37 protein-coding genes and 2 tRNA genes are annotated in these 43,350 nt (G+C 46.4%); 20 read left to right on the forward strand and 19 right to left on the reverse strand.

The window, feature by feature from the left end:
• Nucleotides 1–224 precede the first annotated feature (224 nt).
• From H8S52_RS14965 to H8S52_RS14980, 4 genes are all read right to left on the reverse strand, one after another.
• Entirely contained in the window at nucleotides 225–3,491 is a 3,267-nt protein-coding gene (locus H8S52_RS14965) for a S41 family peptidase (protein WP_186910129.1), read from the reverse strand.
• Between the two features lie 69 nt (nucleotides 3,492–3,560).
• Nucleotides 3,561–4,346: a TerB family tellurite resistance protein gene (locus tag H8S52_RS14970; RefSeq protein ID WP_186910130.1), complete on the reverse strand. Its 786-nt coding sequence runs from the start codon at nucleotides 4,344–4,346 to the stop codon at nucleotides 3,561–3,563.
• A 689-nt stretch (nucleotides 4,347–5,035) separates the two neighbouring features.
• On the reverse strand, nucleotides 5,036–5,665 hold the full coding sequence (locus H8S52_RS20015) for a hypothetical protein (protein WP_255470088.1): 630 nt from the start codon (nucleotides 5,663–5,665) through the stop codon (nucleotides 5,036–5,038).
• A 556-nt stretch (nucleotides 5,666–6,221) separates the two neighbouring features.
• Nucleotides 6,222–6,296 (reverse strand) — tRNA-Pro (locus H8S52_RS14980).
• Nucleotides 6,297–6,645: 349 nt separating this feature from the next.
• On the opposite strand from H8S52_RS14980, the gene H8S52_RS14985 reads away from it, so the two are divergent.
• The 9 genes from H8S52_RS14985 to H8S52_RS15025 all read left to right on the forward strand — a co-directional run bounded on the left by H8S52_RS14985 (nucleotide 6,646) and on the right by H8S52_RS15025 (nucleotide 14,930).
• A complete protein-coding gene (locus tag H8S52_RS14985) occupies nucleotides 6,646–7,914 on the forward strand; it encodes a site-specific integrase (RefSeq protein ID WP_186910131.1) in 1,269 nt (422 codons plus the stop codon).
• A gap of 19 nt (nucleotides 7,915–7,933) precedes the next feature.
• The gene (locus H8S52_RS14990; RefSeq protein ID WP_186910132.1) at nucleotides 7,934–8,743 is read left to right on the forward strand and encodes a hypothetical protein; all 810 of its coding nucleotides are present in this window, start codon (nucleotides 7,934–7,936) and stop codon (nucleotides 8,741–8,743) included.
• Between the two features lie 223 nt (nucleotides 8,744–8,966).
• A complete protein-coding gene (locus H8S52_RS14995; protein ID WP_255470092.1) occupies nucleotides 8,967–9,215 on the forward strand; it encodes an AlpA family transcriptional regulator in 249 nt (82 codons plus the stop codon).
• 31 nt (nucleotides 9,216–9,246) lie between these two features.
• Entirely contained in the window at nucleotides 9,247–10,200 is a 954-nt protein-coding gene (locus H8S52_RS15000) for a phage/plasmid replication protein (RefSeq protein WP_186910133.1), read from the forward strand.
• Nucleotides 10,201–10,478: 278 nt separating this feature from the next.
• A complete protein-coding gene (locus H8S52_RS15005) occupies nucleotides 10,479–11,555 on the forward strand; it encodes a hypothetical protein (protein WP_186910142.1) in 1,077 nt (358 codons plus the stop codon).
• A gap of 178 nt (nucleotides 11,556–11,733) precedes the next feature.
• The gene (locus tag H8S52_RS15010) at nucleotides 11,734–12,165 is read left to right on the forward strand and encodes a hypothetical protein (RefSeq protein WP_255470089.1); all 432 of its coding nucleotides are present in this window, start codon (nucleotides 11,734–11,736) and stop codon (nucleotides 12,163–12,165) included.
• Nucleotides 12,166–12,200: 35 nt separating this feature from the next.
• Nucleotides 12,201–12,545, forward strand: a complete 345-nt coding sequence (locus H8S52_RS15015) for a hypothetical protein (protein ID WP_186910134.1) — start codon at nucleotides 12,201–12,203, stop codon at nucleotides 12,543–12,545.
• Nucleotides 12,546–12,572: 27 nt separating this feature from the next.
• Nucleotides 12,573–13,196, forward strand: coding sequence for a hypothetical protein (locus H8S52_RS15020; protein ID WP_186910135.1), 624 nt, complete (start codon nucleotides 12,573–12,575; stop codon nucleotides 13,194–13,196).
• 681 nt (nucleotides 13,197–13,877) lie between these two features.
• The gene (locus tag H8S52_RS15025) at nucleotides 13,878–14,930 is read left to right on the forward strand and encodes a winged helix DNA-binding domain-containing protein (protein WP_186910144.1); all 1,053 of its coding nucleotides are present in this window, start codon (nucleotides 13,878–13,880) and stop codon (nucleotides 14,928–14,930) included.
• A 5-nt stretch (nucleotides 14,931–14,935) separates the two neighbouring features.
• On the opposite strand, the gene aroB is transcribed toward H8S52_RS15025, so the two are convergent.
• Complete coding sequence (gene aroB, locus H8S52_RS15030; RefSeq protein ID WP_117985723.1) at nucleotides 14,936–15,997, reverse strand: 3-dehydroquinate synthase; 1,062 nt, start codon at nucleotides 15,995–15,997, stop codon at nucleotides 14,936–14,938.
• A gap of 168 nt (nucleotides 15,998–16,165) precedes the next feature.
• On the opposite strand from aroB, the gene H8S52_RS15035 reads away from it, so the two are divergent.
• The 3 genes from H8S52_RS15035 (at nucleotide 16,166) to cls (ending at nucleotide 21,132) form a co-directional block, all read left to right on the forward strand.
• Nucleotides 16,166–16,579, forward strand: a complete 414-nt coding sequence (locus H8S52_RS15035) for a hypothetical protein (protein ID WP_022103883.1) — start codon at nucleotides 16,166–16,168, stop codon at nucleotides 16,577–16,579.
• Between the two features lie 100 nt (nucleotides 16,580–16,679).
• The gene (locus H8S52_RS15040; protein ID WP_186910136.1) at nucleotides 16,680–19,586 is read left to right on the forward strand and encodes a TonB-dependent receptor; all 2,907 of its coding nucleotides are present in this window, start codon (nucleotides 16,680–16,682) and stop codon (nucleotides 19,584–19,586) included.
• Between the two features lie 106 nt (nucleotides 19,587–19,692).
• A complete protein-coding gene (gene cls, locus H8S52_RS15045; RefSeq protein WP_117739958.1) occupies nucleotides 19,693–21,132 on the forward strand; it encodes a cardiolipin synthase in 1,440 nt (479 codons plus the stop codon).
• A 3-nt stretch (nucleotides 21,133–21,135) separates the two neighbouring features.
• Here the strand turns inward: cls and H8S52_RS15050 are convergent, their stop codons facing one another.
• Genes H8S52_RS15050 through H8S52_RS15060 form a run of 3 tightly spaced genes read right to left on the reverse strand, consistent with a single transcriptional unit; the run spans nucleotide 21,136 to nucleotide 23,153 of the window.
• Nucleotides 21,136–21,678 (reverse strand): RsmD family RNA methyltransferase, encoded by a 543-nt coding sequence (locus tag H8S52_RS15050; RefSeq protein ID WP_034535963.1) that lies wholly within the window; start codon nucleotides 21,676–21,678, stop codon nucleotides 21,136–21,138.
• Nucleotides 21,669–22,448: a DUF3822 family protein gene (locus H8S52_RS15055; protein WP_186910137.1), complete on the reverse strand. Its 780-nt coding sequence runs from the start codon at nucleotides 22,446–22,448 to the stop codon at nucleotides 21,669–21,671. The genes H8S52_RS15050 and H8S52_RS15055 overlap by 10 nt, the downstream gene beginning before the upstream one ends.
• A gap of 18 nt (nucleotides 22,449–22,466) precedes the next feature.
• Nucleotides 22,467–23,153 carry a hypothetical protein gene (locus H8S52_RS15060; RefSeq protein ID WP_005657575.1) on the reverse strand — a complete coding sequence of 229 codons (687 nt, stop codon included), beginning with the start codon at nucleotides 23,151–23,153 and terminating at the stop codon, nucleotides 22,467–22,469.
• 95 nt (nucleotides 23,154–23,248) lie between these two features.
• Between H8S52_RS15060 and H8S52_RS15065 the strand changes: the two genes are divergently transcribed.
• Together H8S52_RS15065 and H8S52_RS15070 are read left to right on the forward strand one after the other, a co-directional pair.
• Entirely contained in the window at nucleotides 23,249–24,667 is a 1,419-nt protein-coding gene (locus H8S52_RS15065) for an ATP-dependent RecD-like DNA helicase (protein ID WP_186910138.1), read from the forward strand.
• Nucleotides 24,668–24,686: 19 nt separating this feature from the next.
• Complete coding sequence (locus tag H8S52_RS15070; protein ID WP_255470090.1) at nucleotides 24,687–24,926, forward strand: hypothetical protein; 240 nt, start codon at nucleotides 24,687–24,689, stop codon at nucleotides 24,924–24,926.
• A gap of 238 nt (nucleotides 24,927–25,164) precedes the next feature.
• On the opposite strand, the gene alaS is transcribed toward H8S52_RS15070, so the two are convergent.
• Nucleotides 25,165–27,786, reverse strand: a complete 2,622-nt coding sequence (gene alaS, locus H8S52_RS15075) for an alanine--tRNA ligase (protein WP_186910139.1) — start codon at nucleotides 27,784–27,786, stop codon at nucleotides 25,165–25,167.
• Nucleotides 27,787–27,972: 186 nt separating this feature from the next.
• Between alaS and H8S52_RS15080 the strand changes: the two genes are divergently transcribed.
• Together H8S52_RS15080 and H8S52_RS15085 are read left to right on the forward strand one after the other, a co-directional pair.
• Complete coding sequence (locus tag H8S52_RS15080; protein ID WP_151878122.1) at nucleotides 27,973–28,941, forward strand: M23 family metallopeptidase; 969 nt, start codon at nucleotides 27,973–27,975, stop codon at nucleotides 28,939–28,941.
• Nucleotides 28,942–28,972: 31 nt separating this feature from the next.
• Complete coding sequence (locus H8S52_RS15085; RefSeq protein ID WP_151878103.1) at nucleotides 28,973–29,368, forward strand: MerR family transcriptional regulator; 396 nt, start codon at nucleotides 28,973–28,975, stop codon at nucleotides 29,366–29,368.
• Between the two features lie 3 nt (nucleotides 29,369–29,371).
• Here H8S52_RS15085 and H8S52_RS15090 read toward each other — a convergent pair whose 3' ends face one another.
• From H8S52_RS15090 to H8S52_RS15115, 6 genes are all read right to left on the reverse strand, one after another.
• Complete coding sequence (locus tag H8S52_RS15090; RefSeq protein ID WP_005657561.1) at nucleotides 29,372–31,630, reverse strand: bifunctional (p)ppGpp synthetase/guanosine-3',5'-bis(diphosphate) 3'-pyrophosphohydrolase; 2,259 nt, start codon at nucleotides 31,628–31,630, stop codon at nucleotides 29,372–29,374.
• A gap of 73 nt (nucleotides 31,631–31,703) precedes the next feature.
• The gene (locus H8S52_RS15095) at nucleotides 31,704–33,023 is read right to left on the reverse strand and encodes a transglycosylase SLT domain-containing protein (protein WP_370527586.1); all 1,320 of its coding nucleotides are present in this window, start codon (nucleotides 33,021–33,023) and stop codon (nucleotides 31,704–31,706) included.
• A 22-nt stretch (nucleotides 33,024–33,045) separates the two neighbouring features.
• Nucleotides 33,046–33,897, reverse strand: coding sequence for a DUF5683 domain-containing protein (locus H8S52_RS15100; protein WP_128129082.1), 852 nt, complete (start codon nucleotides 33,895–33,897; stop codon nucleotides 33,046–33,048).
• Nucleotides 33,898–34,785, reverse strand: coding sequence for a ParB/RepB/Spo0J family partition protein (locus H8S52_RS15105; RefSeq protein WP_016661928.1), 888 nt, complete (start codon nucleotides 34,783–34,785; stop codon nucleotides 33,898–33,900).
• A gap of 53 nt (nucleotides 34,786–34,838) precedes the next feature.
• On the reverse strand, nucleotides 34,839–35,606 hold the full coding sequence (locus H8S52_RS15110; RefSeq protein ID WP_005657554.1) for a ParA family protein: 768 nt from the start codon (nucleotides 35,604–35,606) through the stop codon (nucleotides 34,839–34,841).
• Between the two features lie 432 nt (nucleotides 35,607–36,038).
• A complete protein-coding gene (locus H8S52_RS15115) occupies nucleotides 36,039–36,515 on the reverse strand; it encodes a DUF456 domain-containing protein (protein WP_005657552.1) in 477 nt (158 codons plus the stop codon).
• Between the two features lie 70 nt (nucleotides 36,516–36,585).
• Here H8S52_RS15115 and surE point away from each other — a divergent pair, with 70 nt between their 5' ends.
• From surE to H8S52_RS15130, 3 genes are all read left to right on the forward strand, one after another.
• Nucleotides 36,586–37,350, forward strand: coding sequence for a 5'/3'-nucleotidase SurE (gene surE / locus H8S52_RS15120; protein WP_022103891.1), 765 nt, complete (start codon nucleotides 36,586–36,588; stop codon nucleotides 37,348–37,350).
• A gap of 33 nt (nucleotides 37,351–37,383) precedes the next feature.
• A complete protein-coding gene (lpxB, locus tag H8S52_RS15125) occupies nucleotides 37,384–38,532 on the forward strand; it encodes a lipid-A-disaccharide synthase (protein WP_060385343.1) in 1,149 nt (382 codons plus the stop codon).
• A gap of 101 nt (nucleotides 38,533–38,633) precedes the next feature.
• Complete coding sequence (locus H8S52_RS15130; RefSeq protein ID WP_151878100.1) at nucleotides 38,634–39,377, forward strand: NigD-like protein; 744 nt, start codon at nucleotides 38,634–38,636, stop codon at nucleotides 39,375–39,377.
• Nucleotides 39,378–39,471: 94 nt separating this feature from the next.
• Here H8S52_RS15130 and H8S52_RS15135 read toward each other — a convergent pair whose 3' ends face one another.
• From H8S52_RS15135 to rsfS, 3 genes are read right to left on the reverse strand one after another with little or no spacing between them, the layout of a single operon-like run.
• A complete protein-coding gene (locus tag H8S52_RS15135; protein ID WP_117902359.1) occupies nucleotides 39,472–40,311 on the reverse strand; it encodes a phosphatidate cytidylyltransferase in 840 nt (279 codons plus the stop codon).
• Between the two features lie 12 nt (nucleotides 40,312–40,323).
• Nucleotides 40,324–42,351 carry an ATP-dependent zinc metalloprotease FtsH gene (ftsH, locus tag H8S52_RS15140; protein ID WP_005657540.1) on the reverse strand — a complete coding sequence of 676 codons (2,028 nt, stop codon included), beginning with the start codon at nucleotides 42,349–42,351 and terminating at the stop codon, nucleotides 40,324–40,326.
• A 9-nt stretch (nucleotides 42,352–42,360) separates the two neighbouring features.
• Nucleotides 42,361–42,720: a ribosome silencing factor gene (gene rsfS, locus H8S52_RS15145; RefSeq protein ID WP_005657538.1), complete on the reverse strand. Its 360-nt coding sequence runs from the start codon at nucleotides 42,718–42,720 to the stop codon at nucleotides 42,361–42,363.
• Between the two features lie 219 nt (nucleotides 42,721–42,939).
• Between rsfS and H8S52_RS15150 the strand changes: the two genes are divergently transcribed.
• Nucleotides 42,940–43,010: transfer RNA gene (locus tag H8S52_RS15150), tRNA-Gln, on the forward strand.
• Between the two features lie 114 nt (nucleotides 43,011–43,124).
• On the opposite strand, the gene H8S52_RS15155 is transcribed toward H8S52_RS15150, so the two are convergent.
• Nucleotides 43,125–43,350 (reverse strand): transposase (locus H8S52_RS15155; protein ID WP_186910141.1); only part of this gene is annotated, 226 nt, incomplete at its 5' end.

Genomic DNA, 43,350 nt, shown 5'->3' on the forward strand with positions numbered 1-43,350 from the left:
TTGTGGAAAAAGAACGGTTTGGTTGGGAATGTAAGGACGAAAATGTAACTTTGCCATAACGAAAAACTTTATGCCTAAAGATACGAAAACTTTGGGTAATAACAAAGCCCGGGCTTGAGAAAGTCTGGGCTTTGCGCATAAAAAAAGGCTGTGTCAGCATTTTGACACAACCTCTTTTCGTATAATCCTTGTTATGCAGAGTCCGAAGCCTGCCGACCGGTATCTTATTTGTCCAGCTCCTTCAGCAGTTCTTCTACGGCAACTTTCAGTTGGGTATCTTCACCCTTTACGATGGTTTCGGGCGAGTTGGCCACTTTGATGTCCGGTTCCAGTTGGCTGTTCTCCAGGTAGCTGCCGTCGGGCAGGCGGTAACCCACAACGGGGATGCCGAATACGAGCGACGGGTCTTGCAGACGCTCCCAGGATACGCTTGTCATGGTTCCCGGAACGGGCATACCCGCCAGTTTGCCGATATTCCGGTGGCGGTACACCCACGGTGTGCCGTGTGCATTGGAATAGTTGGCTTCGCAGGTCACCATAATGGAAGGCTTGTTCCAGCGGCGGCTGGGCATGTCGCAGGCTTCGCGGCCGCGAACCACTTGCGTGAAGTACTTCTGGCCGCTGAACAGAATTTCGATGTCCTCGTGCAGGCGTCCGCCGCCATTGAAGCGGGTGTCGATGACAATGCCCTCGCGGTTGTTGTATTTGCCCAAAATGTCTGAGTAGACGGAGCGGAAACTGTCATCGCCCATTGATTCGATATGAACATATCCCAGCCGTCCGCCGGACCATCTGTCCACATCTGCTGCACGTTGTTTCACCCAGCGGGTATAGAGCAGGGTATTCAGTGCGCTGCCGCTTATCGGAATTACCACCTCTTCCCAGCGTTCTTTGGTTTGCGGGTTGTAGAGTGAGACGAGGGTTTTCTTTTTGGCTTTATCATTTAATAATGTGTAGTAATCCATTTCAGGGGTAATTTCTGTGCCGTCAATCTTTTCAATGATGATGCCTGCCTTTGCTTTAGTTGAGGCGTTATCGAACGGACCTTTCTCTATGACTTCGGCAATGCGCATCCCTTTGTCCCGGTAATTCCAGTCGAAAAGCAGTCCCAGACTGGCAGTCGGTTCGCTTTGTCCGGAAGCGTAGTAACGGCCGCCGGTGTGCGATACGTTCAGCTCGCCCAGCCATTCGCTCAACAGTTCGGCAAAGTCGTAGTTATTGTCTATGTGAGGCAGGAACTTGCGGTAGGCGGCGCTCATGGCATCCCAGTCTACACCGTGCATATCGGTGTTGTAGAAACGCTTCTTCTGCTGTTTGTACACGTGGTTGAACATATATTCGCGTTCCGCCGCCAAATCCATTTTGGCTTGTGCCCGGTAAGTGACAGGCTTCAGCTCATCGGATGCCATATTCATCTTCTGCATGGTTTTGCCGCCCAGCAGGAAAAGGTTCTTGCCGTCTTTGTCCATTTCCATGGAAGCCCAGCCGGCATCCATTTTGTGAAGCAGCCGGGTGTCTTTCTTGCGGAGATCCATTTTCCAAAGGTCGTAACCGCCTTCAAAGGCGGCAAAGTAATAAAGGGTCTCACCGTCTTTGGAGATGATGACGCTGCCCATGTCCGAGGAATTCGGGGTGAGGCGTACCATGCGGTCTTCCATGTTTTTCAGTTCTACGGTGATGTCCTTTACCTGAGCCTTGTCATCGTCCGCGGCTTTTTCTTGTCCTGCATCTTTCTTGCTGCCTTTCTTACCTTTGGCAGTGTCCTTGCTTTGCGCTTTTTTCTGTTCGGCTTCCAGTTCCTTGCGCAGTTCGTAGTCTTCCTTGCTCAGGCAGTATTTGTCGTAGGCGTCCTGATTGAGGAAAACGAGCATGGCATCGTCCTGCGAACCCCATGAGGCATGAGCGCGCATGCCGTAACGCTCCGTCTTGAAGAGAATGGCATTGCCGTCGAGGGCAAAACGGGGCGAACCGCTCATGTAGCCGCTGTTGGTCAGGTTGATGATGGGGCTGTTGCCCTGTGCGCTGACAAGACCTATATCGGAATACGGGTCGTGCCTGTTGCCGATGAATTCGAGGGTGAACCATTTTCCGTCCGGCGACCAGGCATAGTCGAACCCGCCGCTCGTGCTGTACCAGGTGGAGCCATCGGTAATCTGGCGCACTTTCTTCGTATCAAGGTTCACCACCATGAGGCGGGTACGGTCTTCTATGAATGCCAGCTCTTTACCGTCGGGCGAGAATTGCGGGAAAGCACGCTCAACGGTGGCTGACGGCAACAATGCCTCTTCTTCTACGATGGTGGCGTTCGGGAAGTTGGGGTCTTCCTTGCGGACTATTTTGGCAAGATACAACTGCCAGTTGCCGTTGCGCTCACTGGCATAAGCCAGCGTGCGGTTGTCGGGTGCGAAGGACAGGCCGCTTTCACCGGCAGGGGTGTGGGTTATCTGTTTGGTTGTGGCATAGTCTGCCGAAGTGACGAACACTTCGCCACGGGCGATGAATGCCACTTGCTTGCCGTCCGGCGAAACGGTTGCCGAGGTGGCTCCATTGGTAAAGGTCAGGCGGGCTGTATCGGGCCGGTCGTCGCGGATAATCTCTATTTGTACTTTTTGCGGGGCGGCGCCATCCTGCTGGGTATATATTTCACCGTCGTAACCATAGCACAATGTTCCGTTGCCGCTTATGGAGAGGAAGCGCACGGGATGGGTCTTGAAACTGCTTACCGCTTTTACCGCTTCGGGGTGTGCCGGCTGCAGGGAGTACACATTGAACGAACCGCCGTTGCGCTCGCTCAGGAAGTACAAGGTCTGTCCGTCCGGCGAGAGGACGGGGTTGCGGTCTTCGCCCGCGTGGCGGGTGAGGTTGGTATGCTTCTCTGTACGGCAGTCGTACATCCATATGTCGCGTGTAATGGAAGAGGTGTGGTGCTTCCGCCACTGGTCTTCAAATCCTTTTTGGTCTTGGTAGAAAAACATGTCGCCCGTTTTGTCGAAGCAGAGGGCTTCGGCGGGAGTACCCAATACCTGTTCGGTGCGTCCGCCGGTTGCGGGGACTTTATAAAGCTCGGTCATGGCAGGACTGGGGAAGAGCGCACTTCCGGCCGGGTCCTGTATGGCGGCGGAGAAAAGGATATACTTGCCGTCGGGCGTGAATGCGGAAGGGATTTCTCCTGCCGAGTTGGTGGTCAGGCGTTGTGCCGCACCGCCATTGGAAGGCATTACGAATACGTCGAAATTTCCTTGCCTGTCGCTGGCAAACGCTATCTGTTTGCCGTCCGGCGACCATACGGGAGACGATTCGTAAGACTCCTGCGTGGTGAGCTGCGTGGCCGTACCGCCTTTTGCGGAAACTTTGTAGATGTCTCCCTTGTAACAGAAAACGATTTCCGTACCGTCGGGTGAAATCTGTATGTCGCGCATCCAGAGAGGGGTTGCGGCATAGGTGGTGAGGGTAGTGAAACCCAGTGTGAGATAAGCAAAAATTTTCTTCATATCGGATAGGATTCTATTAATATTCTTGGGGGGATTGAAGCCTTTTTTCGGTGAGACAGTCTTTCGCAGCTATTTGATACCTCTTGCTTTGTAGATTATTTCTTTGGCATTGTTGATGTCCTGGAGTTTCTCTTCGGCGGCGCGTTTGATGTCTTCTCCCAGTGTGGCTACCCGGTCGGGGTGGTGCTTCAGTACCAGTTTGCGATAGGCGGCACGCACCTCCTCATCGGTGGCTGTAGGAAGAATTTCCAGAACTTTGTAGGCAGCTTCCAGGGAGTTTCCGCCCAGGTTGAGCATGGATTCCACTTCTTTCTCGGACAGTCCCATATAGGTTGCCACTTCTTTCAGCGCTTCTATCTCTTCGCGGCAGACGTTGTTGTCGCTCCGGGCTATGTTGGCAAGGAATCCCAGCAGTTGCAGGCGTTCCTCGTATGTGAGGTTGGCGGCTATCTGCCTGCCGCAATCACGGATGGTCTGTCTGAATGCGAGAGGATTCTGCATGTCCATTCGCTTGCGTTGCTCGAAGAGGTTGAGCAATATCCGTTCGCCTTCGCCTACTGCCGCAACGCCGAAGTTGGCCCGTAGGAAATTGCGGACGTATTCCATTTCACTGTGCATGATGCGTCCGTCTGCCCGTATGATGTACGAGGCCATTACCAGCATCGAAAAAAGAAAACTGTTCCGTTGCCCGGCAAAGACATCTTCCTCAGTCTGTCCGTTGCCATAGTCTGTCGTATAACTTGCAGTATTGCCACCGAGCTCTATCAGCGACCCGAGTGCATATCCTGCCAATGCGCCGAGCGGTCCGCCTGCCATGAAGCCGATGATACCGCCAATCCATTTTCCTGCTCCCATAATTTTGTTCTTTTATCTGCAAAAATAGCAATTCTTATCCGAATAAGAGAAAGGGGTTAAAAAGAAAAACGGTCGTCACTCGTCACTTTTAGTCTTTATCCCTTTGTGGGAGAGCGATACAGACGTGGTGACACGGACGACGACAGGTGACGACCAATTTCGGTCGTCACGGGAAAAGGCTCTTTTTATCCGTCTTTCAGTTGTTAATCATCCTATAATCAGCGTATTATTGTTTAAAACAAGATTTCCTGCATTTGGGGAGATTTTGTTCATATCAGGGTCTAAAAAAGGTTAAACCGTGACTTTTCATCCCGAATGCGTAAGATAAATGTGATGTTGCCTTGTTGTTTTTCCGCTATCGCACCTTGTATAATGTTGCAACAGCATGTAGTATTCCTCGTTTTCCAATTGCGGGCTGTAGAGCCCGCAGCTGCAAACCCTGCGGTTCGCAGTTGGCAACCGCAGGGCCCGCAACTGGAAAACGGGGTTTTTATTGTGGTACGGCTACATTTATCATGCTGCTTTTCAACAAAAAAGAATAAGGAAAGTGCTGTTTTTGTGTGGGAAAAACGGGTTAGGCTTAGGCAAAAGAGAATGGAAGAAGCGGGGATTTTTTACGTTGAGCTGTTGTTGTAGATTTATTTTATTAAACTTGTAGCAAAGCATTGATTTTTCAGAAACTACAGACATTACTGCATCAATCCACCTTCAACAAAGAAAACGACTTCATTCAGCCGTTGTTTATTTTTTTTCTCGTCTTTAAAAACAGCAGGAATATGTAACACATTATCTTGAATCAGATTATCCATTAAATACCACATAACCTCATGGTACAAAATTACCATTGCTGTTTTTTCATCACTTATATTATATTGGGTTGCTATATTGCTGCAATTACTTTTAAGTTCAGAAGAAATGGAGTCAACCAGCTTTTTGATAATGTGATGAAAACGGTCTTGCTGTTTTTTTATAATAGGAAATTGTATATCCCCGTTACTGTTTGTCAAGCCATAAGGTATGAGTTTAGAAATAAGTTGTGGATTGTTTATTTTCCCAAATTTGGATATTTCTTCAGCACTTTCATCCATCGTTTTACTGCTTGGTGAGACTTCGCTGTTGAGATAGGTTAGTATAAAATTCATATCACCAAAGCCATTTGTTCCGAATTTAAGGTCTTTGCGTGGCTCATATAAAACCCAGTAGCAACCACTCCAACCAGCATGGTTGTTTATCTCATCGAATAAGACCAGTTTAGTCCACATCCTACCATCCAAAAGATATGAAAACACCAATGAGAGTGCGTTATTTTCAAATCCCATCTCCTTGATTGTATGTACGAGAGAGAGACAAAATCACTTTTAGTGTTTGAATACATAGATTTCGCAATCTCCTTACTGATATTTCTTAAAGAGGTTGTCTGTTCTTCGTCAAGAATAGGAATTGTGCATTTCCATTTTCCTTTGGTTCTGTCAATTAGTCCTCCTACTTCCAATAATAATAATTGGCTGTCAGAACACTTAACTCCCATTTTAAGAAGTTCATTTAGGGTGTGAGGCGTTCGTAGATTATATATTATTTCCCAATTATTATCTGCAAGAACATAGTCTTCCGGTTGATGTCCACTTACAGCAACGAATTGCGTAGCTTCCCACTTCTCATAAGCTCGGACATTAGTCTGAGCTTGTATTCTTGGTAATGAGATTGATAGCAAAAAGATTGTTAAAACAGAAAGTTTGAATTTGTTCATCATAATAAATTTAATTTATAATTCAGTGTTTACGTGTATTTTTGCTCGTCACGATTTGTGTTATAAATGTGTCATATATAAAAGAAAAAGGAGCTAAGTTTATCACTTAACTCCTTCATTTTTACCAGTCGGGGTGACTGGATTCGAACCAGCGACCACACGCCCCCCAGACGCGTACTCTAACCGGGCTGAGCTACACCCCGAATCGTTGTTTTGCGTGTGCAAAGGTACGTATTTATGGGGATTGTGCAAATTTTCTGCCCTCTTTTTTTGTGTTAATCGTGATATTTCTTGTTTTAATTCTATTAATGCATTGTGTATCAGTATTTTATGTCGTGGGATGATGACGAAACTATTTGTATTTGTTAGTGTAGACCTATCTTGAATGTTTTAGGAAAGTTTTAGGGAAAAGACGTGCCGAAAAAGACTGATATATTTCTTCCTAACGAATGTTAAATTGTTGATTTTTTTATATATCACTCGTTCGTTGTTTGGAAAATAATCGTATATTTTTGCTGCACGATAAATGTTGAACTTAAAATAAATAATAATATGGCAACTTTTAAAGTGCTTCTTCATGCTTCTAATAAAAGAAAGAATGGGACTTATCCCGTATCTTTGAGAATAATAAAAAACCTGAAAGTAAAGTATATCTCACTTGGGCTTTATGCAAGAAGAGAGGAGTGGGATGATGATTGTGAACGTTTCAAATGTGACAAACGTGTCTGTCCTAATTATAAGGAATATAATGCGAGAATATTACAATTGTTGGCTCGTGCGCAAACTGTCGAACGTGATTTTGAGTATGACAAAATAGATTGGACTTTGAATCAGTTTGAAGATGCCTTTCTTTATAAAAGTAAACAAGGTAAATTTCTTGATTTTGTATATCTGCGTATTACTGAAATGAAAGATACTGGGCATATTGGAAATGCCAAGGTATGGGAACGTGTTGTTTATAATCTGCGCTTGTTTGATAAACGTCTGTCTGCACGTTATTTTCAAGAAATAGATTTGAAGTATGTAAACGGCTACAATCAGTTTATGGAAAAAAGAGGTTGGTGTGGTAATACTCGCAAGCATGAATTGAAGACGTTGCGTGCTATGTTGAACAAGGCTATCTCTTTAAAGGAATGTTCTCCTACTACTTATCCTTTTGGTAAGGGTGGCTTCTGTATTTCTGCCTTGGAAGAAGAAACCCGTAAAAGGTATTTGCCTCAGGAATATCTGTCAAGCCTGATGAACTGTAAGTTTGATAACAAGCCTCGTGAAGTGGCAAGACGTCTGTTCCTATTCTCTTATTTTTGTTATGGGATGAGCTTCATTGATATGGCAAACTTGAAAAAGGAAAATATCAAGATGGAGGGTGGAGTGGAACATATTGTGTATAAAAGACACAAGACGGAACACAGCAAGAATGCCAAATTTATTAGAATACCCGTAACTGATGAATTAAGAAATCTTCTATCATGGTTTAAAGAGAATACTGTCCTTATTGGCGACTGTCTTCTACCTTTGGTTTCGAAAGATTATAATGGTGAGCAACTGTATGATCACTTGCGTAGAAGATTGGCACGTTATAATGACCGTCTAAAAGAAATAGGCGAGGAGCTTGGCTTCACTGAAAAGCTGACGAGTTATGTAAGCAGGCATTCCATGGCTATGACTTTACAAGCTGACGGTGTTTCCCGTGAAATGATAAGTCAAGTGATGGGACATAAGGATTTGGAAACGACTAATACCTATTTGGACAGTTTTGGTGATGCTGAAATAGAGAGAGTTACGATTGGTGCTTTGTATAAAAATAGAGTGAGTTTATAAATAATAAAATATATAAAAAATGAAAAAAAAGGACTTTAAAAGGGAACTTATCAGCCCTAATTATAGAATTGATAATAATGTGATGCGCAGGTATATGCGTGAAGTTTTTGCTTCGAAAGAAATGATTGAGCAGGAAATTGCCGAAGTTGAATCGCTTATAAAATCCCGCTGTGAAAGGTATGGAATAATAACAATGGAAGATAATCTTCAATGTTTACGAACTGGTAATGGCTTTGAACTGATAGAAGGGGGTAAACAATCTCTTGCTTATATTCGTGAAGAACTGAATAAATATAGACAGAATTTTGCTGACGATTTGACCTTTTGGTCTGAGGTAGAGAAAGATTGGGATAATCTGCCTTATTTGTTGACGGATTTGAACGAAATTGAGAATTTTAACCTGAGTGTTTATCTCGTTGAATTAAGGTTGTGGCTGGAGAAATATTCTAATATTCCTAAAAAGAAAAAAATGTTGGTGACAATGAATAGTAGATATGATGAAGAAACTTTGAAAAATGTATATAATTTTTTAAAAACTACTGTTTATTGGGCTGGTGAAAATGTCAGTAGTCGCGATTTTTTGAGGATATTTAAAACCTCGTCAGTTGATGATATAAAAAAGATTCGTATTCGAAATCTGCGGGGGTGTAAGGCTTTTGTTAGACTCTTGGTTGATTCTTTGGTAGGAACTTTTGATGCTAAAATAGTTAATTTGTGCTTTTGTGATGAAGAGAATAAATCTTTGAATGTACAGATTCATAATACAGCATCTGGAAAATATGCAATAGAGTTGAAGAGATTACTTTCTAAGGATAACAAGGTTAAATAGTCTATATTTTGCGCATGCATTTTCTGTTTATAAGAGCCTGATACTTAATTGTATCAGGCTCTTTTTGTATGTGTATATAGTTGCGCAAATGTGATTTTTTTGTTTGAATACTACTGTATAATTTTGCTGTTGTTTAAAAAAAATATATATGAAAAAAATACAAATTACTGACCTCTCAATGGACGAGTTGAAGAAAATATTAAGTGAAGTAATGAACGAGTGTATGAATACAAATGGGTCATCAGATTCTGATATAATCGGGATAGATGAAGTCTGTAAAATGACAGGTATGTCGAAGTATACAGTTTATAAGAAGACCTCTAATAGAGAAATCCCTTTTTATAAATCGACTTTGGGCAGACGGAGTGTCTTGCGTTTTGTCCGTTCTGAGATTAGGACCTGGATGTTAAGACATCGGATAGGGACGGTCGATGAATTCTTGGAGGAACAAGATGGTGTATATAATAAGTAATATAATATTAGTAATTTAAGAATATATCATTATGTATGATACATTAAAATTTATATTAAAAGAGGAAGAACTAAATAATGAAATTAGTTTTATAGAGGAGGTTTCTTGTAGACTGACTGATGTGAAATACTATAATAATAGGGTGGTAGGTCGTATTAAAAATATGCAGGTAGATATAAGGGGCACTACTTTAATTGTGGAGGGTAGTCTAACAAAATGGTTTTTGGGTAATAATTATGAAAGGTTTTTATTATTGTGGGAAATTAGATCAGCGATAAGGTGTTTGGGTTCTGCTCTTGGAGTTCCGATAGAAAAGGCTAAAGTTAGTAGAATGGATATAGCTTTTAATTTTAGGGTAAGTTATGTGCCTTGGTTGTATTTGACTAAATTACTTTATTTTGATAGTTATCATCGTTCGAATATAGAAAAGGAGACTCTCTATTTTGACAGGTATGATTGTCAGCTTGTGTTTTATGACAAGATGAATGAATTAAAAAGTTGTGGTGTGGAAGAATTGGCACATTTGAATTTGTTAAGATATGAGTTCCGTTTTAAAAAGGTAACGAAATTGTTTGGTGAAGTAAGGGGCAGTTGTTTGTATGATTCTGATTTTTGTCTGTCGTTGTTGGAGAAATGGTATAGATGTTATATGGATATTGATAAGCAGGTAGAAGAGGCTGGTCTGAAATTTACTGGTGTAAAGGGTATGAAAGAGTCTTGTGTTGCCTTGTGTATGTCTGAAATAAATATGTTCGAGGCGGTTGAAGAAGCTTTTGTAAAGAAAGAGATAAACAGTGCTGTTAAGTTTGCTGTCCTACAAGAGTTAAGGAGAATAAGAAGTATTTATTTGGATAATGAAAAAGAGCCTTTAATAAATGAGTTGACGAGAAAGATAGATAATGCCTATGTAATGTTGAAAAGGCGATATAATGTTTCTCCTGCCCGTATGGAGCTTCTTAATGGGTCGTATAATAATGTATCGTGAAATAATCGTTTTTATTCGTTTTTTGATATGGTATTTATTAAAGGTGGATTGTAATCAGTAGTAAATCATAATTGTGCAAAAAAACGCTTATTTACAATCTTTCTGCTTATGTTGGTGAAATGTCATGGATAGAAGATTTTCTTGCAACATTGAAACAAACGAAATATCGTTTACAACTTCATTAAAATTTGTAAGATAGTCTTGAATATCATTGTACTGCGGGGTTGACTTTGCTGAGGACAATAATTCAAGACTATCATTTTAAATGATTTGAAAATATGTCAGTAGAATTTCAAAGTGGATTTGATGAACTGATGAAAGCTCGTAGAGCTTCTGTTGGTGAGATAAGACGTTACGGTAAGTTTGATTATCGTAAAACTCCTTACGGTTGGGTTTATGTAGGTGAGAATAAATTATATCAAATTAATGAACAATTTAATAAAATACTTGATAAACAAATTAAAGGTGAACTTCCTAAAGATTATAAGTATAAACTTGGAAAACCTGAGAATATATTATCAAGCGCTGGATTTCCTGATAGGGAAATTCGTTTAATGGCTTCTACTCTATCTTTAAAATCGAGTAAAAAATATAAAAACAATCATCCTTTTGATTTGAAGGATGTAAGGAATTTACCTTTTGCTTTAAATCATCCTATTTTTATATTTAATAGTAAAACCCAACCTACATCAAAGGTAGTTATAACTGATTTAAAAAGTAATAATGTAAATTTACTTATTGCTTTACAGATTGATTTTAAAGAAAAGGATGCTATTGTAATTTCTATAAGAAGTATTTATCCTAAAGAAAGTCAGCAGTCTATATTAAATTGGGTAAATGAAGGTTTGTTAGTTTGGAGAGATAAAAAGAAAGCGCTGAAATTTTCATCTAAACTGCAGTCCAATTCCGCAGAAGTTAGAGAAAATACCAGCGCTTTGTTTGATGCTGTAAATATCATAAGAAAATTTGAGAATGCCAACAAAAAGGATAACGAGTTAAATATAATTAAAGATAAATTAAGAAAAAGTAGTTCATCTAAACTGCAGTCTAATTCCGCAGACGTTAGAGGAACTACTTTAAAAAAGAGTCTCGATCATACGACTCCTGATGATTCCGTCCTTCAGTATGGCCTGGATCTGTTCCGGTATAAAACCTCTCCTGTTTCCATCGACTCTTTTTATAAAGAAGAGAGTGGGCGAAGCTGCTCTTCACTGCCTAAAGATACGACTAATACGAATGATATGCAACAATTTATGGACGAAATTATAGAAAAGAGTAAGAAAGGTGCACCTATTGGTACAGAGAGGACCTACAGTAATGGTAAGACTTATATTAGGGCTAATTTATTGGAATAACGATATTTATATTCTTGTTTTTTCTGTGTGGTAAACAGTTTTTCTTGTTTTATACAAAATTATGTAATAAATATTTGGACAGTCAAAAATAATTAAATATATTTGTTTTGTGGTTATGTAAATGACACTATAATAGATAGTTATATATAGTATATGATTATAGTAACAGACAAATATTATGATTATGGAGACTAAGAATAAGGGTTTTGATACTGGTATAGCAAGTGAGTATTTGGTACTGTCTATGTTGTACCGTCTTGGGATAGATGCTTATATGACATTGGGGAATAAGAAAAGTGTAGATATTTGGATAAAGAATGATGACGACTTTGCCATTGAAATAGATGTAAAGTCTGTTCGTGAATATGATTCTATTCCTGTCGGTAATGTGGAAGCTAAGGATAATCGTTATATTGTCTTTGTAATATATAATAAGAAGTTTGACTTTAAAGATGTTCCTACACTGCCTGAATTTTATATTGTTCCAAGTAAATATGTGGTAGAGAATAGAACAAAATATGACTTAAAAAGTGGTGGAGAACGTTTTAATATCTTTAAAAAGGATATAAAGGACTATATCAATCGTTGGGATTTATTGAAAAAAAGGTGATAGTTATCAATTATAAATAAGGGGATTATATAGTTATGTCAGCTTATGGAGTGACGCTTCTGCTAATTAAGAAAGAGGACGAAAAGGAGTTTGTTGTCTGTAGTACGGAAGATTTGAACATGGATTATCACGAACTTCGTAATTTATATTCGTTTAGGGAAGAACATAATGATGGTTATATGGACTATTACTTGGATATACCTAAGGAAGAATTGCCAACTATATATGATCAGACAAAACGAACTGTAGGTTATACGAAGAGGCAACTATTAAAATATCATGAGGAGCAGTTGAAAGTCTTGGACTCTATTATGTTGCGGACTGATTATGACTTTATTCGCATTCATATTTATGAATTTGATTGTTATGGTGTAGATTAATGTATAATTATTAACGATTAAAAGTGTATGAAAACTGTTAAGGGGAAAGAAAAACGTCCAGTTCACCCTCGTTGGAATGATACAAGTGGTATAAGTGTTATTTATAGAGCGACTGAAGAAGAGAGAAAAAAAGCAACTGAAAAGATGGTCGATACTGCTGTTAGGAATATTGAAAAATTTCATGCTGACAAGAATAAGCAAAATATAAAAGACTTGAAGAGTTGTCAGAAAGATTATTTGCAAGAAGAAAAGGAACTTCAACGGAAAATTTCTCTTGGGATGAAAAAGTACAGAGAGAAATTGTCAAAAGAATATATGGAAATTGGGCATGAAATAGAGTTGTCTTTGGCAGAGCAACATATAATTAGTGGCTTGGATAAATATATAGAAGAAGGTAATTTTGATATGGTAGAACAGTATATGTTCTATATGTTTAGAGATTACGGGATTGACTTGCTTGAAAATTATGAGGTGGCAGACAGAGTTGAATATATAAAGAGAATTCTGCCTACTTTGATAGATATAAAGATGAGAAAATCTATTTTAGAAGAAATCACAGAAATGATTACCAATGATATTGAAGATATTAAATCTCTAATTGAGACGAAGAGGGGGCTGTTTATATTGGAAAAGAAAATAGCTTCTCAATAGATATTGGATTTAATTACGAAAAATAGAATGCCGTTTGACTATTTTGTTGAATGGTATTCTTTTTATATATGGCTTGCCACTATAAGGAAGATAATATTGTGTGTTCTGAATGTATGGGGATTTACATTAAAGAACCGCGTTGTATATAATGGTCTGTTTTGTTGTCCACGGTTAAAGAATGTCCGACCTTTATAGTAAATAAAAAAGCTATAAAGTTATGAATGTTTTAGACGTTGATTTGTATCAATTTGAATTAGTTTATAGGATTTGTTTTAGGAAAGTTGTACAGAAAAAAGAAAAAGGAGTTGAACTGATTGCTCTAACTCCTTGTATATCTGTAAGTTATATTAAGTTCTTGAATATAAGCTCTTTGGTTCCCCCAGACGCGTACTCTAACCGGGCTGAGCTACACCCCGAATTGCGGATGCAAAAGTACGTCTTTATTTTGAAATAGCAAATACTTCTGTGATTTTTTATTGCCTTTATTTTACCTTTATTTTAAAATTCGCTGTTTATCAGTGTTTTCTTATTGTTAAATAAATCTGAAATAGTAGGTGATTGCAATATCCGGCCGGAAAAACGGATGATTCTTTGGGGCATATTACCTTTTTCTTGTTTATTTATATTAGCTTTGCCATCTCCCAAAAGCAGTTATAAACCGTATAAACAATATATTTGATGATGGATATACCTAAATTGCGCTTGTTGAACCAGCAGTTGGCGAATCCTTTGTTTCATTCTCCGAAAGAGTTGGTGTCCTGGATGGGAGCTGTCCAGGCACAGGATTATGCAATGGCTAAATGGGCGGTGGGTATGCGCCTGGCTTCGGCCACTGTCCGGACGGTGGAAGAAGCGTTGCAGAGAGGAGAGATTTTAAGAACGCATGTAATGCGCCCTACGTGGCATCTGGTGGCGGCAGAAGATATTCGTTGGATGCTGAAGCTCTCTGCCCGGCGTATAAAAGCTGCCAATGAGGCATACGCCAAAGGCAGGGAAGAGATATCCGAGGAACTTTACAGTAAAAGCAATCGTGCATTGGAAACGATTCTTGCCGGAAAGAAAAGGCTGACCAGGCTGGAAATAGCGGAACACTTCCGGCATTCGGGGCTGGCGGCGGACAACTATCATATGACCCGCTTTATGGTACGGGCGGAAGTGGAAGGCATCGTTTGCGGAGGAGAGTCTAAAGGCGGAAAGCATGCTTACATGCTTCTGGAAGAGTGCGTGCCACCTGTGCCGGACATAACGAAGGACGAGGCTCTGGCACGTTTGGCAAGGAACTATTTCCGTAGTCATACCCCTGCCACTTTACAGGATTTTGTGTGGTGGTCCGGACTATCCGTAACGGAAGCGAAACAAGGTATATACCTGATAGGCTGTGAACTGACGGAAGAGCAGTGGAAAGGGCAGACCTGGTATCTTCATGAGTCCGGCAGAACCCGCGGCAGCATAAAAGGGCATATACGGTTTCTGCCGCCGTACGATGAGCTGCTGCTGGGTTATAAAGACCGGACGGATGCGCTCCCTTCCGAACACTGTTCCAAAGCTTTTACAGGGAACGGATTGTTCTTCCCGGTAATACTTTACGAAGGGCAGATTGTAGGGAACTGGGACAGGAAGGTTAAAAGAAACGGATGCGACCCGGGGTATTCTCTCTTCCGGCAGGAAAGCCGTATAGATGAGGCTTTATTGGACAAAGCACAACAGCAGTATATGCAGTTCTTGGGAAAGTGAGGGATTTATACCCCCATACATTCCCGGTAAAAGTCGAACACCTCGAAAATCGTTTCTTTGTCCGCCGTCTGGTTCAGGCAGATATCGCCTACCTCTTTCAGCAGCGTGAAATTGATGATGCCGGCAGTGTTTTTCTTGTCATGCAACATCAGTTCGTAAAGGCTGTCGTATTGCTTGCAGCTAAAGGCGAAAGCGCCGTAATTCTCTTTGATAAATTGGATGGTCTGGCGCATTTTATCTTTAGGAAAGCCGGCTTTGAGGTAGGAGAGGTAAAGTTCGCACACAAGTCCCCACGCCACGGCATAACCATGCAGTACCGGACGGTTTTCGGCCAGGGCAAGACTCTCGAAAGCATGTCCTATGGTGTGTCCCAGATTGAGCGCCTTGCGTATGCCGTGCTCTTTGGGGTCTTGTTCCACAATATCTTCCTTTACCTGTACGGAGCGCCCTACCATTGTCCTGAGTGCGGAGTAATCTATGTTTTCTGTATCGAAAGACAGCAGCTCCGCCAGATGGTCGGAAGTGCTGATGAGTCCGTGCTTCAACATTTCGGCATAGCCGGAGAAAAAGTTGCGGGCATCGAGGCTGCGCAGGAACCCGGTTTCCAGCAAGACGGAGGAAGCAGGGGCGAAGACACCGATTTCATTCTTCAGTCCGTTGAAGTTGATGCCTGTTTTTCCGCCTACGGATGCGTCTACCATGGCAAGCAGGGTAGTAGGGATGTTGATGTATGCAATGCCGCGTTTGAAAGTGGCAGCCGCAAAGCCGCCGAGGTCGGTGGCCATTCCGCCGCCCAGGTTTATCAAGAGCGAATGGCGGGTGGCTCCCTGTTCGCTCAGAGCCTGCCACACGGAAGCCAGCGTCTCCAGGTTCTTGTGCACGTCTTCTGCTCCGATAATGATTTCGGCGGCATTTTCCAGTGCGGGGATGCTTTGCAGTTGCGGCAGGCAAAGGCGGTGCGTATGTTCGTCGGTAAGGATGAAAAGCTTGTCGTGAGGACATTTTCCGATGGCATGCGTCAGGTCGTTTTCCAACTCCTTGCAGAGGATTACTTCTTGTTTACTCATTTGACTTATTACGGATTAGAAGTTGTAAATTATGGAAGGGAGCATTGCTCTCTTTATTTATTATGCTACAAAGATAGTTCTTTCAACAATAAAACGTTATCTTTGTTTCCGAAAATCTATGTATTTGTAAGGTGTCCGCACCGTAACCTTTAATTTGTATGTAAGAAAATGAAAGCTTTACTTCCCGTATACTGCCGTCCGTTGGGCTATTTCGTAATTGCGCTGGCCTTGTTCCTTCCGTTCTTGATGATGCTTACGGGCAGGGTTACAGATGCCAATCTGCTGTTTTATAAAGAGTGCTCCAAACTCCTGATGATGCTGGGGGCATTGATGATACTCTTTGCGCTGACGAAAGGCGAATGCAAGGCGACAGAGGAGATACGCAACAAAGCCACGCGCAATGCGATGTTCCTTACCGTGCTCTTTATTTTCGGAGGCATGCTGTACAGGGTGGCGCAGGGCGATATTATGTCCGTCGATTCTTCTTCTTTCCTGATATTCCTGATTATGAACGTCCTCTGCCTTGAATTCGGCATAAAGAAAGCGACCGTGGACAACCTGTTCAAGCGGAATAACCGGTAATTAAACAAAATCATTCTGTAGCCCGTTAAACCTTTTGCCCGTACTTTTGTCAAAAGCATCAGTTACAAATAAACAGTGTTGATTATTTAGAAGACAGGGCATGAAAAAAATTATCACTGCGGCGGTGCTGTTGCTGGCAACGGCATTGTCTGCTTTTTCACAAACCAAAAACATCACCGTATCCGGCCGTGTGCTTGAAGACACGAACGAGCCTGCGGTGCAAGCTACCATTCAATTGCTATCGTTGCCGGACAGCGCTTATGCAGCCGGTGTTGCCACTACGGGAAACGGCTACTTTACCCTGCCGAAGGTGAATGCGGGGAAATATGTGCTGAAAGTTTCCTATATAGGTTTTAAGAATAAGTTTCTACCGCTGCATCTCTATGCCAACGTGCGCAATAAAAATGTGGGTACGATAACGCTCGAAACGGATGCCATTATGCTTGCCGAGGCTGTGGTAGTGGCGGAAGCGCCGCAAGTGCAGGTGGTGGAAGATACGCTGATGTACAGTTCCTCTGTCTATCGCACGCCGGAAGGGGCGATGCTGGAAGAACTGGTGAAGAAACTGCCCGGTGCGGAAATCGATGATGACGGCAATGTGACGATTAACGGCAAGGAGCTGAAGAAAATCATGGTGGACGGCAAAGAGTTCTTCGGGGGCGATATAAAGACGGGCTTGAAGAACTTGCCGGTGGATATAATTGATAAACTGAAAACCTACGATAAGAAGTCCGACCTGGCACGCATCACCGGTATAGATGACGGTGAAGAGGAGACGGTGCTCGACCTTACCATAAAGAAAGGTATGAATAAGGGGTGGTTCGGCAATGCGGATGTGGCTTATGGTACGGAAGACCGTTATATGGCACGCATGATGGTAAATTACATTGTCGATAAGACGCAATTCTCTTTGATTGGTTCTGCCAATAATGTCAACGACCAGGGATTCTCCGGTGGTGGCGGCGGTCCGCGCTGGCGCAGGAACAACGGTTTGGTAGCCACGAAAACACTGGGAGCGAACTTTGCGACGGAGACTTCGAAACTGGAGCTCGACGGTAGTGTCCGCTATGATTATAAAGGTGCGGACATTATCAGTACCAACTCTTCGGAACGTTTCCTGCAGAACGGAAGTTCATACTCCAATTCGAACGCTGTCAACAAGAACAAGAATTCGGATGTCTTTGCCAACTTCCGTCTGGAGTGGAAGCCGGATTCGATGACGAATATCATTTTCCGTCCTAACTTCTCTTACGGCAAGACAAACGGTACTTCCGGTTCGGAATCGGGAACATTCAACTCGGACCCGTATAGCCTGATTGCCAACCCGAACGATTTTCTCGACTTCGACAAGCTGGAAGACGACCCTTTGGAAAGTATCCGTGTCAATGCAACGAATGATGCTTCTCTGACCAAAAGCAAAAGCATTTCGACATCCGCCACGTTGCAACTCAACAGGAAGCTGAATAACCGCGGACGTAACATAACCTTCCGCGGACGCTTTAGCTACGGCGACAACGACAACGACCAGTACAGGCAGTCGGAAACCCGCTATTACCAGATATTGAACGCGTTGGGCGGAGACTCCGTTCTGTATCGCAACCAGTATATCACAACACCTACCAACAATTATAATTATAGCGCCCAGGTTACGTACAGCGAACCGATTGCACGCGCCACTTTCCTGCAGTTCAGCTATCAGTTCCAATACAAGTACAGCGAGAGCGACAAGACCACATTCGATATGCTGGACTATCCGGAGTGGGACATCAACGGGCCTTTGCCGTCCGGATACGAGTCGCATGCCGTGGATAGCCTGGGCAAATATGCGGAGTACAGATACTACAACCACGATGCGTCCGTGTCGTTGCGCTTCATCCGTGAGAAGTATCAGTTGAGTGCGGGGATGTCTTTCCAGCCGCAGCATTCGGTATTGTCCTATAAGCGCGGGGATTATATGATTGATACCGCCCGAAACGTATTCAACTTTGCCCCGAACATTGATTTCCGTTACCGTTTTTCTAAAGTGAGCCAGTTGCGTTTTATGTATCGTGGACGCAGCAGTCAGCCGAGCATGGAGAACCTGCTGCCTATTGCCGACAACTCGAATCCGCTGAACATCAGAGTCGGAAATCCGGGACTGAAGCCGGCATTTACGCACAATATGCGCCTCTTCTACAATACTTATAATGGGGAGTTGCAGCGCGGAATGATGACACATCTCAGCTTCTCGACCACGCAGAACAGCATCAGCAACAGTACGGTGTACAACGAGCAAACCGGCGGACGGACCACTACGCCCAAGAATATCAACGGCAACTGGAGCGCTTTCGGTATGTTCGGATTCAATACGGCGTTGAAGAACAAGAAGTTTACGGTAAACTCTTTTTCGCAACTCAGATACAATAACAACGTGGCTTTCCTATACGATCAGAATACGAAACAGGATAACAAGAATACCACTACCGAACTTATGCTGAGCGAGCGGGTGAACGGGGCCTACCGCAACGACTGGTTTGAATTCGGAGTGAACGGTTCGGTTTCCTATACGGCAGAGCGCAGCAAATTGCGCCCGGAGAATAACCAGAATCCCTATACCTTCTCTTACGGTGCGCTGACCAACATCACGATGCCCTGGAAGATGACGCTTTCCACCAATATCACCAATCAAAGCCGCCGCGGCTATACGGACAGCAGCATGAACCGCAACGAGTTGATCTGGAACGCGCAACTTTCGCAATCGTTCCTGAAAGGTGCGGCGACTGTGAGCTTCGAGATGTACGATATCCTGAAACAACAGAGCAACATCAGCCGCTCGTTGACGGCGGATGGCCGGTCGGTGTCGTCTTATAATGGTGTCAACAGCTACTGCATGCTGCATTTCATTTACCGTTTGAATATTTTTGGCGGTAAGGGTGCGCGCGAAAGCATGCGTGGCAGGCAAGGCTTCGGCGGTCCTGGTCCGGGCGGCCACCGGGGTGGCTTTGGCGGCGGGCGGCGTCCGTTCTAATGTTAATCAATGTAATAGGTCGTAAAACTTCCTTCCTTTTTCATATATTTGTTTTAAAATCTGTTTTGATTTTTATTCGGGACTTATTTCTTCTTGTGACAAATGTATGCTTGATTGGAACTTCATAGCCGGCCTGATTGCCACAGTAGCATTCGATATTATCTATTTTGGCGCAATTATCGGAACAATCACGGTTATCATTCTCGATAACCGGAATCCGGTAAAGACAATGGCGTGGATATTGGTGCTGATGTTCCTTCCGGTGGTGGGACTGGTGTTTTACTTCTTCTTCGGCCGCAGCCAAAGGCGGGTGCGTGTCATTGGCAAGAAGAGTTACAACCGTCTGTTGAAGAAGCCGATGGCCGAATATCTTGCCCAGGATTCCTGTGCGCTTCCGGCAAATTACGGACGCCTTATCTCTCTGTTTCGCAACACCAACCAGGCTTTTCCTTTCGATGGAAACCGTGTGGAAGTCTATACGCGGGGACTTTCCATGATTCAATCCTTGTTGCGCGAATTGCAAAAGGCGACCAGGCACATCCACATGGAGTTTTATATCTTCGAGGATGACGCCGTAGGCCGTATGGTGCGCGATGTGCTGATGGAGAAAGCGAAGCAGGGAGTGGAAGTGCGTGTGATTTATGATGATGTGGGATGCTGGCATGTTCCCAACCGCTTTTATGAACAGATGCGCGAGGCGGGAGTAGAAGTGCGCAGTTTCCTGAAAGTACGTTTTCCTTTGTTCACCAGCAAGGTGAATTACCGCAACCACCGCAAGATTGTAGTCATTGACGGGCGCGTGGGCTTTGTAGGCGGAATGAACCTGGCCGAACGTTATATGCGCGGCTTTTCATGGGGCATCTGGCGTGATACGCACCTGCTGCTGGAAGGTAAGGTTGTGCATGGTCTGCAAACGGCTTTTCTGCTCGACTGGTATTTTGTAGACCGTACCTTGATTACGTCTGCCCGCTACTTCCCGAAGGTGGATGTCTGCGGCACTTCACTGGCGCAGATTGTAACGGCCGAGCCGATAGGTCCCTGGAAAGAAATCATGCAGGGACTTGTCATGGCGATAACCGGCGCCCGGAAATACTTTTATATACAGACTCCTTATTTTCTCCCGACGGAAGCCGTGCTCGTAGCCATGCAGACGGCTGCACTGGCAGGGGTGGATGTGCGTCTTATGCTGCCTTATCGTGCGGATAACAGGCTGACGCATCTGGGCTCCTGCTCGTATCTGGCAGAGGCGTTGCGTGCAGGTGTCAAGGTGTACTTTTATAAAAAAGGTTTCCTGCACTCCAAACTCATGGTATCGGATGACGAATTGTCCACAGTAGGCTCTACGAACGTGGATTTCCGCAGTTTCGAGCATAATTTTGAGGTGAATGCCTTTATATACGACACCGAGACCGCATTGCAGATGCGTGAGATATTCTTGCAGGACCAGCGGGAATGTGTGCAGGTATTCTCCAAGAATTGGGAGAAACGTCCCTGGCACCGTAAGGCGGCAGAAAGCATAGTGCGGCTGCTGGCACCGTTACTGTAGCTTTCAGCCTTGAATGCCGAAGAAAGAGAAATTGACACTGCCGTAGATTCTTCTTTCCAAAAAGCAGGGATGTTCCTCGAAGTTATTGGTTTTTCCATGTTCCAGCACGAACAGGCCGTCTTCTTTCAGCAGGTTGTTGTCGAAAATAAGGTCGGGCAGGGTTTCAAGCTCTTTGAGTCCGTACGGCGGGTCGGCAAAGATAAAGTCGAACCGTTCGCGGCTGCCTTGTATGTATCTGAATACATCGCCGCGGACAGGCAGGCATTTATCGGTCTTGAGTTCTTTCATTACCTTGCAGATGAAAGCGTAATGGTCGCGGTCTTTCTCTACGCTGATTACCTGGTCGCAGCCTCTGGACACAAGCTCGATGCTGATGCTGCCTGTGCCGGCAAATAAATCGAGTGCGCGTACGCCTTCTTCAAAGTCCATGTAGTTGGACAGTACATTAAACAGATTCTCTTTGGCGAAATCGGTTGTGGGGCGTGCCTTGAAAGTATGGGGCACGTCGAAACGCCTTCTTTTGTATATTCCGCTTATTACTCGCATAGGTTGATGGCTTGTAGGTCGAGATTGGCGGCAGGGTTCATGATGAATGCTTGCCGGATAAATTTTTTCAGTTCGGGCAGCAGTTGCTCTTTGTCGTACAGTTCGCCGGTGAGGTGGAGCTCGTCGCGTTCCTGCGCCATGCCAAGCTGCTTCCATACACAGAGAATGTAATAGAGGCGGTCGTTTGTCTCCTTGCAGGCAAAGGTGTTGGCGAATGCCAGCCGGCCGCGTTCGTAGGCGTATATCTCTGCCGCTTCTTTGCGCAGGTGCACATACATTTTCCGGCAATTGCCCAGGCGGCTCTTTGCCGCAAAGTACTCTATGAGAGGGCTTGCCTGCGCATAGAAACGGACGTCGGGATACTGTTCGCGTAAAAGGGAGCAGGCGCTTTTGTCCATTCCAAACAGTACGACTATATTGTTCTTATGCAAGATGTTGTATTGCACCAGTTCGTTGTCTTGTCTGGAGTGATTATGATAGAATACGGTTTCCGCCTGTTCGTCCTCAAAGAATTCCAACGGAATGAATGTAAAGCGTTTGCCCGCCATAAGGACATTGATACGGCGGAAAGGATTCTTCAGCCAGTCCGTTTCGCGGAAAGCCTGTTTCAGGTTGGCAGTGAGGGACAGGGAATCGTCCACTCCGTGCTCATGGAAAGAAAACTTGCCTTCGCCGAGCGGATTGAATATAGAAAAAGAAAATCCATCCGTACTCAGACGGATGGATAAGGTATATTGTTCCGATTTACTAAAATCAGTCGTTTCTATCATACGTATTGTGTCGGTGGATTATTCCCAGTTACCGGCGTTGTTGTTGGCTGTTTCCAGGCTACCGATCATCAGACCTGAGTATTTGCCCAACTTGGTTTGAACATCTTTCAGGTTAGCGATTTCCTGTTTGTCGAGACCGTTCAGATATACTTCATACGGAGTCTTGACTTCGAGCAGACAGAAAGGAGCACCGGATTTGGCAGTATCGTTCTTGATAGCCATTTCAAACTGTGCACCGTTGCCGAAAGGAACATATCTCATAGAGTCGGCATTGAAGCCTTTCGGGAAGATAGTGTCCAGCACGGCTACCCACATGGTATCGCGTTTGAAGTTTTCCAATCCCCATTTCTTGACTTCTGCATAGTTGCCCGTCTTTTTGGCCTTATTGATGATGTTGATAGCCTTCTTTTCAGTCAAGCCGTCTTCCAACTGCTTGTCGTCCAATTCACCCTGCTTGAAGATAAACGGAAGTTTCTGATTCTTTACGAAGTCAATCAACGTATCGAAGCTGGCAGTATATTGCTGGTTGTGCAAACCACGGTATTCCAACTGCGCTTTACGAATGTCGATAAGGCGGGCAATTACTGCTGCGTCTCTTTGTTTCTTGGCTTTTTCAAAGTTTATAGGACCCATGATGCTGGCATAGCAGATGTAAACCAAAGCCAGGGCACACAAGCCTAAAACGATATTAAAAACTGTTTTCATGATAAATATGTTTTTTAGTTGTTATATTCGCACCGCAAAAATAAAAGAAATAAATTTAAAAACGACAGTTCCCGTTACTTTTTTCTCTTACAAAAATGATAAATAACTATTTAGAAAGGCAAATTAAGGAAAATTTTCCTTATCAACCAACTCCGGAGCAGGAAATTGCTATAAAATCTTTGTCGGACTTCCTTCTCGCGCCCCGTAGTGAGACGGTTTTTCTGCTCCGTGGCTATGCAGGTACGGGTAAGACCTCGCTGGTGGGCGCTCTGGTCAGGACTTTGGACAAGCTGCAACAGAAGTCGGTATTACTGGCTCCGACGGGGCGGGCGGCGAAGGTTTTCTCCGCTTATGCGGGACATCCGGCGTTTACAATTCATAAAAAAATTTATAGACAGCAATCTTTTTCCAATGAGACAAGCAACTTTTCGGTGAACGATAATTTGACAACTCATACATTATATATTGTCGACGAGTCGTCGATGATTGCCAATGACGGTCTGTCGGGTTCGGCATTCGGCACGGGGCGTTTGCTGGACGATCTGGTGCAGTTTGTCTATTCGGGTATGGGATGCCGCCTTTTGCTGATGGGAGATACGGCACAGCTTCCGCCGGTGGGCGAGGAGCAGAGTCCCGCTCTGTTTGCAGATGCCTTGAAAGGCTACGGACTGGAGGTGCAGGAAGTGGACTTGACCCAAGTGGTACGCCAGGAGCAGCAATCGGGTATTTTGTGGAACGCTACGCGCCTGCGGCAACTGATTGCCGAAGATGCCTGCGAGGCTCTGCCGAAGATAAAGGTTGCGGGGTTTGCCGACATCAAAGTCCTGCCGGGCGATGAACTGATAGATGCGCTCGAAACGTGTTACGACCGCGACGGGCTGGACGAGACGATTGTGATATGCCGCTCCAACAAGCGTGCCAATATCTACAATAACGGCATCCGCTCCCGGATACTCTGGCGGGAAGATGAACTGAATACGGGCGACTTGCTGATGGTGGCGAAAAATAATTATTATTGGACGGAAAAACAGAAGGAGATGGACTTTATAGCCAACGGCGAGACAGCGGTGGTGCGGCGCGTGCGCCGCACTCGCGAACTGTATGGTTTTCGTTTTGCGGATGTCACGCTGGAATTTCCCGATTACGACAACTTCGAACTGGAAGCAAATCTTCTGCTGGATACATTGCACAGTGATGCGCCTGCACTGCCCAAGGCGGATAACGACCGTCTTTTCTATACCGTTCTCGAAGATTATGCCGACATCACCGTGAAGCGGGAACGGATGAAGAAGATGAAGGCCGACCCTTATTACAATGCCTTGCAAGTGAAGTATGCCTATGCCGTGACGTGCCATAAGGCGCAGGGCGGGCAGTGGAAGAATGTTTTTCTGGACCAGGGGTATATGACGGACGAATATCTGACGCCCGATTATTTCCGTTGGCTTTATACGGCATTTACCCGGGCCACGGGCACTCTTTATCTGGTGAACTATCCGAAAGAGCAGATCTGTTGAAAAAGAGACGGGTAATGATGTGGCATTCCGCTATATTCTGTATTTTTTCAGATGGAACAATTGTTACCTGACGATTTTTCTTTCCGAAACCGAAGGGGAAGACGGGGACGTACATACGCTGTGGCAGTTTACTTATGACGGAGTGGCTACGATAAGGTGCGTGCTTGCTGAGAATGTAACTCCGTTCTGTTCGCCCGGATTACTGCCTGAGGGGGTGATGGCTATTTATCGCGAGCACTTCCTGTTGAAGTGGGAATAGAAGTCGGTTCCTTCCGAACAGAGGTTGTAAGTGGGGAAAAACAAAGAGGGTATGTCAAAACTAATATTCGCTTGCTATTTATTTCTTTTTAGGCACGGATTACACGGGAAACATAGATTTTCTTTGTTCTTTTTCCGTGAAATCTGCGAAATCCGTGCCTAAAAGAAATCATCAAGTGTATTTTGACACACCCTCTTTATTGTAAATTGAATATCTGCCTCTCCGGCAATCTTACGGATTATAATCCTGCCAGTTCCAAGACTTTGTCTACGGCTGCGCTCAAGCCGTCCGGGTTCTTTCCGCCGGCAGTTGCAAAGTGGGGCTGACCGCCGCCGCCGCCTTGTATCAGCTTGGCGGCTTCTTTTACAAGGTTACCGGCTTTCAGTCCGCCGGCTACGAGGTTGTCGCTCAGCATCACTGTCAGCATCGGTTTGCCTTCGAATACCGTTCCCGCAACAAAGAAAAGGTTTTCCGTAATCTCTCCGCGCAGTTGGAATGCGATGTTCTTAACCGTGTCGGCGGGTATCATGGCTGCACAGAACTTGATTACCTTCGTACCGTTCACCTCTTGGATATTCTGTAGAAGTTTCTCTTTCAGTTGTGCTTCTTTCTCTTTCATGAAATCTTCCACCTGTTTCTTCAGACCGGCGTTCTCTTCGATGTATTTGCGGATGGCGCCTGACAGGTCGGGGGCGTTGTTGAAGAGTGCTTTCAAATCGCGCATCGTATCCTGGAAGGCATCGAGCATCTCCTCTACGCGTGCTCCGGTATAGGCTTCGATACGGCGGACACCGGCGGCAACGGAACTTTCGGATACAATCTTCATCATTCCGATGTTTCCGGTAGCGGCTACGTGCGTACCACCGCAGAATTCAATGGAAGAACCGAACTGGATGACACGTACACGGTCACCATACTTTTCGCCGAAAAGAGCGATGGCGCCCAGTTCCTTGGCTTCTTCGATAGGTATGTTGCGGTACTCTTTCAGAGGGATGTTGGCACGTATCTTGGCATTCACGATGTGTTCCACCTGGCGGATTTCCTCGTCCGTCACTTTTTGGAAGTGCGAGAAGTCGAAACGCAATGAGTCCGGAGTCACCAAAGAACCCTTTTGCTCTACGTGGTCGCCCAATACCTCGCGCAATGCGGCATCCAGCAGGTGGGTAGCAGAGTGGTTGGCGGCGCAGGCGGCACGTTTGTCCGTATCTACACATGCCATGAACGGTGCTTCCAGGTGTTCGGGCAGCTTCTTGGTGATATGGATAGGAAGGTTGTTCTCCTTTTTGGTGTCGATGACTTCAATCGTTTCGAACTCATTGACCAGTACGCCGGTATCGCCTACCTGTCCGCCGCTTTCGGCATAGAACGGAGTCTTGTCCAGTACAATCTGGAACAGTGTCTGGTTCTTTTGCTTTATCTGGCGGTAGCGCAGAATGGATGTCTCATATTCCGTATAATCGTAGCCTACAAATTCGGTAGTGCCTTCCTGCAGTGCAATCCAGTCTCCGGTTTCAACGGCGGCGGCATTGCGTGCACGTTGCTTTTGCTGCTGCATTTCGGCATCGAACTCTTTGATGTCGGCGGTCATGCCGTTTTCGCGGAGGATGAGTTCGGTGAGGTCGAGCGGAAAGCCGAACGTATCATAGAGCGTAAAGGCGTCTTTACCGCTGATTTCGGTCTTGCCGGCTGCCTTGGCATCCGCCATGGTCTTATCCAGCAGACGGATACCGGTCTCCAAAGTACGGAGGAAAGAATCTTCTTCTTCTTTAATGACTTTGGCTATCAGTTCTTTCTGTGCATTCAACTCGGGGTATGCGCCGCCCATGTTCTCGATGAGTACGGGCAACAACTTGTACATGAAAGCCTGCTTCTGTCCGAGGAACGTGTAGCCGTAGCGCACTGCACGGCGGAGGATACGGCGGATTACGTAACCTGCCTTGGCATTGCTCGGAAGCTGGCCGTCGGTGATGGAGAAGGCGATTGTACGGATGTGGTCGGCAATTACGCGCATGGCGATGTCCTGCTGTTCGTTTTTGCCGTATGTGGCTCCCGTCATGTCACCGATGGCTTTCAGTATCGGTTGGAAAACATCGGTGTCGTAGTTGGAAGTCTTGCCTTGCAGTGTACGTACCAGGCGTTCAAAGCCCATACCGGTGTCGATTACTTTGGCGGGAAGTCCTTCGAGGCTGCCGTCTGCCTTGCGGTTGAACTGCATGAATACGAGGTTCCATATCTCGATAACCTGCGGATGGTCTTTGTTCACCAGTTGCGAACCGGGTACTTTGGCCTTTTCTTCTTCCGAACGCGAATCCACGTGAATTTCGGAGCACGGGCCACAAGGGCCGGTATCACCCATTTCCCAGAAGTTATCGTGTTTGTTTCCGTTAAGGATATGGTCTTTCGGCAGGAACTGTTCCCAATAGGAAGCGGCTTCGTTGTCGCGTTCCAGGCCTTCTTCGGGGCTGCCTTCGAATACGGTGGCGTAGAGGTCTTTCGGGTCGAGTTTCAGCACATCGACCAGATATTCCCATGCCCAGGAGATGGCTTCTTTCTTGAAGTAGTCGCCAAACGACCAGTTGCCCAGCATCTCGAACATGGTGTGGTGGTACGTATCGTGCCCCACTTCTTCCAGGTCATTGTGCTTTCCGCTGACGCGCAGGCACTTCTGTGAGTCTGCCACTCTTTTATATTTCGCCGGGTGATTTCCCAAAATAATATCTTTAAACTGGTTCATACCCGCGTTGGTAAACATCAACGTGGGGTCGTCCTTAATCACCATAGGAGCCGAAGGCACAATCTGGTGACCTTTACTTTCGAAGAAACTCTTGAACGAGTCTCTGATTTCATTTGCAGTCAACATACTTCTTATTTATGATTTATGATTTCCGATTTACAGCTTGCGATTTATGACTTACGCATTCTATGACCCATCTTTCTATGAAATCATAAATCATAAATCATAAATCTTATAATTCTTGAAAAAACTGTGCAAAGATAGCTTGTTTTTCGTATTTTTGCCGCATTGATAATGAAATATTTACTCTCGATGCGCAAAGTTTACTACATTTATAATCCGCGGACACAGACTTACGACCGAATTTATCCTACCGTCCGGCAACGGGCGTTGAGCATATTGCGCCGGTTGTTTTTCGGTATGGGGTTGGGAGCCGGCAGCTTTATCGTACTGTTGCTGATTTTCGGTTCGCCGTCCGAGAAGGAGCTGCGGAAAGAAAACAGCCGGCTTCAGGCGCAGTATAACGTCCTTTCGCGGAGAATGGACGAGGCTATGGGAGTATTGCAGGATGTGCAGCAACGCGACGATAACCTGTATCGCGTAATATTCCAGGCCGACCCTGTTCCCTCGGCTATCCGTAAGGCTGGATACGGCGGTACAAACCGTTACGAACATCTGATGGATATGGCCAATTCCGATTTGGTGGTGAATACTACGCAGAAAATGGATATGCTCACGAAGCAGCTTTATATCCAGTCCCGTTCGTTCGATGATGTGGTGGAGATGTGCAAGAACCATGATGAGATGCTGCGTTGCATCCCTGCCATTCAGCCCATTTCCAATAAGGATTTGCGCAAGACCGCTTCCGGTTATGGAACGCGCATCGACCCTATTTACGGAACTACCCGTTTTCATGCCGGCATGGACTTTTCGGCCCATCCGGGAACGGATGTATATGCAACCGGTGACGGCACTGTTGTTAAAATGGGATGGGAAACCGGTTATGGAAATCTTATCATCGTGGATCATGGCTTCGGTTACCAGACGTGGTATGCCCACTTGCAGGGATTCCGTACCAAACTCGGCAAACGGGTGGTGCGGGGCGAGGTTATCGGTGCGGTTGGAAGTACCGGCAAAAGTACAGGACCCCACCTGCACTACGAAGTGCATGTGAAAGGGCAGGTCGTAAATCCCGTGAATTATTACTTTATGGATTTAAGTGCCGAAGACTATGACCGTATGATACAGATTGCGGCAAATCATGGAAAAATGATGGATTAGCGGATTATGAATGTTTAACTGACAGGCTGTTATGCTGAATACCGATAAAGAACTGAAACTATATTACTCCATCAGCGAGGTTGCCAGAATGTTTGATGTCAACGAATCGCTGCTACGTTTCTGGGAGAAGGAGTTTCCGCAGCTCAGACCGAAGAAAGGCGGGCGGGGGATACGCCAATACCGTAAGGAAGATATTGAAACGGTGAAGTTGATTTATCACCTGGTTAAGGAGCGCGGCATGACGCTGCCCGGCGCACGCCAGCGCATGAAAGACAATAAGGAAGCCACTCTCCGGAATTTTGAAATCGTAGAGCGGCTGAAAAGTATCCGTGAAGAACTTATCGGTATGAAAGAATCCCTCGATGCCTTTACTTATGAGAATGTAGAGGCATTGAAAGAGAATCTTATGAAGGAACAGCCCGGATAGGGGTTATCCTTCTATTCTTGTCACCTGTTTGATGTTCTGTATCTGTTTCAGGTTGTCGCAGATGCTGCGTACGTCGTCCACATCGTGTACGTAAAGTTGTATCTTACCTTCAAAAATACCGTCGGTGGTTTCAATCGTCAGCTTGCGGATATTGACATTCAGCTGGCGGGAGATGACCTGCGTTACTTCGTTCAGCAATCCCATACTGTCGATACCTTTCAGATAAATCGTCACGAGGAATGACAACTCCTTGTGGGTGTCCCATTCGGTGGCGATGATACGGTTGCCATAGCTGCTCTTGAGGCGTGCGGCTACCGGACATTGGCGTTTGTGGATGATTATCCGGTTCTGCTCGTCTATATATCCCAATACATCGTCGCCGGGGATGGGGTGGCAGCAGTCGGCCATGATATAGTTCTTCTGGATGGTCTCTTCCGTCAGTTTCAATATCTGCTTGGTATTGATTTTTTCTTGCGGAACTTTCTCTTCGGACTGCTCCTTCGTGTCTTTGTTGTCTTTATTGCCGAACGAGAAAGTCAGGAACTTCTTCCAGTTGGTACTTTGTTTTTCCTTGAAGGCGTTCCGGTCCGCGTCGCCCAATACGAGTTTCTTGCTGCCCACGGCAACGAACAGCTCGTCGCGGGTATGGAAATTGTGCAGGCGGGTGAGCTTGTCTATTGCGGAGTCATCCATGCGTATATCCTCGTTCCTGAGAAAGTCTGCAAGGATTGCCTCGCCCTCTTTCTGATGCGCTTTCGCTTCTTTGCGCAGGATGGATGCGATTTTGGCACGGGCACGGGCGGTAGTGGCATAAGCTTCCCACTCCGGTTGCACGCGTTGCGATTTGGATGTAAGAACCTCTACCTGGTCGCCGCTCTGCAACTTATGGCTGAGGGGAACAAGCTTGTGGTTTACTTTGGCGCCGATGCAATGGCTGCCGATGTCGGTGTGCAGGGAGAAGGCAAAGTCCAGTGCTGTGGAGTTCTGCGGCATGGTCTTGATTTCGCCTTTCGGAGTAAACACAAAGATTTCCGAAGCAAACAGGTTCAGCTTGATTGTATCCAGAAAATCAATGGCGTCCGGTTGGGGGTCATCGAGTATCTCCTTGATGGTACGCAACCATTTGTCCAGCTCGCCTTCATCCTCGCTGCCGCCGCCTTCCTTATACTTCCAATGTGCGGCAAATCCCTGTTCGGCAACGTCGTTCATACGTTCACTGCGAATCTGGACTTCGATCCATTGCCCGTTATTGCCCATGAGGGTGACGTGCAAGGCCTGATAGCCGTTGGCTTTCGGATGGCTCACCCAGTCGCGCAGGCGGTCGGGATGCGGTTTGTATATTTTGGATATGGATACGTATATATTGAAGCAGTCATTCAGCTCTTCTTCCATGTTACGGGGCTCGAAGATGATACGTACGGCAAGCAGGTCGTAGATTTCCTCGAACGGCACATGCTTTGTCTGCATCTTGTTCCAAATGGAATAGATGGATTTGATGCGGGCAAGGATACGGTATTTCAGTCCCATTTTATCCAGTTGGGCACGTATCGGAGCGGTGAACTCTTTGAAAACCTTGTCGCGTTCTACGGCTGTCGCTTCAAGTTTCTTTTCTATCTCGCGGTATTCTTCCGGATGTTCGTAACGGAAGCTCAGGTTTTCCAGTTCCGTCTTTATCTTGTACAGGCCCAGCCGGTTGGCAAGCGGCGCATAGATATACAATGTTTCACCGGCTATCTTGAACTGCTTGTTGGGCAGCATGGAACCGAGTGTGCGCATATTGTGCAGCCGGTCGGCTATCTTTATGAGGATAACGCGGATGTCGTCGGACATGGTAAGCAGCAGTTTCTTGAAGTTCTCTGCCTGCGCCGAGGCGCGGTCGCCGAAGATGCCGCCTGAGATTTTGGTCAGTCCGTCAACGATTTGGGCGATTTTGGGGCCGAAGATGTTTTCGATATCCTCAACGGTGTAATCCGTGTCTTCCACCACATCGTGCAGCAGGGCGGCGCAGATGGACGTAGACCCCAGCCCTATCTCATTGCACACAATCTTCGCTACGGCGATGGGGTGCATGATATACGGTTCGCCCGAGCGGCGTTTGATTCCCTTATGTGCCTGGTTGGCAAAATTGAATGCCTTGGTTATTATTTCGACACGCTTGCGGTGTTTGGTTGCCAAGTAATCGTTCAACAGTTCCTGGAATGCCTGTTCAATCATTGCTTCTTCGGCTCTCTCTTTCTCCTTCTGGCTTACGCTCTCTTCCATATACTGTTTCTCCTTTCTTCTTCACTTTTTGCAAAAATAAGCAATTTTCAACACCGGACAAGCATTTATGTTTTTATTTGTAAATCTTCAGCCTCTTTCCCGCATTGATTCTGGTGCTTCTCAATCCGTTCCAGCTTTTTATCTGGCTGACGGTGACGCCGTATTTGCGGGCGATGGTCGACAGGGTTTCCCCATTGCGTATTCTGTGGTAGGTGACGTTGCCCTGTGAAGAACTTTTCCCTTTGCTGCTGCGTGCTGTGCTGCGGGTATTGGCCACGGAAACAGTTCTGCGGTTTTTAAACAGCTCCGCACTGCGGTGGGCGTAAATCGTGTCTTGGCTGTCGATGAAAGTGCTGATGTAGTTTATAGGCAGGCGGAGTGTCTGAGGCTTGCTGTCTCCCGGAATGATATTCTTCTTGTACTGGGGATTCAGGCTTTTGACCTCATCCATTCCGATGCCGCAGACATCCGTGATTTGTTCAAAATGCAGGTTGCGGTTCACTTGTATGGTATCCGTGGCGTCCGGAATATTGGTTTCCATCGGGCAGATATTGTGCTTGCAGTAGTACGTCATTACGTAGTTGGCGGCTATAAAAGCGGGTACGTATCCGCGTGTTTCTTTGGGCAGATAGTTGTATATTTCCCAATAATCCGTTTTGCCGCCTGCGCGCCGGATGGCTTTGTTGATGGTGCCGGGACCGCAGTTGTAGGCGGCGATTACCAGGTTCCAGTCCTGGTAGATGGCATACATATCTTTCAGGTAGCGTGCGGCGGCCCAGGTAGCCTTAATCGGGTCGCGGCGTTCGTCCACAAGGCTGTTGCTTTCCAGGCCGTATATCTTGCCGGTGTTCAGCATGAACTGCCACAGGCCGGAGGCTCCGGCACGGGATACGGCCGAGGGATTAAGCGCAGACTCGATAATCGGCAGATATTTCAGTTCCAGCGGCAGCCCGTAAGTGTCGAGCGCCTCTTCGAAAATGGGCATGTAGAAGTTGCAGGCACTCAGCATGAAAGCCACCTGGTTGCGGAGGCGTCTGGTATACATGTCGATGAATTTGCGTACAATCTCGTTATAGGGCATCTCCATAATGGTCGGCATGCGCGAGAGCCGGTCGATGTATACGGAATCGCTGAATTGGGGATTGACGGTAGAGGTGCTGCAATCCTTTCCTAAATCTATGTAGTTCTTGGCTTTCCAGTCGCTGAGCAGGCTGTCTACAGGGTAGGTCATGCTCTTGGGCAGGTCGATGACTTCCCGCCGTTCCGTTCCGTTTTCGCGGATAATGACATCTACGCTTTCTTGGGCGTATGCTTGCGGAGTTGCCAGCAGTATGCTGAACAGAAGTGAGGAACCCGCGATTATTCTTTTCATATATGTAGGTTTATTTGTCATGGATAAATCTGTTTATTTGTTTTTAAAATCGGAAACTGCACTGCAACCCTACGGAGCGGTTGGAGGAGTTGTTTATCCGGTTGTCGATGACAGCCGGTTCCACTTTCATGCTGAGGTCGGGGGTGATGTCGAAATTGGACAGTTCGGCATCCACATAGGCATCGATGACGGACAGCAGGTATACTCCGATGAAGGCGAAGATACTTAAATCGCGGTATCTGCGATAGGTATCCTTGCGCTTGCGCAACAGCTCTTTCAACTGGGTTTCGGAAATCTTGTATCCGGGCGGCAGCAGGTCGGTGATGCTGCTGGACTGCATATTGCCGTTCATCGCGTCTTTATATGCGGTGGAGTAGTCCTTGTACATTTTGCTGTTCCACGTCAAGGCATAGGCACATCCGGCAAAGCCGCCGTAGAATATGGGCAATTTCCAGTATTTCCGGTTGTAGATTTGTCCGCCGCCGGGAATTACGAGCGCCAGCCAGGTGGCTTTAGTAGGGTTGGGAACCCATATTTTCTGATCGATTTCTTTTTTGAGGCTGTCTGCCGGCACTTCCGATTCTTTCAGGACGGGAGCGGAAGTCATTTCCAGCAGCTTTTTCTTGTTCTCGGCGGCAATGCTGTCGGCAGTAGCAATGCTGTCTGCCGGGGCAACGGCCTGGAGAGGCGGCACTTCTTCCATAGTCCGGTTCAGGCTGTCGGCCTGTATCCGCGCTGCTTGCCGTACGGCGGCAAGAGAGTCTGCCTGCAGCCTGTGTATCCTCTTTGCGGCGGCACGCGGGCGGCTCTGACCATACATAGCAATCCCTGCCGTCTGCATCAGGCAAAGCAGCAGGGCGATACTGATTTGATATATTCTTCTCTTCTTTGTCATTTATTTTTTCAGCGTATCGAGAATACCGATGATACGTTCCAGTTCTTCTTCGTTACTGAACGGGATACTGATTTTTCCTTTGCCTTTTTCGGAGCAGGTCAACTGTACTTTGGTGCTGAAGAAACTGGAAAGCTGCTGCTTCAGCATATTGAACTCTTCGGGCAGTTTGGCGCGCTTGGGGGCTATCTTGCGGCCGCCGCTTTTCACGGCTTCTCCTTCGCTCAGGGATTTCACGATTTCCTCTACTTTGCGTACGGAATAACCTTGTTCGAGTATCTCTTCAAAAATCTTCACTTGCAGTTTGGGGTCTCCCAGCGTTACCAATGCACGGGCGTGCCCCATGTCTATCTGCTTGTTTTGCAATCCCATCTGGACGGGAGCCGGCAGTTTCAGCAGGCGCAGGTAGTTGGCAATGGTGGTACGCTTCTTGCCTATGCGTTCGCTGAGGCGTTCCTGTGTCAGTCCGTATTGTTCCAGCAGGTGCTGGTAGGCAAGCGCTATTTCCACGGAGTTCAGGTCCTCGCGCTGTATGTTTTCGATGAGCGCCATTTCCATGACATTCTCGTCGTCGGCCGTGCGGATATAGGCGGGAATGCTCGTCAGCCCTGCCATTTGCGAGGCGCGGAAGCGACGTTCGCCGGCAATAATCTGGTATTCATCATCGGACAGCTTACGCAGGGTGATAGGCTGGATGATACCAATCTCTGCAATAGAATCGGCAAGCTCCTGCAACGCTGTCTGGTCGAACTCGCGGCGGGGCTGATTGGGGTTGACGGCAATCTTCGACAATTCTATTTCATTGATAGAGGAAGAGCCTTCGGTCTGCACCTCATCCATGGAGAGCAGGGCGTCCAGCCCACGTCCTAATGCATTTCTTTTCTGTACCATCTATTCTTTTCTGTTTTACGATTTACTGTTTACTATGTTTGCCATGCGGGCGGTTAGTCCTCGTTGTGGCTGATTAACTCTTTTGCCAGTGCGATGTGGTTTTTGGCTCCGGTGGAGTCCGCATCGTACAGGATTGTGGGGAGTCCGTAGCTGGGGGCTTCGCTCAGTTTTACATTGCGCTGGATGACGGTGTTGAACACCAGTTCCTGGAAGTGGCGTTTCACCTCGTCGTATATCTGGTTGGCCTGGCGCAGCCGCGAGTCATACATGGTCAGCAGGAATCCCTCGATTTCGAGTGCGGGGTTCAGCTTGGACTTGATGATTTTGATGGTGTTCAGCAATTTGCTGATGCCTTCCAGTGCAAAGTATTCGGCCTGTACGGGAATGATAACCGAGTCGGCGGCCGTGAGCGCGTTGATTGTAATCAATCCTAACGACGGTGAGCAGTCTATCAGGATATAATCAAACTCTTCCCGTAGCGGGGCGAGTACCTCTTTCAGTATCTTTTCCCGGTTTTTAAGATTGAGCATTTCTATTTCGGCGCCTACCAGGTTGATGTGGGAGGAAATAACTTTCAATGTATCAATCTCCGTGTCGTGGATAGCGTCGCGCACATCGGCGCGGTCTATAATACATTCATAGATAGTACATTCTGCCTGCTTGATGTCTACGCCCAACCCTGACGAGGCGTTCGCCTGCGGGTCTGCGTCTACGACAAGCACTTTCTTTTCAAGTGTGGCGAGAGAAGCTGCGAGGTTTATGGTTGTTGTTGTTTTTCCTACACCACCTTTTTGATTTGCCAAAGCAATTATTTTTCCCATAATTTCAATGTTTATTGGCAGCGAAATAAGTGATAATTCCGTATAGCACCTACTAAAAAAGAGAAAGATTGCAAAAACGGTTGATAAGTCACCCTTTTTGTTAATAACTCCCGGATGCCTTTACCGTTCCGTTGCCTGAAGACGTGTGTCTCAGGCACTCTTTTTCCTGATTAGTGGGGCAAATATACGTATTTATCTTGAAAAGAAACAGCTTTTTTGTCTCACTTGCAGAAGATTAAGATTTCTAAAGCAATGAGATGGCGGGCGGCGGGATGTTCGGGTTATCAGCTGCCGCTGCTGCCGTATCCGGGGAAATGCGTGCCGTTTCTTTGGAGTTTACAATAGTTTGTCCGAATTAAACTTGGAGTTTATTCCTATTAAACTTCGGGTTCATTAGGATTAAACCTGAAGTTTAATGGGGATAAACTTATGTTAAAGCAGTGCCGATGCAAACTCCCATGCGAAGTATCCGCACAACACGCATTTCAGTACCGTGCCGAAGAGGAAGCCGAACAGGGAACCCAGTCCCGACTTCAAAGCCTGCCGGGTTTCCCTGCCGCCGAAAAGTTCGCCGATAAAAGCCCCTAAAAACGGGCCGAGTACAATGCCCCAGGGCATGAAGAACAACCCGATGAGGGTTCCGGCAAGGCATCCGCGTGTTCCCCAGCGCGTTCCGCCGCTGTATTTGCTGCCCAGCATGGGGACGAAATAGTCGAGCACCTGTACGATGACGACAATCAGCAGCCACAGCAACAGTTGGGTGGCAGAGTACTGCACCTTGTCGGTGAAGTGCAGCAGCAACAAACCGGCATAGGCCACGGGCGGACCGGGAATTACGGGCAGAAAGCAGCCTGCCAGTCCCGTTATCAGGCAGAGGATACCCATCAGAATGAGAAAGACGTCTAACATATCTTTTTGTGTATTGGTGGTTAATATGTGGTTCTCTTTTGCTAAATTTGTAGCAAAATTAAAAAGAAATATGGAAAATCAGAGACCTTTGATATTGATTTCCAATGACGACGGTATCATTGCGAAAGGAATCAGCGAGTTGATAAAGTTTCTCCGCCCGCTGGGGGAGATTGTGGTAATGGCGCCGGATGCGCCTCGTTCGGGTAATGCGTGCGCGCTTACCGTGACGGAACCGATTCATTATCAGTTGCTTCGCAAGGATGTAGGGCTGACGGTCTATAAGTGTTCCGGTACGCCCGCCGATTGCGTCAAGCTGGCATTCCATACGGTGCTCGACCGCAAACCCGACCTTGTGGTGGGCGGCATTAATCACGGCGATAACTCCTCGGTCAATGTGCATTATTCCGGAACAATGGGGGTGGTTATCGAAGGCTGCCTGAAAGGTGTTCCCTCTATCGGCTTTTCACTGTGCAACCACGCGCCGGACGCCGATTTTGAGCCGGCGGGAGAGTATATCCGCGAGATTGCCCGCAAGGTTCTGGAAAAAGGCTTGCCGCCGTTGACCTGCCTCAATGTCAACTTCCCCGATACCAAAGAGTTGAAAGGGGTGAAAATCTGCGAACAGGCAAAAGGACAGTGGACCAACGAGTGGGAGAACTTCGCCCACAGAGGTGATGCGCACTACTATTGGCTGACCGGAGAGTTTGAGGAGTCGGAAAAGGAGAATGAAAAGAGCGACCATTGGGCGCTTGCCAACGGTTATGTAGCGGTGACTCCGACCACGGTGGATGTAACCGCCTATGGTCTGATGGACGAATTGAAGACCTGGTTCTGACGGATTGCACAGGATATTGAAACATAGGCGCTTATGAAGTATTATCTGATTGTGGGCGAGGCCTCGGGCGACCTGCATGCATCGCACCTGATGACTGCCTTGAAGGCGGAAGACCCGCAGGCCGAGTTCCGCTTCTTCGGCGGTGACCTGATGGCGGCTGTGGGCGGAACGTTGGTGAAGCATTATAAGGAACTAGCGTATATGGGCTTCATTCCCGTCTTGTTGCACCTGCGTACCATCTTTGCCAATATGAAGCGTTGCAAGGAAGACATCGCAGCCTGGCAGCCGGATGTTCTTATTTTGGTGGATTATCCGGGGTTCAACCTGAATATCGCCAAGTTTGTCCATGCCCGTACGCAAATACCGGTGTTCTATTATATTTCTCCCAAGATATGGGCCTGGAAAGAGCACCGTATCAGGAATATCAAACGGGATGTGGACGAACTCTTCTCCATTCTTCCGTTCGAGGTGGAGTTCTTCGAGGGCAAGCACCATTATCCCATACATTATGTAGGCAATCCGACGGTGGATGAAGTCACTGCCTTCCAAGCCGCTTATTCGGAAACTGCGGATGAGTTCAAACGGGCCAACGGCCTTTCGCCGAAGCCTGTCATTGCCTTGCTGGCAGGCAGCCGCAAGCAGGAGATTAAGGATAATTTGCCGGATATGATTCGGGCGGCCGCTTCATTTCCGGAGTATCAGTTGGTGCTGGCGGGAGCGCCGGGCATCGCTCCGGAGTATTATAAGGAGTATGTCGGCAATGCAGACGTGAAGATAATCTTTAACCGTACTTATCCTTTGCTCCGGCATGCGGAAGCGGCATTGGTTACTTCGGGCACGGCAACGTTGGAAACGGCATTGTTCCGGGTTCCGCAGGCGGTGTGCTATCATACGCCGATAGGGAAGGTCATTGCTTTCCTGAAACGGCATGTCTTGAAAGTCAGGTACATTTCTCTGGTAAACCTGATTGCCGACCGTGAGGTGGTGAAGGAACTGGTGGCCGATACCATGACGGTGGAGCAGATACGTGCGGAGCTTCAACGTATCTTATGCGATGAGGCGTACCGCCGGCAGATGCTCGACGGTTACGAATATATGGCGTCCCGCCTGGGAGAGGCGGGAGCGCCTGTACATGCAGCCCGTGAAATGGTGGCTTTGCTTAAGAAACGTTTTAAAAAGTAGGACGATATTTAATTTCTTGTTAAAAGGAATAAAGCCGGTGCAGTAAATGTCCGGCTTTTGTATTTTCTATACAGAAAGAAATAAACAAAAGAACTTTGATTATGAGAAAGCTACATTGGTTATTTATGGCAGTTTGCCTGGCTGTGATGCCGGTACTGCAATCCTGTGATGACGATGAGGGGTATTCGATCGGTGATTTCACTCCGCCGCTGTGGGCTACGGTGCGTGTTACCGGCAATGCTTTTTATTTGGACTGTGATGTGTGGGGAACGCTTTGGCCTGTGAATACAGACTTGTGGTGGTACGAACCGGTTGACGGAAAGCGTGTGATTACCGTGTTCAATCCTTTGTCCGATGAGTTTGACGGTTACGACCATGCTGTGAAGATCCTGAGTTTGCAGGATGTGCTGACGAAAGAGGTCGAGACGCTGACTCCCGAGACCGAGGAAGAGTTCGGCAATGACCCTGTCCTGATATTTGAAGGCGATATAAGCATCAGCGGGGGATATATGAATATCATATTTATGCAGAATCTGCCTTCCGGCACAAAACATCGTATCAGTCTGGTACGTCCGCAAGATGATGCGGAGTTGTATGGAGAAGACGGTTATATACATTTGGCTCTCCGCTATAACGACTATGACGATTTGACGGGGTTGCGCAAGCCCGGTGCGGTGTCCTATAATCTGAACAGTCTCAACGTGACCTCTGAAACCAAAGGTATCAAGCTGAAAATTAATTCGGAAAAGAATGGTGAGGTGGAACTGACGTTCGACCTGGTGGTTACCGGTGATAATACGAAGAATATACGGGACCTTGATTTGTCGAAGATGCAATTGAAGTAAGCGTTTCCTTATACCGTATATATAGGCCAAAGGGCATAGAGGCTACAGTATCTTTCCTCTATGCCCTTTGGCTTATATTCGTTAAGATTTCCTGTCAAATCATTGTCATTACATACAGGTAGACTACCGCTGCGGGAATTGCCATGAGAGCGCTGTCGAACCGGTCGAGCATTCCGCCGTGTCCCGGAAGAATGTTGCCGGAATCCTTGATGCCCAGTTGACGCTTCATCAGCGATTCGGTGAGGTCGCCCCAAGTGCCGAAAATCACTACGGTGACTGCCAATCCTGCCCATTGCCATGTAGACATGAATGGGAAGAAATGGGCAAATACAAAGGATGAGGCGATGGAGAAAAACGCACCGCCTATGCTGCCTTCCCATGATTTCTTAGGCGAAATGCGCTCGAACAGGCGATGTTTTCCTATCAGAGAGCCCACGCAGTAAGCACCCGTATCGCTCAGCCAGATGAATACGAATATGGAAAGCGGTAGGATGGGGTTATAGGTTACGCTGCTTGTTTCAGGTGAATTCTGGAAAGCGAGTACATTCAGCAGTGCGAAAGGCAAGGCTACATATAGCTGGCTCAGCATTGCATACGCCCAGTTGCCGATGGGGTTCTCCTTTTTCAGGTATAACTCCGTAATCATCAAATAGAGCAATAAGCCCAGATAGGGAAGGAATACGCGCGCATCGATGGCGGATGTGCAGAATCCCATGAGTGCAAGGAACAGATAGGCTCCGCCTAAAGCGGTAATCGTCTTGTTGATGCTGACTCCGCCGTTCCTGTTTACCAGATGGGCAAACTCGTGTACGCTCAATGCGCCGATGATAGTGAATAGAATCCCGAATGAGAGGGGGCTGTAAAGGATACAGCCCACCAGTATAACTACAAATAATGCACCTGTAACAGCACGTTGTATGAAATTATTTTTCAAGGTGTTTTCGTTTTAATTGTTCGAGCCGGTGTTATGGCTTTCTTCTTCTTTTACCTCTTTTTCCGCTTCCTTTGCCTTGGCAGCCTCTTTTTCTTCGGCTTCTTTCAGCTCCCTAGAAGTTTTGCTTGCGCTGATAATCTCTTCGGAACGGGAAGCCCACGGACGCTTGCCGAAGATTTCTTCCACATCTTCTGCAAAGATTACTTCCTTGTCTATCAACAGTTGGGCCAGCTTGTTGTGCCCTTCTTTATTGTCGGATAGTATCTTCTTGGCACGCTCGTACTGTTCGTTTACCATACGCTTCACCTCTTCGTCTATCAGTTCGGCGGTCTTCTCGCTGTACGGACGGTTGAACGAGTATTCGTCGTTATTGTAATAACAGAGATTCGGCAGTTTGTCGCTCATGCCCAAATAGGCAATCATGCCGTATGCCTGCTTGGTTACACGCTCAAGGTCATTCATGGCGCCGGTAGAGATTCTTCCGATGAACAGGTCTTCTGCGGCGCGTCCGCCCAAAGTGGCGCACATTTCGTCCAGCATCTGTTCCTTTGTGGTAATCTGGCGTTCTTCGGGCAGGTACCAGGCTGCTCCCAAAGCACGTCCGCGTGGAACGATGGTTACCTTAATCAGCGGGTTGGCATATTCCAACAGCCAGGAGATGCTGGCGTGTCCGGCCTCGTGTATGGCAATGGAACGGCGCTCTTCTTCGGTTGTGATTTTGGTTTTCTTCTCCAGACCGCCTACGATACGGTCTACCGCATCCAGGAAGTCCTGCTTCTCTACAAATTTCTTTCCATGACGGGCGGCAATCAGGGCGGCTTCGTTGCAGACATTGGCGATGTCGGCGCCGGAGAATCCCGGAGTCTGGCGTGCCAGTAACTCTACATCCACCGTATTGTCTATCTTGATGGGGCGCAGGTGTACGCCGAATACTTCTTTACGTTCATTCAGATCGGGCAAGTCGACGTGTATCTGGCGGTCGAAACGTCCGGCGCGCAGCAGTGCCTTGTCCAGTACATCCACACGGTTGGTCGCGGCAAGGATGATGACACCGCTGTTGGAACCGAATCCGTCCATTTCCGTCAGCAGTTGGTTCAAGGTGTTTTCGCGTTCATCGTTACCGCCCATGGCGGCAGCTTTTCCACGGGCGCGTCCCACGGCATCGATTTCATCGATGAATACGATGCAAGGTGCTTTCTCTTTGGCTTGGCGGAACAGGTCGCGGACGCGGGAAGCACCTACGCCGACAAACATTTCCACAAAGTCGGAACCGGCCAGTGAGAAGAACGGTACGTTGGCTTCTCCTGCCACAGCCTTTGCAAGCAGGGTCTTACCCGTTCCCGGAGGGCCTACGAGCAATGCACCCTTGGGTATCTTACCACCCAGGTCTGTATACTTCTGGGGTTGTTTCAGGAATTCTACGATTTCCTCTACTTCCTGCTTGGCCTCTGCAAGTCCGGCAACGTCCTTGAAAGTAACCTTTACCGGAGAGTTCTTTTCAAACAGTTGGGCTTTGGATTTGCCGACACTGAAGATGCCGCTGCCGCCACCCATGCCGCCACCGCTGCTCCAACGGCGGGACAGGAATATCCAGAAGCCGATAAGGAATGCAAATGGCAATATCTGCCAGAGGATTGCACCGAAGTAATTGTGTTTCTTTTCGTAGCTGATAGAACCGTCGAAACGTGTCTCGTCCTTTTCTTTCTGCAGGAAGTCACCCAAGCTTTCGCGTGAGGGAGCTTCTGTTGTAATCAGGGGATTCTTGCCCACACGGCTTGAATCTGCTTTGAATACATTGGGCACATATTGCGGCTTGACGTATGCCTCTACGGAGTTGTCGTCATAACCGGTCACTTTGCTTATATAGCCGTTGCGCACATACTCCTGAAATTCATCATAAGGGATGTTTTTGCTGGCCGAACCGCTTTCATTGGTGAGGTACAGTCCCAGCAGCATCATGGCTATAATCATATACAACCAGTTCAAGTTGAACTTGGGCATATTGGTTTTTGTGGGCTTTTTATTGGTGTTATTGTCCATAAGTCTAAATTAATCGAGATCGGGGATTTGGGTTAGTTTGGCATCTGCCCATAAGTGTTCCAAGTTGTAGAATTCACGCGCTTCCGGCTGGAAAACGTGAACCAGTACATCAGAGTAGTCCATGGCTACCCACTCGGCATTGCGCAGACCGTCTATCGCAAAAGGTTTGCTGTTCGCTCCTTTGCGGGTGAAGTCTTTAACGGACTCCACTATGGCGCTTACTTGGCTTGGGGAGTTTCCTTGACAGATGACAAAATAATTACATATTGTGTCGTCTATCCGGGTAAGGTCTGCTATGACGATTTTTTTTCCTTTTTTATCTTGAATACCTTCTGTTATTTGTTGAATTAATTTTTTAGCTTCGTTCATTACACATTATTAATATTAAACAGGCGACAAATATACGTTGATTTATCATATCAAACACGCAAAAGGGGAAAAGTCTTTCATTTTTTGTTTTTTTTTAGGTATATAATTCTTTGTGTCATGGTATCTTATCAGATTTTAATGAAAAAAATAGCGAAAAATGTTTTGGATTAAAGAAAAGTTTGTATCTTTGCACCGCAAAACAGAAATGAAATGCTCAATTGGGCTATGGTGTAATGGTAACACTACAGATTCTGGTCCTGTCATTCCTGGTTCGAATCCAGGTAGCCCAACACAACACACCGATAAAAACCCACTAAAATCGCAAGTTTTAGTGGGTTTTTTATTGCTTTTCGACCATGTGCAAATTTTTCAGGGTCAACGTAACAATCTGAGGGATTTTATATTTAAGCATATAATTTAGCAAGTCTATATAAGAAAAAAGCTCTATCTTTTACTCCTCTGAACTGTGCTCTAAATGCTTTGATTTTAGCATTGAATGACTCTGCTGCGGCATTGGTTGCCCTCCTTTCAAAAAAATTGATTATATCCAGATAATGTGTTTGTATAGAACGTGCGACCCTTCCAAAGGTGAGGAACCCTGATTTATCTACTTCATCATACCACCTTGCC

Origin of the sequence: Bacteroides sp. NSJ-48, from assembly GCF_014287405.1 — a bacterium.
GTDB lineage: Bacteria > Bacteroidota > Bacteroidia > Bacteroidales > Bacteroidaceae > Bacteroides > Bacteroides stercoris.

Coding starts and splice junctions, on each gene's coding strand:
- H8S52_RS14965 (WP_186910129.1), bottom strand. CDS start 3,491: ATGAAGAAAATTTTTGCTTATCTCACACTGGGTTTCACTACCCTCACC.
- H8S52_RS14970 (WP_186910130.1), bottom strand. CDS start 4,346: ATGGGAGCAGGAAAATGGATTGGCGGTATCATCGGCTTCATGGCAGGC.
- H8S52_RS20015 (WP_255470088.1), bottom strand. CDS start 5,665: ATGGGATTTGAAAATAACGCACTCTCATTGGTGTTTTCATATCTTTTG.
- H8S52_RS14985 (WP_186910131.1), top strand. CDS start 6,646: ATGGCAACTTTTAAAGTGCTTCTTCATGCTTCTAATAAAAGAAAGAAT.
- H8S52_RS14990 (WP_186910132.1), top strand. CDS start 7,934: ATGAAAAAAAAGGACTTTAAAAGGGAACTTATCAGCCCTAATTATAGA.
- H8S52_RS14995 (WP_255470092.1), top strand. CDS start 8,967: ATGAATACAAATGGGTCATCAGATTCTGATATAATCGGGATAGATGAA.
- H8S52_RS15000 (WP_186910133.1), top strand. CDS start 9,247: ATGTATGATACATTAAAATTTATATTAAAAGAGGAAGAACTAAATAAT.
- H8S52_RS15005 (WP_186910142.1), top strand. CDS start 10,479: ATGTCAGTAGAATTTCAAAGTGGATTTGATGAACTGATGAAAGCTCGT.
- H8S52_RS15010 (WP_255470089.1), top strand. CDS start 11,734: ATGATTATGGAGACTAAGAATAAGGGTTTTGATACTGGTATAGCAAGT.
- H8S52_RS15015 (WP_186910134.1), top strand. CDS start 12,201: ATGTCAGCTTATGGAGTGACGCTTCTGCTAATTAAGAAAGAGGACGAA.
- H8S52_RS15020 (WP_186910135.1), top strand. CDS start 12,573: ATGAAAACTGTTAAGGGGAAAGAAAAACGTCCAGTTCACCCTCGTTGG.
- H8S52_RS15025 (WP_186910144.1), top strand. CDS start 13,878: ATGGATATACCTAAATTGCGCTTGTTGAACCAGCAGTTGGCGAATCCT.
- aroB (WP_117985723.1), bottom strand. CDS start 15,997: ATGAGTAAACAAGAAGTAATCCTCTGCAAGGAGTTGGAAAACGACCTG.
- H8S52_RS15035 (WP_022103883.1), top strand. CDS start 16,166: ATGAAAGCTTTACTTCCCGTATACTGCCGTCCGTTGGGCTATTTCGTA.
- H8S52_RS15040 (WP_186910136.1), top strand. CDS start 16,680: ATGAAAAAAATTATCACTGCGGCGGTGCTGTTGCTGGCAACGGCATTG.
- cls (WP_117739958.1), top strand. CDS start 19,693: ATGCTTGATTGGAACTTCATAGCCGGCCTGATTGCCACAGTAGCATTC.
- H8S52_RS15050 (WP_034535963.1), bottom strand. CDS start 21,678: ATGCGAGTAATAAGCGGAATATACAAAAGAAGGCGTTTCGACGTGCCC.
- H8S52_RS15055 (WP_186910137.1), bottom strand. CDS start 22,448: ATGATAGAAACGACTGATTTTAGTAAATCGGAACAATATACCTTATCC.
- H8S52_RS15060 (WP_005657575.1), bottom strand. CDS start 23,153: ATGAAAACAGTTTTTAATATCGTTTTAGGCTTGTGTGCCCTGGCTTTG.
- H8S52_RS15065 (WP_186910138.1), top strand. CDS start 23,249: ATGATAAATAACTATTTAGAAAGGCAAATTAAGGAAAATTTTCCTTAT.
- alaS (WP_186910139.1), bottom strand. CDS start 27,786: ATGTTGACTGCAAATGAAATCAGAGACTCGTTCAAGAGTTTCTTCGAA.
- H8S52_RS15080 (WP_151878122.1), top strand. CDS start 27,973: ATGCGCAAAGTTTACTACATTTATAATCCGCGGACACAGACTTACGAC.
- H8S52_RS15085 (WP_151878103.1), top strand. CDS start 28,973: ATGCTGAATACCGATAAAGAACTGAAACTATATTACTCCATCAGCGAG.
- H8S52_RS15090 (WP_005657561.1), bottom strand. CDS start 31,630: ATGGAAGAGAGCGTAAGCCAGAAGGAGAAAGAGAGAGCCGAAGAAGCA.
- H8S52_RS15095 (WP_370527586.1), bottom strand. CDS start 33,023: ATGACAAATAAACCTACATATATGAAAAGAATAATCGCGGGTTCCTCA.
- H8S52_RS15100 (WP_128129082.1), bottom strand. CDS start 33,897: ATGACAAAGAAGAGAAGAATATATCAAATCAGTATCGCCCTGCTGCTT.
- H8S52_RS15105 (WP_016661928.1), bottom strand. CDS start 34,785: ATGGTACAGAAAAGAAATGCATTAGGACGTGGGCTGGACGCCCTGCTC.
- H8S52_RS15110 (WP_005657554.1), bottom strand. CDS start 35,606: ATGGGAAAAATAATTGCTTTGGCAAATCAAAAAGGTGGTGTAGGAAAA.
- H8S52_RS15115 (WP_005657552.1), bottom strand. CDS start 36,515: ATGTTAGACGTCTTTCTCATTCTGATGGGTATCCTCTGCCTGATAACG.
- surE (WP_022103891.1), top strand. CDS start 36,586: ATGGAAAATCAGAGACCTTTGATATTGATTTCCAATGACGACGGTATC.
- lpxB (WP_060385343.1), top strand. CDS start 37,384: ATGAAGTATTATCTGATTGTGGGCGAGGCCTCGGGCGACCTGCATGCA.
- H8S52_RS15130 (WP_151878100.1), top strand. CDS start 38,634: ATGAGAAAGCTACATTGGTTATTTATGGCAGTTTGCCTGGCTGTGATG.
- ftsH (WP_005657540.1), bottom strand. CDS start 42,351: ATGGACAATAACACCAATAAAAAGCCCACAAAAACCAATATGCCCAAG.
- rsfS (WP_005657538.1), bottom strand. CDS start 42,720: ATGAACGAAGCTAAAAAATTAATTCAACAAATAACAGAAGGTATTCAA.